This window comes from Martinezella lusitana (genome assembly GCF_016901135.1).
GTDB classification, from domain to species: domain Bacteria; phylum Pseudomonadota; class Alphaproteobacteria; order Rhizobiales; family Rhizobiaceae; genus Rhizobium; species Rhizobium lusitanum_D.
Window position 1 is genome coordinate 111932 of the sequence record NZ_JAFEVL010000073.1, and the last position, 56189, is coordinate 168120.

Genomic DNA, 56189 nt, shown 5'->3' on the forward strand with positions numbered 1-56189 from the left:
CTATGCTCCGGCCTTCATCACCGTGTCACGAATCGAGACTACCGGGGCGTGCTGGCCGAAAACGTCCGGACGTGTCGGTGCCTTTTAGATGATAGACGCTGTTTCAGGAGAAAGCCGATGTGGCTCAGCAATTTCACGCTCGTTCTTCCCAATGAAGTCGTCGACCGGGGTGCCGTGCGCATCGAGGACGGCGTGATTGCCGAAATCCGCTCGGAACCGGTGGAGCAGCCGACGTTTGACGGCGGTGGCCGTTTGCTGATGCCGGGTTTCGTCGATCTGCACTGCGATATGATTGAGCGCGAGATTGCGCCGCGACCGAACGCCATGATGCCGATCGATTTCGGCATTCACGAGCTGGACAAGAAGCTGGCTGCAGCCGGCGTCACGACGGCCTTTGCCGCGCTCTCCTTTGCGACCGAAAGCGTCTACGGTCACGTCCGCTCGCTCGAAACCACTTCGGCTGTGATCCGCGGCATCGACAGCCTGCGTAATGACCTCCTGATCGATCACCGCGTTCATGCCCGCTATGAAATTACCAATCTGGGCGCGGCACTGACCCTGGAGCGGCTTTTGGAGGACGGCGTCATCGACATGGTCTCTCTGACCGACCACACGCCGGGGCAGGGGCAGTACAACGATATCGAAAGCTACATCCGCAGCATGTCCGAGCGTCGCTCCATGTCGCGCGAGGCTGCCGAGGAAGTCGTGGCGAAGCGCATCGCGCAACGCCAGGATCCGGAGATCGAACGCAAGCTGCACGATGTGGTCGAGCTTTCGCTGAAACACAAGCTCTCGCTCGCCTCGCATGATGATGACAGCGCCGAGAAGGTAGCGGCGATGCACGATCTCGGCGTGACGATCAGCGAGTTTCCAGTAACGGGACCGGCCGCCGAAGAGGCTTGCCGCCGCGGCCTCTGGACGCTGATGGGTGCGCCGAACGCGCTGCGCGGTCAGTCCATGTCCGGCAATCTCAGTGCCCTGGACGCTGCCCGCGCCGGCCTGCTCGGCATCATCGCCGCCGATTATCATCCGGCCGCTTTCGTGCCGGCGATCTTCAAGATTGCGGAGGTTGTTGGCGGTGGCCTGCCGGCGGCGGTTGCCATGGCAAGCGCCAATGCTGCTCGTTCGGCCGGCCTCATGGATCGTGGCGAGATCGCTGTCGGCCAGCTTGCCGATCTGGTTGCCGTCGAGCCCGGCTCGGTTCATCGCATTCGCGCAACCTTCCGCGGCGGCCGCATCGTCTATAGCGACGGCACGCTGCATCCGCTGATGGCGATTGCGGCTTGAAGAGAAAATTGAAGGGGCGAATTAGGGCGCCCGGCGGCCCCTCATCCGCCCTTCGGGCACCTTCTCCCCGAGGGGAGAAGGGGTTCGCTAGGCGCACCGACCCCGATAAATGTGTCTCACCGAGAGGGTGAAGCTTCCGCGTTGAAAGGAAGTTGCATGGCTCCGGATGGGTGTGGCCTCCTCAACGAAACGGGAGCACCAGGAAGTGCTCCCCTTCTACCCTGCGGGGAGAAGGTGCCCAAAGGGCGGATGAGGGGGCGCCGTTCGGCTCCGTAACTCCCTACTTAAGCCATATCCCCAAGCAGTGACACGACCTGCCGTCCATGGGCGGCAGGTGTTCTGGCAAGGCTGATGGCCTTGCCGCCTTCCATCCTGACGTTACCTTCAGCCAGCAGCCGCAGGGATTGCGGATAGAGCTGATGTTCGACCGTCAGCACACGGGCAGCCAATGCGTCCGCCGTATCGCCGGTCAGCACCGCCACCGCTGCCTGGCCGATCACCGGGCCTTCGTCCATGCCTTCGGTGACGAAATGCACCGTGCAGCCGGCAATGCGCATGCCGGCGTCGATGGCGCGCTGATGCGTGTGCAGACCGGGAAAGAGCGGCAGCAGGGAAGGGTGGATATTGATGATCCGGCCTTCATAACGCTGGATGAACCGGCCGGAAAGCAGCCGCATGTAACCCGCAAGGCAGATGATGTCGGGCGACAAGGCTTCCAGCCGAGAAAGGATCGCCTCTTCATGGGCGTCCTTGCTGGCAAAGTCCTTGCGGACGAAGGCGAAGGTGGCGATGCCCTCGGCCGCTGCCTTTGCCAGTCCGCCGGCATCCGCCTTGTCGGCGATGACGGCGACGATCTCGGCCGGATAATCAGGAGCCGCCGTGGCCTTCAAAAGGGCCATCATGTTGGAGCCGCCGCCGGAAATGAAGACGACGACGCGTTTGCGCGGCGTGTTCATAGAGCGAGCGTACCCTTGTAGACCGTGCCTCCAGCGCCTTCGGCACGAGCAATCATGCGACCGAGTGTTACCACAGCCTCGCCCTCGGTTTCGAGCGCAGCCTTCACGGCTGCAACATTGTCAGCCGCGACGACCACGATCATGCCGACACCGCAGTTGAAGGTGCGCAGCATTTCCTTGGCCTCGACGCCGCCCGTCTTGGCAAGCCAGGAGAAGACCGGCGGCACCTTGACGGCGGCAAGATCGATTTCGGCGGCCAGATGCTTCGGCAGCACGCGCGGGATATTTTCGGGGAAGCCGCCGCCGGTGATATGGGCGAGCGCCTTGAGAGCGCCGGTTTCGCGGATGGCCTTGAGCAGCGGCTTCACATAGATGCGCGTCGGCGTCAGCAACGCCTCGCCAAGTGCCTCGCCCTCTGCGAAAGGTGCCGGTGCGTCCCAGCCGAGGCCGGAAAGCGCGACGATCTTGCGCACCAGCGAGAAGCCGTTGGAGTGCACGCCGGAGGAGGCGAGGCCGAGAATGATGTCGCCTTCGGCGATGTCGCCTGACGGCAGCAGCTGGCCGCGCTCGGCGGCACCGACGGCAAAGCCCGCCAGATCATAATCGCCGTCGGAATACATGCCCGGCATTTCCGCCGTCTCGCCGCCGATCAACGCGCACCCTGCCTCGCGGCAGCCGGCCGCGATGCCGCCGACGATCGCCGCGCCCTGATCGGGATCGAGCTTGCCGGTGGCGAAGTAATCGAGGAAGAACAGCGGCTCCGCACCCTGGACGACAAGGTCGTTCACGCACATGGCCACGAGGTCGATGCCGACAGTGTCATGATAGTTCGCATCGATGGCGATCTTCAGCTTGGTGCCGACGCCGTCATTGGCGGCGACCAGCACCGGATCGGTGAAGCCTGCGGCCTTGAGGTCGAAGAGGCCGCCGAAGCCGCCGATTTCGCCGTCGGCACCGGGACGGCGTGTCGAGCGCACGGCAGGCTTGATCTTTTCGACCAGCAGATTGCCGGCATCGATATCGACGCCCGCGTCGCTATAGGTCAGACCGTTTTTTCCAGACTGGCTCATGCTTCCGCCTCCGATGGCCGCCCTTCCGTCGCGACAGGGCTCTGATCGGGTCGCCATTGCATGATAGGGGCCTTTATGCAAGGCGCAAGGGCGGCCAACCCCTCGATTTTCCCCGCTTCACAGCACTCAGCGCCGATTTCCGGTCTCAGGCTTGACCATAATTGCAGCATCATCCTATGTCCTAAGCGAGCGGCAGACGGGCCGGAAACAGTGGGGAAGTCGATGGAGCAAAAAGTCAGCGGGGCGAGCCTCAAGCGGCAAGTCACTTTCTGGGTGATCGTGCTCGTCGTCTTCATCGGCTTTCTTTATCTCTTCAGCACGATCCTGCTGCCGTTCATAGCGGGCATGGCGGTCGCCTATTTTCTCGATCCGGTCGCCGACCGCCTGGAAAGGATCGGCCTCAGCCGCCTGATGGCGACGGTGGTCATTCTCGTCTCATTCGTGCTGGTCTTCGCATTGGCGCTGACGATCATCATTCCGATCATCATCAATCAGTTCAACGATTTCATACAGCACATACCGGCCTATGTGCAGCAAATGCAGCAGCTCGTCGCCAAGGCGCAGACGATGGTGCTGCCCGATTGGATCCGCAATCAGCTCGGCGCGATCAAGGATAATTTCTCCAGCATAATGTCCGATGGCCTGAGCTTCGTCGGCGGCTTGTTCGCGCAGATCTGGAGTTCCGGCAAGGCCCTCGTCAACATCATCTCGCTGCTGGTCGTTACGCCGGTCGTCGCATTCTACATATTGCTCGACTGGGACCGGATGATCGCCAAGGTGGATAACTGGATACCACGCGACCATGTCGCCACCGTCCGCCAGATCGCAACGGAGATCAACCAGGCGATCGCGGGCTTCATTCGAGGGCAGGGCTCGCTCTGCATCATTCTCGGCATATATTACGGCGTCGGCCTCTCGCTCGTCGGCTTGAACTTCGGCCTTTTGATCGGCCTGTTCGCCGGCATGATAAGCTTCATCCCCTATGTGGGTTCGCTGGTCGGCCTCATTCTGGCTGTCGGAGTGGCGCTGGTCCAGTTCTGGCCCGACGACTATCTGTGGGTCGGCCTGACGCTCGCCGTCTTCTTTACCGGCCAGTTCCTTGAGGGCAATGTGCTGCAGCCGAAGCTCGTCGGTGAAAGCGTCGGCCTGCATCCCGTCTGGCTGATGTTCGCGCTTTTCGCCTTTGGCGCCCTCTTTGGCTTCGTCGGGCTGCTGGTCGCGGTTCCAGCTGCTGCTGCCTGCGGCGTCCTTGTTCGTTTCGCCCTTTCGCGATACCTTCAGAGCGATCTCTATTACGGACGCTCAGAGGCAGGCAAGGCGCGCAGAGCCAAGGCCGGAAAGCCCGAGAATAACTAGACATGACCGACGCAAAGAACGCTGATGTGAGGCGCAAACCCGCCGAACAGCTACCCTTGGCCTTTACGCACGACCCCGCAAGCGGTCGCGACGACCTGCTCGTCGCCGATCCCTTGAGCGCGGCGGTGAAGATCGTCGATTCCTGGCCGCATTGGCCGTCGCCGGTGGTGATCCTGGCCGGCCCCGTCGGCTCGGGCAAATCGCATCTTGCCAGTATCTGGAGTGAAAGATGCGGCGCGACGTCAATCCATCCGGTGGCCGGCTCCGATGCCGCCGTTGCGGCCGCGAACGGTCCGGTCATTTTCGAGGATGTGGATCGCCTGGGCTTCGACGATACCGAGCTCTTCCATGTCATCAACAGCGTCAGGGAGAACGGCACGAGCCTGCTGATGACGACGCGGCTCTGGCCGATGTCCTGGCCGGTCACGCTGCCCGATCTGCGCTCCCGCCTCAAGGCGGCGACGGTGGTCGAGATCGGCGAGCCTGACGAGGAATTGCTGTCGCAAGTCATCGTAAAACTCTTCGCCGACCGCCAGCTTTATATCGATGACAAACTCGTCCTCTATATCGTCAATCGAATGGAGCGTTCCATGAACGCCGCGCAGCTGATCGTCGACCGACTGGACCGGCTGGCGCTGGGGCGAGGCACGAGGATTACGCGAGTATTGGTCGCTGAAGTATTGAATGAACTGGGCAATTCCGGTCAGCCGGATTGAGCCGACGTCGAGCTGTCACAGTTCCGTCGTCAAACTGATATACGTGGCACATGGATTAGAGATGAGGGTAGGTGGAACATGGACTCGGCACTAACGGAACATCAGGACGCCAGCCAAGAGACCCCGGAGGCCACTCCTCCGATCAACGAGCTGCTGAGCAGCCCCGAACGCTTCATCAACCGCGAATTCTCCTGGCTGCAGTTCAACCGCCGCGTCCTCGAGGAGACGTTGAACACCGCGCATCCGCTTCTGGAGCGTGTCCGCTTCCTCTCTATTTCCGCCGCCAACCTCGACGAATTCTTCATGGTGCGCGTCGCCGGCCTCGAGGGTCAGGTCCGCCAGAAAATCCTCGTGCGCACGCCGGATGGCAAGACGCCCGCCGAGCAGCTCGATGATATCCTGCGTGAGATCGACAATCTGCAGATGGAGCAGCAGGCCTCGCTCGCCGTCCTGCAGCAATATCTTGCCAAGGAAGATATTCTGATCGTCCGCCCCGCCGCCCTTTCCGAGGCCGACCGGCAATGGCTCCACACCGAGTTCGAACAGGCGATCTTTCCGGTTCTGACGCCCCTGTCCATCGATCCCGCCCATCCGTTTCCGTTCATTCCGAACCTCGGCTTCTCGATCGCGCTGCAGCTGAAAAGCATGAACGGCCGCGAGCCGATGACGGCGCTGCTGCGCCTGCCGCCGGCGCTCGATCGCTTCGTCCGCCTGCCGGATGCGAGCAACGTCATTCGCTACATCACGCTTGAAGATGTGGTGAACATCTTCATCCACCGGCTCTATCCCGGCTACGAAGTGCAGGGTTCGGGTACGTTCCGCCTGATCCGAGACAGCGATATCGAAGTCGAGGAAGAAGCCGAAGACCTGGTGCGCTTCTTCGAAACCGCGCTGAAGCGCCGCCGCCGCGGCTCGGTGATCCGCATCGAGACCGATTCCGAAATGCCGCTCGAGCTTCGCCAGTTCGTGGTGGAATCGCTGAACGTGCCGGGAAACCGCATCGCGGTTCTGCCGGGCCTGCTGGCGCTCAACACGCTGTCCGAGATCTGCAAGGCTCCGCGCGATGATCTGCGGTTCGAGCCCTACAATGCGCGATTTCCTGAGCGCGTCCGCGAACACGCCGGCGATTGCTTCGCCGCCATCCGCGAAAAGGACATGGTGGTCCACCACCCTTACGAATCTTTCGACGTGGTCGTCCAGTTCCTTCTCCAGGCTGCGCGCGATCCTGACGTTCTGGCGATAAAGCAGACGCTCTATCGTACCTCGAACGACAGCCCGATCGTGCGCGCGCTGATCGACGCGGCCGACCTCGGCAAATCGGTAACGGCTCTGGTGGAGCTGAAGGCACGTTTCGACGAAGAGGCAAACATCCGCTGGGCGCGCGATCTGGAGCGCGCCGGTGTGCAGGTTGTCTTCGGCTTCATCGAACTCAAGACCCATTCGAAGATGTCGATGGTCGTGCGCCGCGAGGACGCCAAGCTGCGCACCTATTGCCATCTCGGCACCGGCAACTACCATCCGGTCACCGCGAAGATCTATACCGATCTGTCCTACTTCACCTGCGATCCGAAGATCGCCCATGACATGGCAAACATCTTCAACTTCATCACCGGCTATGGTGAGCCGGAACACGACATGAAGATCGCGGTTTCGCCTTACACGCTTCGCACCCGCATCCTGCAGCATATCGAGGGAGAGATCGAGTTCGCCAAGAGCGGCCACCCGGCCGCGATCTGGATGAAGATGAATTCGCTTGTCGATCCCGACATCATCGACGCGCTTTATCGCGCCAGCAATGCCGGCGTCGAGATCGATCTTGTCGTGCGCGGCATTTGCTGCCTGCGTCCGCAGGTGCCTAGTCTTTCCGAGAATATCCGCGTCAAGTCGATCATCGGCCGCTTCCTTGAGCACAGCCGCATCTTCTGTTTCGGCAACGGCCAGGGCCTGCCGTCGGACAAGGCGCTGGTCTATATCGGCTCGGCTGACATGATGCCCAGAAACCTCGATCGCCGCGTCGAAACCCTTGTGCCGCTCACCAACAAGACGGTGCATGAACAGGTGCTTTCGCAGATCATGCTGGGCAATATCATTGACAATCAACAGAGCTACGAGATATTGCCGGACGGTACTTCACGGCGCGTGGAAGTGCGCAAGGGAGAAGAGCCTTTCAATGCGCAGCAGTATTTCATGACGAATCCCAGCCTGTCCGGCCGGGGTGAAGCCTTGAAATCCAGTGCGCCGAAACTGATCGCTGGGCTGTTGTCGGGCCGCAACAAATAAACTGGACCTACATGGTTGAATCAGAAGCCCAGGGGCGCCTTCCCGGTGTTGCCCCTGTCTCCGTCGTCGATATCGGATCGAATTCGGTCCGTCTTGTCGTCTATGAAGGCCACTCGCGCTCACCGACCATCCTTTTCAACGAGAAAGTGCTTTGCGGCCTGGGAAAGGGCATAGCACTGACCGGAAAGATGGACGAGGAAAGCGTGGCGCGGGCTCTTGCGGCCCTGCATCGCTTCAAGGCGCTCTCCGATCAGGCGCGTGCATCGACCATCTATGTTCTGGCGACCGCCGCGGCGCGCGAAGCCAGCAACGGTCCCGAATTCATCCACCAGGCCGAGACGATCCTGCAGCGCAAGGTTCGCGTGCTGTCGGGCGAGGAAGAGGCACGCTTCTCCGCGCTCGGCATCGTCAGTGGCTTCTTCCATCCGAATGGCATCGCCGGCGATCTCGGCGGCGGCTCGCTCGAACTGATTGACATCAAGGACAGGGAAATCGGCAAGGGCATCACGCTGCCGCTCGGCGGCTTGCGCCTCTCCGAATATGCCGGCGGCTCGATGGAGAAGGCACGCAGTTTCGCGCGCAAGCATGTCAAGACGGCAAAGCTGCTAAGCAATGGCGAGGGCCGTACTTTCTATGCCGTCGGCGGCACATGGCGAAACATCGCCAAGCTGCATATGGAGATCCGCAAATATCCTCTGCACATGATGCAGGGCTATGAAGTGTCTCTCGACGAGATGATGCGCTTTCTGGATCAGCTCGGCGAGGCGAGGGAAACGAAGGATCCCGCGCTGCTGACGATTTCCAAGCATCGCCGTTCGCTGCTGCCCTTCGGCGCCGTGGCGATGCGCGAAGTGCTGGCGGCGATGAAACCGTCCATGGTGTCGTTTTCCGCACAGGGTGTCCGCGAGGGCTATCTCTATTCGTTGCTGACGGAGGCGGAGCGCAACAGCGATCCGCTGCTCGTAGCGGCCGGCGAGCTCGCCATCCTGCGTGCCCGTTCGCCGGAGCATGCCCGTGAGCTCGCCGAATGGACGGGTCGGATGATGCCGTTTTTTGGCATCACCGAGACGGAAGAGGAGAGCCGCTATCGCCAGGCCGCGTGCCTGCTGGCTGATATCAGCTGGCGCGCTCACCCGGATTATCGTGGCCTGCAGGCGCTGAACATCATCGCCCATACGTCCTTCGTCGGCATCACCCATGCCGGCCGTGCCTTCATCGCACTTGCCAATTACTATCGTTTCGAGGGATTGCACGACGACGGCGCGACCGAACCGCTGGCGACGATCGCGACCTCGCTATACATCGAACGCGCCAAGCTGCTCGGCGGGTTGCTGCGGGTCGTCTATCTGTTTTCGGCGTCGATGCCGGGCGTGGTGCGCAATCTGTCGTTCCGACGCTCGGCAAATCCGGATCTGGATCTCGAATTCGTCGTTCCGGCCGAGTATCACGATTTTGCCGGCGAGAGGCTGGATGGGCGCCTGCAGCAGCTGGGCAAGCTCACGAACCGTCGGCTGGCATTCCGCTTCGAATAAGGGATACCTTCTCCCCGAGGGGAGAAGGCCGCACGTAGCGCGGGTTGAGAAGGCGTTGCGCCGTAAGACTTGTTGCGCCCCTTGGGGGAGTAGAGCTCCCCCTCATCCGCCCTTTGGGCATCTTCTCCCCGAGGGGAGAAGGGGATTTTTTACTTCGCGTTCAGGAAATCACCGACTTCAAGAATGCTGAACTCGTTGTCGTCAGCCTTGTTGACGGCGCGGCCGGCCGAGAAGGGCAGGTTGTTGTCGTTGCCGATGATGATATGCGTGGCATCGACGCGATCGACATTCTCGATGGTGACGAAGGGCATGTCGTAGAAGCCATCGCCGCCGCCCTGGCGACGCTTATGATCCGGATCTTCGATGCGAAGCAGATCAATATAGCCGATCTTGCGGACAGACTTGCCGACATTGGCATCGCTGAATTCGATCTTGTAGACACGCTTCAGCTCGGCCGGGGCTTCGAAGCAATCCGGCTTCGGCTGCTTGGGATCGGCGCAGGCCTTGTCCTTCGTGCCGGCGCCGTTGTCGCGTTCGATCACCAGGGCCGTCGTCTCGTCGAGCATGTTGAAGTCGCCGATCGATACGCCCTTGTCTGCGAACGGATAAAGCCAGCTGCGGCCGGTCCAGCCCTTCGAGGCGACATCGAATTCGATGACGCGGATTGCGGTGCGGCCATCGACGCTTTCCATCTGGCCGTCATCCTTGTAGATCGCGCCTTCCAGCAGGCCGTAGAGCTTCGAGCCGTCCTTCGACATGGCAAGGCCTTCGAAACCGCCCGAGCGCTTCAGGTTGAAGGCCGGCATCTTCTGCGTCGGATTGCCCGGGAGCTGCAGCAGGGCGTTGTCGGGCGACATGACCGGCTTGCCGTCGAGCGTTGTCGGGAAAACATCGGTCAGCTGACCGTTCGTATCGAACTTCAGCAGATAGGGACCGAATTCATCGCCGAGCCAGAAGCCATCGGCGACCGGCTGGATCGATTCGATATCGAAATCGGCGCCAGTCAGATAACGCTTGTCGGAGCCTTCGAGGACGATCGGGAAGGGGGCCTTCTTGTTCGGATCGGACAGGAACAGGTTCTTGACGACATCGACCTTGCCACTGTTCCAGTCGAACTTGAGCTGGTGCAGGAAGAGCATGGCGTCGCTGGAATTCTGCTTGGAGCCGAAGCCGTTGTCCGACAGCGTCCAGAAGGTGCCGTCAGGCATGGCCTTGATGCCGGAGAAGCCCTGGATCGGCTGGCCGTCGAAGGGCAGCTTCAGGTCGGTCACGCGGGCGCCGTCCTTGCCCGGCACGGTGCCGAGGGCGTCGGTGCGCTTGCGATCCGGCGTCGTGAACTTGCCTGATGTTTTCAGGAAGTCGGGCACATCGACGGGGGCCGCGACGATGGTGTTGGCCGGCAGGATGGCTTGCCCGGCAAGCTTCGCCGGAAATTGCTGTTCGTCGGCGTGGGCCGAGGCGGCAATCAAGATAAACAATGCCGCGGAGGCAGAAAAAATTCGAGTCATCATGTCACCTTGTTGGCTAGGATTGGCGAAAACAATCCCGCTTAACAGGCGAGCCATGTCGACGAATTAACGCTTAGGTGAAGATTTGGTGACTGTGAACAACCCATAGGATGTGAAGCTCAGGCGTGCCTCGATGCTGAAAATACAGTTGATGCCTTGTATTACTTACAATCCTCCGCGCGCCGCCTTGAGCGCCTGTCGACTTTGCGTGTGAAGCGCGATGACGCCGAGGTGCTGATCGCGTCCGCGAACGGCATGCTCGCCGAGTTCCTCTTTGATGATCGTCTCGGGAAGCTCCAGCCGTCTGGCAAGGTCGCTCGAAATCAGCACCTGGCGCTCCAGCGTCTTGCAGAGCTGCTCCAGCCGGGAGGCGATGTTCACCGTGTCGCCGAAATAGGCGATCTTGTGATGGTCGACGCCGATTTCCGCCGTGACGATACCGCCGCCATGCAAGGCGGCCCTCAGGCGCGGCACCCGGCCATATGATTTCAACCACATCTCCGCGTTCGCCTCAATATCCGCGAGGATACTGAAAACGCAGCGCACGCAATTGGCATTCTTGATGCCGCGGCGAAGCGGCCAGGTGATGATGGCGGCATCGCCGATATAATCGTCGATTGCCCCCTTGTGTCGCCTGACGGGTTCGGCAATCGCGCTGAAGATGGCACCCAGAAACTCCTGCGTTTTCAGATCACCGTGTTCCTCGGCAAAAGCCGTCGACCCGACGAGGTCCACGAACAAGAAGACGCGCTCCTCCTGCACAGGATTGCGATACCTGCCGGTCAGGAGGCTGAGAAAGACGTCGCGGCCAAGCAATTCCCGCACGCGGCCGACGAAGATGATCGCGGCCGTCACTACCACTGCATAGAGATAGACGTCGATTTTCAGCAGCGTGACATCTTTCCAGGTGCCGGTAATCGCGCCGAAAATTTTGAGCAGACTTCCGGCCGTCGCATAGCCGAGGCCGATCAAGGCGAAATCGACGATGAGAGCCGAGATGATGAAGGCCGGCGTCGGCAGGCGATGCATCCACACATTCAGCCGCGGCAGGATCATGCGGCGTTCGAAGGCGAGCAGCGGCATGCCGCAGAACAACGCGAAGATCGCGCCGATATATCCAGGCGATTCCGGGAAGAATACCTTGCCATAGATAACACCGGTCGAGGCGACGAGCAGCCCCGTCAGGATCCAGTTGCGTATCGAATGGAGAATGCCCATTCACTTTTCCGCCGAGAAGGACGCCCGTTATCGACGCGGGACTGCGTCGGCAACACCTGTGCGTCATCGAATATAACGACTACATCAGACGTTCATTCCACGAGATTTGCGGCGCAATCGTGATGGCGGCCAGCATCTCCGTCCGCGAATCATACGCAATCGCGGCGCGATGGGGAAGGACAATGTCGCGACTAAAGTGCGACTGTCTCGACCCGCTTTCCAACGAAACGCAGGGCCACCTGGCCTTGAATCAGCTGCAAGGCCGTTTCGCCGAAGAGATCGCGTCGCCAGCCGGTGAGCGCGGCAACCTCGGCGTTCTCGCCTTCGGCTGCGATCTTGTCGAGGTCTTCGCTGTTGGCGATCACCTTCGGCGCGACGCCGTGCTTTTCGGCGATCAGTTTCAACAGAACCTTCAGCAGTTCGGCTGCGGCAGCCGTGCCTTCCGGAGCCTGCTGATGGCGCGGCGGATGCGGCATGTCGGACTTTGGCAGCGCCAGGGCTTCATTGATCGCCTCGATCACGGCCGCGCCGGCAGTCGAACGCTCCCAGCCTTTCGGGATGGTGCGCAGCCGGGCAAGTGCTTCGCTGTCCTTCGGCTGCTGCTGAGCGATTTCATAGATCGCGTCGTCCTTCAGCACGCGGGCACGAGGAACATTGCGCGCACGCGCCTCGCGTTCGCGCCATGCCGCCACATATTTGAGGATTGCCAGTTCCTGCGGCTTGCGCAACCGCATCTTCAGGCGCTGCCAGGCATCGTCGGGGTGCAGGTCGTAGGTCTCGCGCGCCTCAAGAATTGCCATTTCCTCCTGCAGCCAGGAGGCACGGCCTTCGCGCTTCAGCTGCTCGTCGAGCGAAAGGTAGACGTCGCGCAGATGGGTCACATCGGCGAGCGCGTAGTCGAGCTGCTTTTCCGAGAGTGGTCGCCGGCTCCAATCCGTGAAGCGCGAGGATTTGTCGATATGAACATTCTTGATGCGGCTGACGAGCTGGTCGTACGAGACGGAATCGCCGAAGCCGCAAACCATTGCGGCGACTTGCGTGTCGAAGATCGGATGCGGAATGAGATTGCCGCGATGGAAGATGATTTCAATGTCCTGGCGCGCGGCGTGAAAAACCTTCAGCACAGCCGGATTGGCCATCAGCTCGAAAAACGGCTGAAGGTCCAGCCCTTTGGCCAGTGGGTCGACCAGCACCTCGGTCGTCGGGCTCGCCATCTGTATCAAACACAGCTCCGGCCAGAAGGTCGTTTCTCGCAGGAATTCGGTATCGATGGTAATGAATTCCGACTTGGCCAGCTCTTGGCAGGCCGCCTCCAATTGGGCGGTAGTTTCGATCATCTCAACACATTCATCGGTAAAACAGTTGCTTAACTTCCTTCTCCTTTCAGCCGGATATGTCAATACTTTCGCGGACAAAGCTCTTGCCGCATTTCGCTTTTGGTTGAAATTATCCGGAGCGATGCCGTTTCGACCGCGCAATCCGGATCGAAAATGGTTTGCGGCCTTACCCTAGGCCACGCGCACGTAGCTGGTCATGCCGGTCTTCTGATGCTCGATGATATGGCAATGCAGCAGCCAATCGCCAGGATTGTCGGCGACGAACGCCAGTTGCACTTTTTCGTCCGGCTGGATCAGATAGGTGTCGGACACGAACGGCTGCACCTGCCGCGTCGAGGAGGAGATGACCGTGAAGCTCATCCCGTGCAGATGAATGGGATGGCTATGCGGCGTCACGTTCTCCATGTCGATGACATAGCTCTTGCCCAGCTTCAGCTCGGCAAGCGGCGCGGTCGGATCGGGCGTGTCGCCCGGCCACGGTACCTTGTTGATCGCCCAGAAGCTGTAGCCGAGTGAGCCGCAGATGCTGTTATCAGCCGTATTCTCGGCCGTGGCGCTGAGGATCAACGGAATGTGGGTTGCCGAGCCCAGATCGGCCTTCTTTACCGGATTGTCTTCCAGCGTCGCTAGATCGCGGACGTCGCGTTTCAGCGAGCTGCCCACCGAGCGCAGCGTCGCCAGCACCCTCGGGTCGGTGCCTTTGATATCCTCGAGCTTGACGATCGCTCCCTCGCTATCGGGCATGCGCACCGCCAGCTCCAGTCGCTGACCCGGCCCCAGCTGCAAAAGATCCAGCGGAAAGCGCTGCGGCACCGGATTGCCGTCGATGGCGATCACGGTCGCCTCGGCACCATCCATGCGGAAGGAATAGATGCGCGTGACATCGGTAATCGCAATGCGCAGGCGCACCAGGCCGCCGGAGGGAGCGTCATATTGCGGCTGTTGCTGCCAGTTTGCTGTTCGTACCGTTCCGTAGGTGCCGGATTTGGCCGCATCGCGCGGGCGGAACTGCGCGATGAACTGGCCGTCGCCGCCCAGCCGCCAATCGCGCAGATTGAGCACCACTTCCGAATCGAATGCCGGATCCTTGGGATTCTCCACGACGATCACGCCGGTCATGCCGTGACCCATCTGCTCCAGCGTATTGCAGTGCGGGTGATACCAGAAGGTGCCGGCATCGGGCGGCGTGAAGGCATAATCGAAATGATCGCCGGTATAGACGTAGGGCTGGGTGAGGAAGGGCACGCCGTCCATATCGTTGGGAAGCCGGATGCCGTGCCAATGGATCGTCGTCGGATCGTCAATGCCGTTGATCAGGCGGGCGGCAAAGGCCTCGCCCTTTTTCATGTGCACGACAGGCGGCATACCGCCGTCGCCATAGGTCAGGACGTCCCTGGTCGGCCCGCCATCCGTCAGACTGGCCTGGATCTTGGCGGTCTTCAGCACGCGCGGCTCGGCCGCCACCGCTTTGTCGGCAAACCTGCTGGCGATACCGATACCGACACCGTAAGCGCCAGCGACGGCGGAAGCTTTCAAGAGATTGCGACGGGTAAGGATCGGCATGCCGGGCTCCGGGGGCAACGAGATATGCATGCCTGTTTAAAGTTGACCTTGGCATTCAGCAATAGCGCTGAGGTAGCCAAACTGCCGCAGCGGCTACTTGCGGGTGTCGGGATAGGCGGCGGATGAAACAGCTTTAAGTCGACTTCCGGCGTTCGAGCCTTGACAAATCGGGCGCGCCATGCGCTTTTCCGCCCGATTTTCTCGTCGGCAGGCGAGGGGCTTGCATGTCCTTTTGCCGCGGCCCGCCAAGTCCAGGATATATAATTATGCATCGCTATCGCAGCCACACATGCGCCGCCCTGCGCAAGTCCGACGTCGGTTCGACTGTCCGTATTTCCGGCTGGGTTCATCGCGTCCGAGATCATGGCGGCGTGCTGTTCATCGACCTGCGCGATCACTACGGCATCACCCAGGTCGTCGCCGACCCCGATTCTCCCGCCTTCAAGCTCGCTGAAACCGTGCGCGGCGAATGGGTCATCCGCATCGACGGCCTGGTGAAGGCGCGCACGGACGATACCGTCAACAAGACCATGCCGACCGGCGAGATCGAGCTTTACGCGCAGGAGATCGAAGTGCTCTCCGCCGCCAAGGAATTGCCGCTGCCTGTTTTCGGTGAGCCGGATTACCCGGAAGACGTGCGCCTGAAGTATCGCTTCCTCGACCTTCGCCGCGACACGCTGCACAGGAACATCGTCAAGCGCACGCAGGTCATCTCCTCGATGCGCCGCCACATGGGCGAGGTCGGCTTTACCGAATACACGACGCCGATCCTCACGGCCTCGTCGCCGGAAGGCGCGCGCGACTTCCTCGTGCCGAGCCGCATCCATCCCGGCACCTTCTACGCGCTGCCGCAGGCGCCGCAGCAGTACAAGCAGCTGCTGATGGTCGCCGGTTTCGACCGCTACTTCCAGATCGCGCCGTGCTTCCGTGACGAAGACCCGCGTGCCGACCGTCTGCCGGGCGAATTCTACCAGCTCGACCTCGAAATGAGCTTCGTCACTCAGGAAGACGTCTGGGACACGATGGCACCGCTGATGACCCAGGTGTTCGAGGAATTCGCCGACGGCAAGCCGGTCACCAAGGAATGGCCGCGCATTCCCTATGACGTTGCCATTCGCAAGTATGGCTCGGACAAGCCGGACCTGCGCAACCCGATCATCATGGAAGCGGTGACCGAGCATTTCGCCGGCTCCGGCTTCAAGGTCTTCGCCAACATGATCGCCTCCAACCCGAAGGTCGAAGTCTGGGCCATCCCGGCCAAGACCGGTGGTTCGCGTGCGTTCTGCGACCGCATGAACGCCTGGGCGCAGAGCCAGGGCCAGCCGGGTCTCGGCTACATCTTCTGGCGCAAGGAAGGCGAAAAGCTCGAGGGCGCCGGCCCGCTTGCCAAGAACATCGGCGAGGAACGCACCGATGCGATCCGCACCCAGCTTGGCCTTGACGACGGCGATGCCTGCTTCTTCGTTGCCGGCGACCCCTCAAAGTTCTACAAGTTTGCCGGCGAGGCCCGTAACCGCGCCGCCGACGAGCTGAACCTGATCGATCGCGACCGTTTCGAGCTGTGCTGGATCGTTGACTTCCCGTTCTTCGAATGGAGCGAGGAAGAAAAGAAGATCGATTTCGCTCACAACCCGTTCTCGATGCCGCAGGGCGGCCTTGAGGCGCTGCAGAACCAGGATCCGCTGACGATTAAGGCCTTCCAGTACGATGCCGTCTGCAACGGCTTCGAAATCGCTTCGGGCTCGATCCGTAATCAGTCGCCGGAGACGATGGTTGCCGCCTTCGAAAAGGTCGGCCTCAGCCAGGCTGACGTCGAGGAGCGCTTCGGCGGCCTCTACCGCGCCTTCCAGTACGGTGCGCCTCCGCATGGTGGTGCCGCCTTCGGTATCGACCGTATCGTCATGCTGCTGGTCGGCGCCAAGAATCTGCGCGAGATCTCGCTGTTCCCGATGAACCAGCAGGCGCAGGATCTTCTGATGGGCGCCCCGTCGGCAGCAACGCCGACGCAGCTGCGCGAACTGGCCATCCGCCCGGTGCCGCCGGTGAAGAAGGACTAAGCTGCCTAAAGCTTGGTGAAATACAAAACCCGGCAACCGAAATCGCCGGGTTTTTCGTGTTTTGGAAGAGACTAGAGGGCAGCGTAGATCGCGTCGCGAAGGTCGAGAGTGAATTGCCCCCACATGCCTTCGAGCGCGGTGTTGGTCAGGGCAACGACCGTCAGTCCTTTTTCCCGATCGACAAACCAGCTGTGCCCGTACACACCGCCCCATCTTATTGTGCCGGCTGAGAAAGGGGCGCCGGCGGCTGCCGGATCGGTAACGACGGACCAGCCGTAACCGAAACCGAAACCCGGCATCAGCGGCTGCATATGCCCACCCGCCTGATCCGCCATCATGATTTTGACCGTCTCGCCTGACAGGAGCGGCGCGCCGCCCTTGCGCGCTGTTTCCAGGATGGTGAGCACATCGTCTGCTGTCCCGGCCATGCCTGCGCCGCCCGACTGGTAGGAGGCGGGATCGAGTATGCGATCCGGCGCGAACCGAATGAAGCCTTCGGGCATGGGCACCAACGCCTCGTCTCCCATCCGCTCTGGTTGCGAGGAACCGTTCATATAGGGAGCGGCAAGGCGGCTTCGGTCGCGCACGGAAAAAACGGTGTCGACAAGGCCAAGCGGCCCTGTAACCAGTTCCGCCACGGCCTCATCGAGGCTGCTACCAGTTTCCTTTTCGATGATGCCGCCGAGCACATCCATCGCCAGCGAATATTGCCAGCCTTCTCCGGGTGCGAAGCGCAGGGGTGCGCTTGCGATGCGCCTCAGGTTTTCGGCAAGCGAAAGGCCCGGTTCACCGATGCCATCGGATACGCCGGCGCGGTGATAGGGACCGCCCTCTTCCTCGGCGAATGCGTAGCCCAGTCCCGATGTATGTGTCAGCAGGTGGTGGATGCGAATGACCGCCTCGGTCCCATCCGGCAGCCGTGGCCGGAAATCAGGCAGCCATTTCGTTATCGGATCGTCGAGCCCTATCCGACCCTGTTCGACAAGCCGCATGGCGGTGATGGCGACGATCGGCTTGGTGATGGAGGCGAGGCGGAATATGGTGTCCTCTCGCATGGCCACATTGTTTTCACGATCCGCCAGGCCGGCGGCGCGGCGATAGACCAGTTCGCCGTCGCGGGCGATCAGGACCACTGTTCCGACCAGCCGCTTGTCGTCCAGTGCCGCATTGATTGCGGCATCGACGTTGATGGCGAGAGGGCCGAGACGCGTTGGAGAAGTATTTTCAAGGGGAAGACTCATGGGGCGAAACCTTCTATAATCACATTGACCATTCCTGAATAAACCAGATCGAGAAATATTTCTAGAGTGACCACTGTGAAAAATACAAAAGAGACGGAAAATTCTTCACCGCGCAAGCGCGGGCGCCCGCCCGCCTTCGATCGCGAAACGGTTCTTGCCGCGGCGCGGGACACGTTCTGGAAGCATGGCTATGACGGCTCCTCCATCGCCGATCTGACAGCTACGATGGGGATCACGCCACAAAGCCTCTACGCGGCCTTCGGCTCGAAGGCGGAGCTTTACCGCGAGACGCTCGAGCAGTATCGGCGCATGCCCCGGCCTGAGCCCGGCAATCCATTTGAGGCGAAAGTGGATACGGTGACCGCCTTCGAGCGCTTCCTCACGAACTCCGCAAAGATCTTCACGGCGCCGGAACATCCGAAGGGCTGCATGATATCGACGGCGGTGCTGAATTGCGCCGAGGAGAACGAACCGATCGCCCACCATGTCTCGTCGATGCGCCTGCAGACGCTGGATGTGTTTGTGACAAGGATCGAACGCGGCATGGCGGAGGGCGATATGAGGCCGGATACCAATGCGCGCTCGCTTGCGCGCTTTCTGGGGGCGATCGTGCAGGGCATGTCCGTTCAGGCGCGGGACGGCGCTACTACGGACGAGCTGCTTGCCATGATCGCGCATGCGACCAGCGAGCTTCGGAAGCACCAGCCCGCCCAAATGGGCGACCTTCGATAGAAAACGAAAAACCCGGCGATCGGGATCGCCGGGTTTTGATATCGTTCAATGAAGGATCAATCAGTCGTTCGACGAAACCTTGAGGCCGATGACCTGCGGGATCGACTGCGGGGCGCCCATGGCGGCACCGATGATCATCGGCACCGGAACCGGCTTGCCCGGAGCGGCGGTAACCGTCAGGCTCTTCGGATTGTCGAGATAGGCGCTGACAGCCGTAGACACGGCGTTCTGCAGTTCCGGAACGTTGAGTTGTGCCATCATGATCGGCGTCATCGCCTTCAGAGTATCGGCCAACTGCTTGCCGGTGACGCCCTGCTGCTTGCCGGCGAAATCAAGCGCGCGGGCGGTGATCGACGCGTCGTCGAAGCGGATCTGGGCGCTGTTGAAGGTCAGCTGCTGGAGAAGGCCCAGCATGGCGAGACCGGCCGATTGCTGCGCTTCCTGCTGGTTCGGATTGGCGCGTACCGTCTTCAGCGCATCCTGCATCGACTTGGCGAAGGCAGGCGTGTAGCCGGAAATGCTGAAGGCCAGGTTGAGCTTGCCGATATCCTTGAAATCGAAGGAATATTCGGTGATGTCGATCGTGCCCGGGCCGATCGCCCAGCTGCCCTTCATGGCGATCGCGCCATTGATCTCCTGCAGGTTGAGCGCGGCGATCGCATCCTTGGCTTTCGGGTCGTCGACCTTGCTGAGGTCGGCCTTGACGCCATTGATCTTGGCATCGAAGTCGAGGCCCGACTTGTCGTCGCGCTTGGTCATCGTGGCGTCGGCGTTCTCGATCGAGAACACCTGGGCGCCGTCCTTGGTGACGGACAAGGCGCCTGCATGCGCACTCTTGTAGAACAGCAGCGAGCCGAGATCGCCCTTGGTTGCATCGGCCGGAACTTCGACGCCGCTCAGCGTGAGATCGGCGGCGGCGATGGCGACACCATCCTTATCGATATCGACATCCGGAAAGGCGACTTCGCCGATCGTGTAGCCGCCGTCTTCCTCTTCAACGTCGCTCATGGTGACGTCGCCCAGCGGAACGCTGTCCTGCATCCCTGTCGCCTTGAAGCTGGCACCTTTCAGCGTCACCGTGGTGCCGTCGATGTCGACGCCGTCAGCGGCAATCGAGCCGCCTTGCTGTCCGTAGACATCGTTGATCTTCTTCAGGAGGTCGTTGCCATCAAGCGCAAAGGCCGAGCTGGCGATAGACAAGATTGCGGCGCTGCACAGCATCAGCCGCGTTGTCCGATAGAAAGTCATGATGGCGTTTCCTCTTTGAGCCGGGTGGTGTTGTAGGCGGGGCGTACAGATTGAGCGTGTACCGCGGTGTTTTATATTGGTCTTTTTCTAAAATTCCAATGACAATGAGGTTGCGAGCGAGTGCAGCAAAAATATGTCTGTTTCGGCATCGCAACGCGCGTTGAACGGGCTTCATCCACAGGTGCTTTCAGCGGATTTCTTGCCGGGAATCGGTATCTTCGATAGTCAAGGACCATGGGACAAAATCTTTTACCGCCTGGCGGCGGCGATGACGACAGCATCCTTCCGGTCGACCTGAAGGCCGCGCTCGAAGAGCGCTACCTGGCCTATGCCTTGTCGACGATCATGCACCGCGCGCTTCCGGACGTCCGCGACGGCCTGAAGCCGGTGCATCGCCGTATCGTCTATGCGATGAGCGAGATGGGATTGCGTCCCAATTCGGCCTTCCGCAAATGCGCCAAGATCGTCGGCGAAGTGATGGGTAACTATCACCCGCATGGCGACCAATCGATCTATGATGCGCTGGCGCGTCTGGCGCAGGATTTCTCGCAGCGCTACACACTTGTGAACGGCCAGGGCAATTTCGGCAATATCGACGGCGATAGCCCGGCCGCGATGCGCTATACCGAATCCAAGATGACGGCGGTGTCCGAGCTGTTGCTCGAAGGCATCGATCAGGATGCGGTCGATTTTCGCGATACCTACGACGAGTCGAATTCCGAACCCGTCGTTCTGCCGGGCGCCTTCCCGAATCTGCTGGCCAACGGCTCTTCCGGTATCGCCGTCGGCATGGCCACCTCCATTCCGTCGCACAACGCCCATGAGCTCTGCGACGCGGCATTGCATCTGATCAAGGATCGCGAAGCCACCGTCGAGAAACTGGTGGAGCTATATATTCCCGGCCCGGACTTTCCGACCGGCGGTATCATTATCGACGATCGCCGGAGCATCATCGAAAGCTACAAGACCGGCCGTGGCGGTTTCCGCGTTCGCTCCAAATGGGAGATCGAGGATCTTGGCCGCGGTGGCTACCAGATTGTCGTCACGGAAATTCCGTTCCAGGTGCAGAAGTCGCGGCTGATCGAGAAGATCGCGGAGTTGATGCTGGCGCGCAGACTGCCGCTGCTCGAGGACATCCGCGATGAATCCGCCGAGGACATCCGCGTTGTCCTGATCCCGAAGAGCCGCACCGTCGATGCGACGATCCTGATGGAATCGATGTTCAAGCTGACCGAGCTGGAAAGCCGCTTCCCGCTCAACATGAACGTTCTGTCCATGGGCCGTATCCCGAAGGTCATGGCGCTGAACGAGGTGCTGAAGGAATGGCTCGATCATCGCCGCGAAGTATTGCTGCGTCGTTCGCGCTTCCGGCTCGCCGCCATCGAGAAACGCCTGGAAATCCTCAGCGGTTTCCTGATCGCTTACCTCAACATCGACGAGGTCATCGCCATCATCCGCGAGGAGGATGAGCCGAAGCCTGTCATGATGGAGCGGTTCGGGCTCACGGACAATCAGGTCGAGTCGATCCTCAACATGCGGCTGCGCTCCTTGCGCAGGCTGGAAGAGTTCGAGATCCGCAAGGAGTTCGACGGCCTGACCAAGGAAAAGACCGATATAGAATCGCTGCTCGCCTCGGAAGAGAAGCAGTGGCAGACGGTCGCCTGGGAAATCGGCGAGGTGAAGAAGAAATTCGCCAAGGCAACCGAGATCGGCCGTCGCCGCACGCAGTTCGCCGAGGCGCCCGAGGCCGACGACGCCGCGATCCAGCAGGCGATGATCGAGAAGGAGCCGATCACAGTCGTCGTCTCGGAAAAGGGCTGGATCCGCGCCCTGAAGGGCCACATTTCCGATACGTCTTCGCTCACCTTTAAGGAGGGCGATGGGCCGAAGGTAGCCTTCCCGGCGCAGACGACGGACAAGATCCTGATTATCACGACGGGCGGCAAGGCCTATACGCTCGGCGGCGACAAGCTGCCCGGCGGCCGCGGCCATGGCGAGCCGCTGCGCATCATGGTCGACATGGAGAACGATCAGGACGTGCTGACGGCCTTCGTCCACGATCCGCATCGCAAGCAACTGATCGCTTCGACCTCAGGCAACGGCTTCATCGTGCCCGAGGCGGAACTGGTCGCCAATACCCGCAAGGGTAAGCAGATCATGAACGTGTCCTATCCGGACGAGACGAAGCTTCTGGTTTCGATCTCCGGTGATCACGCCGCCGTAGTCGGAGAGAACCGCAAGATGGTCATCTTCCCGCTGTCGCAGGTGCCCGAAATGTCGCGCGGCAAGGGCGTGCGCCTGCAACGCTACAAGGATGGCGGTGTCGCTGACATCAGGTGCTTCGCCATTGCCGACGGGCTGACATGGGAAGACAGTGCCGGTCGGACCTTCACCAAGACCAGGGACGAGCTGGTGGAATGGCTGGGCGACCGCGCCGGCGCCGGCCGGCCGGTACCGAAGGGCTTCCCCAGAAGCGGTAAGTTTTCAGGGTAAGTAGCGATCGGGCGAAGCCCGTGCAATCGACCCGGTGGGTCGATTGCAGCGACGAACGCCCCTTAGCAAAGGGCCGGGTGGTGCGTCAGGGATCAATCGATATAGGGGATGCAGACGTCACGTAGGAAACGTGTCGCGCCTTCTTCATCAATCTCTCCGGCGGCCACGGCAACGACGAAACTGTAGAGGTTGGCGTCTGTTGTCTGAATTCTGTAGCCGTTGTCCATGAGAAAGACCGCGGCCGCAACAATAGCGATGCGCTTGTTGCCATCGACGAATGCGTGGTTTTTCACCAAGCCAAATAGATAGGCTGCCGCTAGCTCGATAATATCTTCAGTGCCGTACTGGGCCTTATTAATCGGGCGTGCCAAGGCGGATTCGAGGATACCTTCGTCTCGCAGTCCGTAGGAGCCGCCAAACCGCTTGATCTGTATCTCGTGCAGCTGCTCGATGAGTGCTCTTGTCAGGAAAAGAACCGGCATCATTCAGCCAGCTTCTTGAGTGCCACTTTGTACTGATCCATGAACCGCTGCGCATGTTCCATCTGACGGGCAAAGTCCGCGTCGGTTGGCTGCATCAGCAATCCACCATCCTTCAAGCTGAGTTCCAACGTATCGCCAGCACCGAGCCCTAGCTGGTCGAGAACCTCCTTCGGAATAATAACCCCTTCGGAATTGCCGATCTTGCGGATGACGACGTTCATATCTCAACTCCCCAATGTAATAACGAAGTTATAACATTGGGGAGCGGGGATATCAACCTGAGCGCATCATCCGGCGATCGCCGCTCGGGTCCTGACCCGCGCCTGCCAAAGCGAATGGGCGCCGAGCGCGAGGATCAGTATGGCCCCGCCGGCCAGAGCCATGTCGGTCGGTGCTTCGGCAAAGATCAGCCAGACCCAGATCGGCGCCAGGATCGTTTCCAGCAGATAGAACATCGCCACTTCCGGCGCCGAAAGAAAGCGCGTGCCTGTCGCAAGGCACCAGAAGGAGAGCGGCATCAGCACCGCGCCATCGAGAAGGATCCAGCCGGGATGGTCGATGGAAAAGCCCGAGGGAACGAGATGATAAAGCCCGGCTGCGGCCGGAATGACAGCCGATAGCAGCGATGCGAAGCCCATATCCCGCCGCGAGGCGCGGCCGATGGTGATGGCGCAGGCGATGGAGAACGACGCCAGCACGGAAAGCGCATCGCCCAGCAGATGACCGCCCTCCATGCCGTCCCCAACGATCAGGCCGACGCCCAGAAGCATGACGGCCATGGTGACGAAAGTCGAAAGGGCCGGGCGCTCCTTGAGGAAGATCCACGAGAGAAGTGCGGTGAACATCGGATTGAGCGCGATGATAAACACCACATTCGCCGCTGTCGTGTAATAGACGGCGAGAAGAAAGGTGATCGTCGTCAGGCCGTAGAAGAGGCCGACAGGAAGCCCGAGCCAGCCCGGCAACACGCTTCGCAACGAGCCGGTAACGCGTCGGATGACCACAAGGGCGGTCAGCGCCACGACGATCGTCGCCAGGCTGCGTGCCGACAGCACCGACCACACATCGCCGCTGGAAAGCCGGATCAACGGTATATCCATCGACAAGGCCAGGCCGCCGAACGTGGTCAGCAACAGGCCCTTCCTGTGATCGGAGAGATTGGGGAACATTCAGCGGGGGCTGCCGTCGTCGGCGTCCGTGGCAGGATCGAAACGCTCCCAGCCGCGCGGCGTGAGATGTTCCTGCGGTTGGAAACGTGTCTTGTAGTCCATCTTGCGGGAGCCCTTGACCCAATAGCCGAGATAGACATGCGGCAGCCCGAGCGCCTTCGCCCGCTTGATATGATCGAGGATCATGAACGTGCCGAGCGATCGCTGGTCGTGATCGGGATTGAAGTAGGAATAGACCATCGACAGCCCGTCGCTCATCACGTCGGTCAACGCCGCCGCCAATAGCTCGCCTTTCGGGCGTTGCTCCAGGCCCGAGCCTTCCTCGCGCCTGCGATATTCGATGATGCGGGTGTTGACGTGCGTGTCCTCGACCATGATGGCATAGTCCAGCACGGTCATGTCGGACATGCCGCCCTGCTGATGTCGATAGTCGAGATAACGGCGGAAGAGGGAATATTGCTCGCTTGAGGGCTGTGCCGGAAATTCTGTGGCGATGACGTCGCTATTCGTTGACAGCACTCGCTTCATCGAGCGGCTGGCTTCGAACTCTTGAGCGAGAATGCGCACCGATATGCAGGCCCGGCAGGCTTCGCAGGCGGGGCGATAGGCGATGTTTTGAGAACGACGGAAGCCGCCTTGGGTCAGAATATCGTTCATCTCGGCAGCGCGCGGGCCGACAAGGTGCGTGAAGACCTTGCGTTCCATCTCGTGCGGCAAATACGGACAGGCAGCGGGTGCCGTCAGGTAAAACTGCGGAGATGGCGTCGACTGCGTATTCATCTGCCGTTGATTGCCCCTTTTGCCGGCACCGGTTTTTTACAAGCATGGCCCAAGTTTAGAAAACGTCAACTACGTCCTTCGGTAAAGAACACAGTTTCCTAATTGACCATACGTAAAAGCATGTTCCTGCGGGCCAACAGGCTCCGCAGGGATCGAATCTTATGTTGCGGCCGGCGCCCCGTTTTATGCCGTACGGGCGATGACCGTGCCGAGTAACAGGTCGTGCACCAGGCGGCTGCGATCGGTGAAGAGGCCCGCCAGCAGAATAAGCGGCGTCAGGACGGAGTTGAGTATCCAGAACAGCGCCAGGTGGACGATCGCAGTCAGGAAATCCATCCGCCGGCCATCGACGCGCACCATGGTCAAGCCCATCGCGCGCATGCCGAGCGAGGCCTGATAGGTGCCGCCGAGCGTCCAGCCGAAATAGAGGCCGGCAACGATGATGAACAGCGCCGGATAAAGGAAGAAACCGAGCCCGAACGTCAGGATCGATAGGAAGAACAGCACGACGGCCGCCGGGATGCAGAGCAGGGCGACGACGATATAGTCGACGATGAAGGCGAAGATGCGCCGGCTCAGCACGCCACTATAGGCGCGCCAGTCGTCCGGTGCTGCATAAAGCGGGCTAGGGTTCAGGCTCATCTCTTTTCCTCCTTAGGAAACATTTGCAGAGCATATGGTATGAGGTCCGGCAAATACAATAAGCGTATGGCCGGCGTGTGGCTTGAAACTATTTCTTTGCCAGGTGCCTCGCCACATCCATCGCGAAATAGGTGAGGATGCCGTCGCAGCCCGCGCGCTTGAAGGCAAGCAGGGTCTCGAGCATCACTCTGTCGCCGTCGATCCAGCCGTTGGCGGCCGCGGCCTTGATCATCGCGTATTCGCCGGAGACCTGATAGGCGAAGGTCGGAAGGCCGAACGCCTCCTTCAGCCGCCAACAGATATCGAGGTAGGGCAGGCCCGGCTTGACCATCAGCATGTCGGCGCCTTCCTCGACGTCGAGGGCTGCGTCGCGCACGGCTTCGGTGCCGTTTGCCGGGTCGATATAATAGGTCTTCTTGTCGCCCTTCAGCAGGCCGCCGGTGGAAATGGCTTCGCGGTAGGGGCCATAGAAGGCCGAGCTGAACTTCGTCGCATAGCTCATGATGCCGACGCCCTGATGGCCGGCGGCATCAAGCGCCTGGCGGATCGCGCCGATGCGTCCGTCCATCATCTCCGAAGGCGCGATGATGTCGGCGCCGGCATCGGCCTGATAGACGGCCGCGCGCGCGACCTGCTCGACCGTCTCGTCGTTGACGATCTCGCTGCCGCGCAGGATGCCGTCATGGCCATGGCTGGTGAAGGGGTCGAGGGCGACATCGGTGATGACGCCGATATTCGGCACGGCCTTCTTGATCGCCGCGCTGGCAAGGTTGATGAGATTGTTCTTCTCGAGGCTGTTCGAGCCTGTTTCGTCGCGCAGTTCCATCTCGATGTTCGGGAAGGTGGCAAGCGCCGGAATGCCGAGATCGGCTGCTTCCTTTGCCGCCTCCACCGCCTTGTCCACGGTCATGCGGTTGACGCCGGGCATGGCAGGGATCGGCTCGACGATGCCGGTACCGGGGATCAGGAAGATCGGCCAGATCAAATCGTCGACGGTCAGCCTGTTTTCCTGCACCAGGCGTCGGGTCCAATCGGCCTTGCGGTTGCGTCGCATGCGCCGATGTCCGGTGATCTCATCAACGAGGTGCGTCTTGTTCTCCATGATGCCGCCATCCTTCTTCGTCTATTTATGGCCTTATTATATGGGCAGCGTACCTATCACGCTGTCCCCAGGATTCAAAACCCGGCGAAAGGCCGCAGCCAAGATCGCTCTGGCGAGGCGAGCGCCTCCTACGTATTGTTCGCGCATGGAACCTGATTCTTCGACCGTACCCAAGAATTCGCTGACGGACATCCTGTTCGTGCTGTTCCTGCGGCTGATTGCGATCGCCTGTCTCTGGCTCGGCCTGCAATATTGGGCGATGCTGGTCGGCTATTCGCTTGACGGCCATGCGCGCTTCGATCTGCTCGATCTGCCCTGGAAGGTCGCAGGCGCCGGGCTTGCCGTCGTTTTCCCCGTCGCCGCGCTCGGATTGTGGCTGACGGTATCGTGGGGTCCGGTCATCTGGGTGCTGGCCGCGGGCGGCCAGGGATTGATGTACGGCGTCTGGCCGGAGATATTCGGATCCAATCCGTTGATCATGATCTTGCATGTCTGCGTGGCCGTGCTTTATTGCCTGTTCCGCATCCTTTTGTGGCAGGAGAAACGGCGTCGCCGGCGGCAGCAGGTAATGGTTGATTTACCTTGAGACACCAAGACTTCGCGGTAAGATGCTGTTAAGCCTGCAGTTTAAGTAGAATTTTATGTGTATTCGATAGGGTCTCACTCAAGGCGGGAAGAAAACGACACCGCCAAACAAAACAGAGTGAGGCCAAGTCATGATGAACACGAAAATCAAGCCGCAGGCAGTTTCGAATGCTCGGGATCAGCAGGTTGATGACATCCGGGGCCTGTACATGGAATCCCTTCACCTGGTGGAGCGTCTGCACCGTCGTCTCCTCGATGTGATCAAGGACGAGTTCGACCGCCAGGGTCGCGACGATGTCAACGCCGTCCAGGCGCTGCTCCTCTTCAACATCGGCAATTCCGAGCTGACGGCCGGCGAGCTGCGCTCGCGCGGTTTCTACCTCGGCTCCAACGTTTCCTACAACGTCAAGAAGCTGGTCGATCTCGGCTTCATCAACCATCAGCGCTCGCGCATCGACCGTCGCTCGGTCCGCATCAGCCTGACGGAAACGGGCCAGGACATCGCCGAAACCGTTGCCAAGCTCTATGAGCGCCATATTGGCTCGATCGACAAGGTCGGCGGCATCGGCACGGACGAGTTCACCCAGATGAACAAGCTCCTGCAGCGCCTCGACCGCTTCTGGAACGACCAGATCCTGTATCGCCTGTAAGCAGCGGCGATGGATCAACCGTAAGGCCTTCCAGTAAAAACAAGCCGGACACGTTCCCTGCGCGTCCGGCTTGAACTCGTCGTCGACCCCGCAATTGTGCGCTTTTTGCCACGACCGCTCTTCACCTTGTATCGCATGTGCCGTGCAAAGCGGTTGTACCATTGACGGCAGGTGAAGACACGTTATGAACCACGCTTATTCTGTGGTATTTTAGCAATTGCAATATGACTCTTCTGTTGCGTCAGTACGGCAAGGCAAGTTTCATGCCGGGCGACACGAATTGGCCATATTGCTATGACAGCGGAAATCGACGGCAAGCGGCGTTCTCAAATCTCGATCCTCCTGTGCCTTCGCTTCGCAATATTGTGATAGTTCGTGGTGAAGTTTTTGATGGTGCTTTAGGGGAACGGATTGATACTGAGCTGCGTTACTTGGCGCGAGCCGCGCTATTTACTGCTTCCTCTCTAGGCTGCGTATAATTGGATCGCAGCGCTGAACGGTTGGGATATGTCGAAGAAAAACGGAATTGAACCCTTCTCGCGCCGCTCTTTCCTGCGGTCGGCCGTAACTTTTGGCGCTGCCGCATTGGCTGCACCGGCCCTCGCGCAAAACGCCACTCCGCTGGAGGCGCTGATCAACGACCGTTCTCGCGGCAATTGGGACGACCAGTTCGACGCCAAGGCTGCTGCACGCACGGCCGCCGCCGTCCAGTCGAACACGCCAATCCTCGGCCCCGATTCCGTACCGAACATTCAGCAGGCGATTGCCCAGTATCAGGGCATCGTTGCCAATGGCGGCTGGCCGCAGATCAATCCGACGAGCCAGCAGTCGCTGCAGCTTGGCGCTACCGATCCGGCCGTGCAGTCTTTGCGCCAGCATCTGATGGTCACTGGTGATCTGCCGCGCGAGGCAGGTATTTCTTCGTCCTTCGATTCCTATGTCGATGGTGCCGTCAAGCGTTTCCAGGCCCGCCACGGTCTTCCGCCGGATGGCGTCATTGGCGATTTCACGCTGAAGGCGATGAACATTCCCGCCAATGTCCGCCTGCAGCAGCTGAATACCAACCTCGTTCGCCTTCAGACCTTCCCGTCTGACCTTGGCCGCCGTCACGTCATGGTCAATATCCCGGCAACCCGTGTCGAAGCCGTGCAGGATGGCCAGGTGGCGCTACGTCACGAGGCGATCGTCGGCCGGGAAACGCGGCCGACGCACATCATCAATTCAAAGATCTACGAGGTCATCCTCAACCCCTACTGGACGGCGCCGCGCTCCATCATCATCAAGGACATCATGCCGCTCATGCGGAAGGATCCGACCTACCTAACAAGGAGCAACATCCGTCTTCTCGACGGCAAGGGCCAGGAAGTTGCGCCGGAGACGATCGACTGGAATTCGGACAAGGCGCCGGACCTGATGTTTCGCCAGGACCCGGGCAAGACGAACGCCATGGCGTCCACGAAAATCAACTTCCATAACCCCAACAACGAATACATGCACGACACGCCTGAACAGGGCCTGTTCAACAAGCTGATGCGTTTCGATAGCTCGGGCTGTGTCCGCGTTCAGAACGTGCGCGATCTGGCGACCTGGCTGCTGACCGAAACTCCGGGCTGGCCGCGCCAGCATATCGAGCAGGTCATCTCCACCCGCGTCAACACGCCGATCACGCTGGCGACGGAAGTGCCTGTTTATTTCGTCTATATCTCAGCCTGGAGCGCTGCCGACCGTATCGTGCAGTTCCGCGACGATATCTATAATCTCGACGGCAATTCCGAGCTGGCGCTCGACACGACCCAGGGCATGGAGCAGCCGGTTCAGTAATCGGCATTCCAAGCAATTGTTATCGAAGCCGCGTCCTCGGATGCGGCTTTTTCATTGGCAGGCGCTGCTCAGCGTAGAATGCCCAGCAAATGTCGCTGATCGTATTGCTCTCGCGCGACCCTGACGCTAATACCAACTCCATTGCCGTTCCGGCCCGTTCAGGAGCTTTCACGATGACCAATCCGTTCACCGAACCTTTCTTCAATCGCTCGCTTGCCGATACCGATCCGGAAATCTTTGGCGCAATCGGCAAGGAACTGGGTCGCCAGCGGCATGAGATCGAACTGATCGCCTCGGAAAACATCGTCTCGCGCGCCGTGCTGGAAGCGCAAGGCTCGATCATGACGAACAAGTATGCCGAAGGCTATCCGGGCAAGCGCTACTATGGCGGCTGCCAGTTCGTCGATATCGCCGAAGAGCTTGCCATCGAGCGTGCCAAGAAGCTGTTCGGCGTCAACTTCGCCAACGTCCAGCCGAATTCCGGCTCGCAGATGAACCAGGCCGTGTTCCTGGCGCTGCTGCAGCCCGGCGATACCTTCATGGGTCTCGATCTCAATTCGGGCGGCCACCTGACGCATGGTTCGCCGGTCAACATGTCCGGCAAGTGGTTCAACGTCGTCTCCTACGGCGTGCGCGAAGGCGACAACCTGCTCGATATGGAAGCGGTTCAGCGCAAGGCCGAGGAAACCAAGCCGAAGCTGATCATCGCCGGCGGCACCGCCTATTCCCGCATCTGGGACTGGAAGCGCTTCCGCGAGATCGCCGACAGCGTCGGCGCCTACCTTATGGTCGACATGGCCCACATCGCCGGCCTCGTCGCCGGTGGCCAGCATCCGTCGCCGTTCCCGCATTGCCACGTCGCCACGACCACGACCCACAAGTCGCTCCGCGGCCCGCGCGGCGGCATGATCCTCACCAATGATGAGGATCTGGCCAAGAAGTTCAATTCGGCCGTCTTCCCCGGCCTACAGGGCGGCCCGCTGATGCATGTCATCGCCGCCAAGGCCGTGGCGCTCGGCGAAGCGCTGCAGCCGGAGTTCCAGGATTATGCCGCGCAGATCGTCAAGAACGCCAAGACGCTGGCCGAAACGCTGATCTCCGGTGGCGTCGACGTCGTCTCCGGCGGCACCGACAACCATCTGATGCTGGTCGACCTGCGCAAAAAGAATGCTACCGGCAAGCGCGCCGAGGCCGCCCTTGGCCGCGCTTACGTCACCTGCAACAAGAACGGCATTCCATTCGATCCGGAAAAGCCCTTCGTCACCTCCGGTGTCCGTCTCGGCACCCCGGCCGGCACGACGCGCGGCTTCAAGGAGGCTGAATTCCGCGAAATCGGCAATCTGATCATCGAAGTGCTCGATGGTCTGAAGGTTGCCAATTCCGATGAAGGCAATGCTGCCGTCGAGGCTGCCGTGCGCGAGAAGGTGGTCAAGCTCACGGACCGCTTCCCGATGTACGGCTACATGGGCTGAGGAGGGCGCATGCGCTGCCCCTATTGCGGTACCGAAGACACCCAGGTCAAGGATTCGCGTCCGGCGGAGGATAATACCTCCATCCGCCGGCGGCGCATCTGTCCGGATTGTGGAGGCCGCTTCACGACTTTCGAGCGTGTGCAACTGCGCGAGCTGATGGTCATCAAGAAAACCGGCCGCAAGGTGCTCTTCGACCGTGACAAGCTGGTGCGGTCCTTCGAGATCGCCCTGCGCAAGCGTCCGGTCGACCGTGACCGCATCGAACGCGCCGTTTCCGGCATCGTCCGCCGCCTGGAAAGCTCGGGCGAAACGGAAATCAGTTCGGAGCAGATCGGTCTCCAGGTGCTGGAGGCGCTGAAGAGCCTCGATGATGTCGCCTTCGTGCGCTATGCCTCCGTCTATCGCGATTTCTCCCATGCGGAAGACTTCGAGCACGTGATCGACGAGATCAACGCCAAGATCGCCCTCGATCCGCTGGATCCCTGACCATGACGCTGCGGCCCGAGGACGAGCGTTTCATGGCTGCGGCAATCCGCCTGTCGCGCACGCATCTCGGGCTGACCTCCACCAACCCGTCCGTCGGCTGCCTTGTCGTCAAGGATGGCGTGGTCATCGGCCGTGGTGTCACGGCCGTGGGCGGCCGGCCGCATGCCGAGCCTCAGGCTCTGGCCGAGGCGAGCGAGGCTGCGAGGGGTGCCACGGCTTACGTGACGCTCGAACCCTGCTCGCATTACGGCAAGACGCCGCCTTGTGCCGAGGCGCTGATCGCCTATGGCGTCGCGCGCGTCGTCATCAGCGTCACGGATCCCGACCAGCGCGTTTCCGGCCGCGGCATCAACATGCTGCGCGACGCCGGCATTGAAGTCGATACCGGCATTCTGGAGGAAGAGGGCAAGCGATCTCTGGCAGGCTATCTCATGCGCCAGACGAGAAACCGGCCCTATGTAACTCTGAAGATTGCCATTTCCGCCGATGGCATGATCGGCAAGACAGGCGAAGGGCAGGTGCGCATCACCGGCGATATCGCCCGTGCCCAGGTGCAGATGCTGCGTGCCGAAAGCGACGCCATTCTCGTCGGCATCGGCACGGCGATAGCGGACGATCCGGAATTGACCTGCCGGCTTCCCGGCCTTGAAGATCGCTCGCCGTTGCGCATCGTCATGGATGATGACCTTCAGCTTCCACTCGGCAGCAAGCTGGTGAAGACGGCGCGGCAATATCCGGTCATCGCCGTTGCCGGCCATCCGCCACCCTTCGACGAGAATACCGACAGCGCCTTTTTGGGTCGCCGTGCCGCTCTCGATGCCGCCGGCGTCGAGGTGTTGCAGTCCAATTCGGGCGAGCCGGGAGAGTTGCTGGAAGCCTTGGGCACGCGGGGGATTTCCTCGCTGCTGGTCGAGGGCGGCGCGAAGACCGCGCGGCGTTTTCTCGAGGCTGATCTGGTCGACCGCATCCTGCTGTTCCAGGGGCCGGCTGATATCGGCGAAGGCGGTATTGAATCGCCGATCGTCAAATCCAATATCCCACCCAGTTTCATGCATATCGGCGAGAGCCAGTTCGGCGACGATCGCTGCGACGAATACGAAAGAGGTTTTTGATGTTTACCGGAATTGTCACCGATCTCGGCACGGTCGAATCCGTTTCCCCGCTCAAGGAAGGCATCAAGCTGCGCGTTGCCACCAACTATGATCCGGCAACGATCGACATGGGCGCTTCGATTTCCCATGCCGGCGTTTGCCTGACGGTCACCGGCCTGCCGCAAGAGGGCAGCAATGGACGCTGGTTCGAGGTCGAGGCCTGGGAGGAAGCCCTGCGGCTGACCACCATCGGCACCTGGGAAGCAGGAGCCAAGATCAATCTCGAACGTTCGCTGAAGATCGGTGACGAGCTCGGCGGCCACATCGTTTCCGGCCATGTCGACGGCAAGGCGGAAATTCTCTCCGTGACGGCGGAAGGCGATGCAACCCGCTATCGTCTGCGCGCGCCGGCGCATCTTGCCAAGTTCGTCGCGCCCAAGGGGTCGATTGCGCTCGACGGCACGTCGCTCACGGTCAACGCCGTCGATGGCACGGACTTCGACGTGCTCCTGATCCGCCACACCTTGGAAGTTACTACCTGGGGCGAGCGCAAGGCGGGCGACTTCGTCAATTTCGAAGTCGATACCATGGCGCGCTACGCCGCTCGGCTGGCGGAATTTCCGGTTGTTCGGCAAGAGTGAGCGTCGTGGGTCAGCAGAGTAGGGTGCCCACGAGCGCACCCTTTCGGCGGACCGTAGACACAAGCGGCTTCGGTCGGCGCGCCGATCAGCTATTTTACGCCAATGTCTTTTCCATAAGAAAGTTTGCCAGCGTCTGCCCACGCTTTTCCACCTGCTGAGCAGCCACCACGACAAAGCCGCGTCGTTCGAAGAAGGGGCGGGCAGTCAGGCTGGCTTCCGTGAAAATTCGCTGAAGGTCCTGATTGCGGGCCGCTGCTACCACCGTTGCAAGCAGCAGGCTGGCGACACCCTTGCCCTGATGATCGGGGTGGACGAACATCATGTCGAGGCAACCGTCCGCCTTAAGATCGGCAAAGCCGATTGCCACGGAGCCGTTCATTGCAAGCCAGGTCGGCCGGCTCGCGCGCCATTGCGCCCAGACCTCGACGTCATCGACTTTCGCCCATGCAGCGATTTGCGCCGGATTGTAGTCCTTCGACGCAACCTCGCGAATGGCCCGGAGGAAAATGTCGATCGTGGCTTGCGCATCGGCCGGATCGTAGGCCTTGACCGAAAGGAGCTCCTGCGAAGCCATCTTCGTCATACTTTCTGGAAGGGTGGCCGGTTTCGCATCTATCGTTCGAACATGGCGTTTGGCTTGTCCTTGTAGTTCACTTCGCCGATCCGGCGAAAGCCGACCTTTTCTGCGATGCGCAGTGACGGCTTGTTTTCCAGATCGACGATGCAGGTCATGCGTCGCCCCGCGAACTGTTGGTCCGCCCAGGCGATCGCCGCGGTCACGGCTTCCGTGGCATAGCCCTTGCCCTGCATCGGCGGCGTGATGCCCCAGCCCGTTTCCAGCGTGCCTTCCGTCGTCGGGCTCATGTCGCGATGCAGATCGAGGAAGCCGACCTCGCCGATGAGCATGCCGCTTGCGCGCTCCTCTACGGCGAAGAAGCCGAAGCCGAGATAATGCCACATGCCGGCATAGCGCAGCAGGCGTGCCCAGATCTGCTCGCGCGTGGGCGACTCGCCGCCGATAAAGCGGACAAGGTCCTTCTGTCTCCAGATAGCTGTGAATTCGTCGAAATCGTCCAGCCTGTGGCCGCGCAGCAAAAGTCGTTCAGTCGTCAATATCGGGATGATGGTCATGTGGGTATGATATCTTTGCTGTCAGGTATTTCCGTGGTTGCAGTCAGTCGTTCGATGCGCCCGGCTCGCCGTCCCAGTAATCCACATCGAGGCTAGCGGCGCGGCCGATGACGCGGAATGCCGCTTCGCCACCCCGATAGGTCTTCGCCAGGAACTTGCCGGAATCGGGATATTCAACGACTTCCGTTTGAGCCTTGGTCGAAATGGCGAGATAGATCAGCACCGCCGGGCCGGTATTGATCAATTGATGCGCAGTCTCCGGGCCGCCGGTCGGAGCGCCCAACACATCGCCTTTGCTGACGGGGATGCGCTGATCGCCGAAGCGATAATCGCCTTCGCCGTCGAGAATGACGAAGAGCTCCTCTTCGACATGATGATTGTGAAACGGACAGCCCGATTTGCCGGGGGGCACTTCGTTGTAGCTGATGCCGATGTTCTTCAGGCCGAGCAACGCACCGAAGGAGGTATCGCTGCCGGCGAAGAAGCTCCCCTGTTGCCAATGATCCAACTGAAGTTCGCCGACATTGACGGCGGGTCTGGTTTTTTTTGTCATGAGCCTCCCCCTTCCCAGGTCCGGAATTATTATCGAAGCAGTTGCATGCACGGAAGCGACAATTTCCATGGGTGTTCCGATGACCTCCAAATAGGGCTAGAATCGGCGGCGGCCGCTGAAAAACACTTGCCAAGCGAGGCCCGCCGTGGTTTGACCCGGCCTAGCAAGGTGCCGCCCCCACTCAATTCGCAGGTGATATATGTCCAGCTCTACCAATGCCCATATCCTCATCGTCGAAGCCCGCTTCTACGACGATATGGCCGATGCCCTGCTCGACGGCGCCAAGACCGCCCTCGAAGAGGCCGGAGCGACCTATGAGATCGTCACCGTGCCGGGCGCGCTGGAAATTCCGGCTGCGATCGCCATGGCCCTCGATGGTGCGGATAACGGCGGTACGCAGTATGACGGCTACGTCGCTCTCGGCATGGTCATTCGCGGCGAAACCTATCATTTCGACATCGTTGCCGGCGAATCCTCGCGCGCGCTGATGGATCTGGCCGTCAGCGAATCGCTTGCGATCGGCAATGGCATCCTGACCGTCGAGAATGATGATCAGGCCTGGGTGCGCGCGCGCCGCTCGGAAAAGGACAAGGGCGGCTTTGCCGCCCGCGCAGCGCTGACGATGATCGCGCTGAGACAAAAGTTGGGTGCATAAGTTCATGAGCAATCAGGATAACGAGCGACCGGCAAAGCCCGCGAACCAGCGGGGGGCAGCTCGCCTTGCCGCCGTTCAGGCGCTCTATCAGATGGATATCGGCGGAACCGGCGTGCTGGAGGTGGTGGCCGAATACGAGGCGCACCGTCTCGGACAGGAGCTGGACGGCGAGACCTATCTGAAGGCCGACGCATCCTGGTTTCGCTCCATCGTATCAGGCGTCGTGCGCGAACAGACCCGGCTCGACCCGCTGATCGGCTCTGCCCTTCAGGACGACTGGGCGCTGTCGCGTCTCGACAGCACCGTGCGCGCCATCCTGCGCGCCGGCACATTCGAGCTTCTCGATCGCAAGGACGTGCCGGTTCCGGTCATCGTCACCGAATATGTCGAGATCGCCCACGCCTTCTTTGAAGAGGACGAACCGAAACTCGTCAATGCCGTGCTCGACCGAATCGCCAAGCAGGTTCGCGGTGAAGCCAAGAAATAGGCTTCCTTGGAGGCGCTGACCGCTGCGGTTTGCACTTTCGTTTCCTTCGTTCGCGCCTGATTTCAGCTACGGATATTCTTTTGAACCTCCAGCGGGTGTTTTACCCGTGGGCGGTCTTGACGCGACGTTTTCCCAACAGCAATCTCGCACTGCACATCTGTCGGTCGTCTTGGAGGAGGGCGGTCACGGTTGTCGCGGGCGGCCGGGCGAGGAGTGAACCGCCGGCTTTTTGGAGGGAAAAAGCGAAATGTCAATTCTTTTAGGTGTTATAGCGTGCGGGCTGCTCTCGGTGGTTTACGCCATCTGGACGACCCGGTCGGTGCTTGCTGCCGATCAGGGCAATGCACGCATGCAGGAAATTGCGGGTTATATTCGGGAAGGCGCGCAGGCCTATCTGGCGCGTCAATATAGAACCATTGCAATTGTCGGTGTCATTGTTTTCATCGCGGCCTGGCTTCTATTGTCTGCTGAAGCCGCTTTCGGTTTCCTGGTCGGCGCCATCCTGTCGGGCGCGGCCGGTTTTATTGGCATGCATGTCTCCGTGCGCGCCAACGTCCGCACGGCGCAGGCCTCGTCGCACAGCCTGGCGGCCGGTCTCGATATCGCCTTCAAGTCGGGCGCCATCACCGGCATGCTGGTTGCCGGCCTCGCATTGCTCGGCGTCTCCATCTACTTCTATGTGCTGACCGGTATTCTCGGTCATGAGCCGGGCTCGCGCGATGTCATCGACGCTCTCGTATCGCTCGGTTTCGGCGCGTCGCTGATTTCGATCTTCGCCCGTCTCGGCGGCGGCATCTTTACCAAGGGCGCAGATGTCGGCGGCGATCTCGTCGGCAAGGTAGAAGCGGGTATCCCTGAGGACGATCCGCGCAACCCCGCGACCATTGCTGACAACGTCGGCGACAATGTCGGCGATTGCGCCGGCATGGCGGCCGACCTGTTCGAGACCTATGCGGTCTCTGTGGTCGCCACCATGGTTCTCGCCGCGATCTTCTTCGCCGGCACGCCGGTGCTTGACTCCGCCATGATCTATCCGTTGGCGATCTGCGGCACCTGCATCATCACCTCGATCATCGGCACCTTCTTCGTCAAGCTCGGCGCCAACGGTTCGATCATGGGCGCGCTCTACAAGGGGCTGATCGCCACGGGTCTCCTGTCGATCGTCGGTCTCGCGGTCGCCACGTCGCTGACCATCGGCTGGGGTTCGATCGGCACCGTCGCAGGTTTTGATATCACCGGAACGAACCTGTTCCTCTGCGGCATCGTCGGGCTGATCGTCACGGCGCTCATCGTCGTCATCACCGAATACTACACCGGCACCAACAAGCGGCCGGTCAATTCCATCGCCCAGGCGTCCGTCACCGGCCACGGCACCAACGTCATCCAGGGCTTGGCCGTCTCGCTGGAATCGACGGCGCTGCCCGCGCTCGTCATCGTCGGCGGCATTCTCGCCACCTATCAGCTCGGCGGCCTGTTCGGCACGGGCATCGCCGTGACGGCCATGCTTGGGCTCGCCGGCATGATCGTTGCGCTCGATGCCTTCGGCCCAGTGACCGACAATGCCGGCGGCATTGCCGAAATGTCGCATCTTCCGCCGGAAGTGCGCAAGTCGACCGATGCGCTGGACGCCGTCGGCAATACCACCAAGGCGGTGACGAAAGGCTATGCCATCGGCTCGGCCGGCCTCGGCGCGCTGGTGCTGTTTGCCGCCTATTCGAACGACTTGAAATATTTTGCCTCCCATGGCGATCAATTCCCCTATTTCGCCAATGTGGGGACGATCTCCTTCGATCTCTCTAATCCCTACGTCGTTGCCGGGTTGCTGTTCGGCGGCATGATTCCCTATCTCTTCGGTGGCATCGCCATGACGGCCGTCGGCCGCGCTGCGGGTTCGATCGTGGAGGAAGTGCGTAGGCAGTTTCGCGAGAAACCAGGCATCATGCAGGGCACGGAACGTCCCGATTATGGCCGCGCTGTCGACCTTTTGACCAAGGCTGCCATTCGCGAGATGATCATTCCGTCGCTGCTGCCGGTGCTGGCGCCGATCGTCGTCTATTTCGGCGTGCTTCTGATATCCGGCTCCAAGGCTTCGGCCTTCGCCGCACTCGGCGCTTCGCTGCTCGGCGTGATCATCAATGGCCTCTTCGTCGCCATTTCCATGACGTCAGGCGGCGGTGCCTGGGACAATGCCAAGAAGAGCTTCGAGGATGGCTTCGTCGACAAGGACGGGACGCGCCACATGAAGGGCTCCGAAGCCCACAAGGCGTCGGTGACGGGTGATACCGTCGGTGATCCCTACAAGGATACGGCCGGCCCGGCTGTCAATCCGGCGATCAAGATCACCAATATCGTTGCATTGCTGCTGCTGGCTGTCCTTGCCGGATAGAGCATGATGCCGAAAAGTGTGGAGCGGTTTTCGGACGACATCATGCTCTACTTTTTTGATTATAGAGCGGATTCAGATTTTAGGTCGACTCGACCTAAAATCATCCGCTCTAGCCGAAGAAAACCGAACGCATAAAGAAAACCCGCGGGGCGCTATGCCTCGCGGGTTTTTCTTTGGAGTACCTTCCCGCGGCCTATTGGCCCGGGTTTAGGTTGTTGAGGAAGTTCCTCGCGCCGTTCACGCCCTGGCCGCCGCCCTGCAGGATCTGCTGCAGGAAGGTGATGTCGCGACCGCCGGTCGGCGTCGTACGGCTGATCATGTCGAAGACCCTGCCGTCCTTCAGCGTATAGTTCGCTTCCTGCTTCACGATACCGTCCTTGTCGAAATAGATCGCCAGGATGTTCTGGTCGACCAGCTTCGGCTTCATGAAGGCGACGGCGCGTGTGCGCTTCTGGGAGATATAGTAGAAAACCTCGCCGTCGAAGGTCGCGGTGGTTGAGGGCGTACCGAGCGACAGCAGCACCTGCTCGCGGCTCGAGCCGACGGGCGCAAGGGCGAGCGACTGCTGATCGAAGATGTAGCCGTTGTTCATGACCTCGCCGGTCTGGCAACCCGTAAGTCCTACGGTCGCAATCACCAGGGCGATGGCGGCACTGCTGCTGAAAGTAATGTCAGACTTGAAATACCGTCTGGTCAACGACATCTCATCTCCCCTAATGAATCAATCCGATGGCCGAGCGGCCGGTATGATCTTGCTGCGCACATCATTGTGGCCTTTCCGCGATCGAAAAAGCTACAATGGTGTTGTTCGTCACTCTTCATCACCGACATCCACAGCGTGATGAAGGTAAGGGCGGGAGCCTTGAAGCGGGCACAAACGGCATTGCAATTCGCGCCTGCTTCGGTAAACCAGCTTTGGCGTGGATGCAACAAGGCCAAGCAAAAACGGGGCGCTCTGAATGAGCCAATTCCGGGAATTTTCATGATTTTTGGGCTATTCCGCAAAAGAAATCACAATCAGATTATCGTCGTCAGGCAATATGAGGTTCTGACATCGATGGCGCGAGAGCCGGTTTTCTATACCGGCTACGACGTGCCGGATACGGTGATGGGGCGCTTCGAATTGCTTTCGGTTGTCATGATCCTGTTTTTCCGCCGCACGCGATCGTCCGCGACCAGTGGCCAGGAGCTTGCACAGGAAATCGTCGATGCGTTTTTCGAGGATATCGACTATTCGATCCGCGAGCTTGGAATTGGTGACAACAGCGTGCCGAAGCGCATGAAGAAACTCGCCGGCATGTTTTACGGTCGGCTCGAAAGCTATGCGACGGCCATGGACGGCAATGATCGTGCTGCACTTGCCGCAGCACTTCGTCGCAACATCTATCCCAAGACGGATGCGGGAGCAGCCTCGATGGCGGCGCTGGCCGACTGGATGATGGACGCCGAGGCGCATTTGGCCGCCGTGACGGAGGCCGACATCGCCACGGGCTCGGCGACGCTGCCGCAGCCAGGCAAGCTCGGCCAAAAGGTAGGTTAGGAGGCAAAAAATGAAAACACACAACTCCGATGAAACGCCGTTTTCCTATCCGGTGAAGGTCGGTCATATCTCCGCCAATCCGGTGGATGTGCATGTCGAGGCGGATGATCGCGAGCTTGCGGGCTTGGCGACGCTTTGGGATGTCCTTTCCGTGGAAAAACTCGAAGCGGATCTGAAGATCTCGCGCTGGAAGCGCGACGGCGTGCGGATCAAGGGCAATGTGAGGGCAAAGCTTGTCCAGGCCTGCGTCGTCACGCTCGAACCGGTCGAGTCTGACATCGACGAGAATTTCGAGCATATTTTCGTACCGGAGGATTCCAAACTGGCGCGCGCGCCATCGGTGGCTGCGGGTGAAATGGTGCTCGATCCCGATGGTCCGGATCTTCCCGACACGTTCATCGGCGACACGATCGATGCCGGTGCTGTTGCTGCGGAGTTCGCGGCGCTCGCCATCGATCCTTATCCGCGCAAGCCCGATGTCGAGTTTGAAGGGCACATCGAAGACGCCGGCGAAAATGACAGGAAACCTTCCCCATTCGCCGTTCTGAAAGACTGGAAAAAGGAATAGACCCTCGTGGCAACTGAGCACAATTCAGTTGTAACCGAGGGAGAAAACGGTATTTTGACGCCAAATTCGCCAGGCCCGGCGGACAAAAAGGACTAGGGACGCGTGATCAGAATTTCTCTTGACCTAATGGGTGGCGACTTCGGCCCTGAGGTTGTTGTTCCCGGCGCGGCCAAGGCGCTGGATAGGCATCCCGATATCACTTTCCTCATGTATGGCCAAAAGGATCGCTGTGAGGCGATCCTTGCCAGATATCCGAAGCTTCGGGAAAGATCTGCCTTTCACGAATGCGATGTTGCCATCAGCATGGACGAAAAGCCGAGCCAGGCGCTGCGCCGCGGCCGTTACGTATCCAGCATGTGGCGTTCCATCGAAGCGGTGAAGGTGGGGGCCGCCGACGTCGTGGTCTCGGCCGGCAATACCGGGGCGCTGATGGCAATGGCGAAATTCTGCCTGCGCACCATGGCCAATATCGAACGTCCGGCGATCGCCGCAATCTGGCCGACGCTGCGCGGCGAAAGCATTGTGCTCGATGTCGGCGCCACCATTGGCGCGGATGCGCAGCAGCTGCTTGATTTTGCCCTGATGGGCGGTGCGATGGCACGCGCGCTTTTCGAGATCGAGCGCCCGACGGTCGGCCTGCTGAATGTCGGCGTCGAAGAAATCAAGGGTCAGGAAGAGGTCAAGGATGCCGGTCGCCTGATCCGCGAGGCCAATCTCGAATCGCTGGAATATTCCGGCTTCGTCGAGGGCGACGATATCGGCAAGGGTACGGTCGATGTCGTGGTCACGGAAGGCTTCTCCGGCAACATCGCCTTGAAGGCTGCGGAAGGCACGGCAAAGCAGATCGGTTCTTATTTGCGCTCGGCGATGACGCGCACGCTGCTGGCCCGCATCGGCTATATCTTCGCCAAGGGAGCTTTCGACCTGCTGCGCGAAAAGCTAGACCCCAGCAAGGTCAATGGCGGCGTTTTCCTCGGCCTCAACGGCATTGTCATCAAGAGCCACGGTGGCGCGAACGCGGAAGCCTTTGCAGCCGCCATCGATGTCGGCTACGACATGGCCAAGAACGGACTTACGCAGAAAATCGAAAACGATTTGAAAAAGTATCATGCCAAACGGCTTCCCCCGATCGGGCCGGAAGCGGCATGAGCGACGGGGTACAAGCAGAATGATCCGTTCAGTTGTCCGCGGATTTGGGGCGTCGCTCCCCAAGCGTGTCATGACCAATGCACAGATGGAACAGGTTGTCGACACCACCGACGACTGGATCGTCCAGCGCACCGGTATTCGCCAGCGCCACATTGCAGGCGAAGGCGAAACCACGGCTTCGTTGGGTGAGCAGGCGGCACGCGCCGCCCTCGCCAACGCCGGGCTGACGGCCGACGATCTCGATCTGATCATCGTCGCCACCTCGACGCCCGACAACACGTTTCCCGCCACCGCGGTGAATATCCAGAACCGGCTCGGCATGCATCATGGCTTTGCCTTCGACGTCCAGGCCGTCTGTACCGGGTTCGTCTATGCCGTGACGACCGCAGACGCCTACATTCGCTGCGGCCTTGCCAAGCGCGTGCTCGTCATCGGCGCCGAAACATTCTCCCGCATCCTCGATTGGACCGACCGCACGACCTGCGTTCTCTTCGGTGACGGCGCCGGCGCGCTGATCCTCGAGGCAGGCGAGGGGAGCGGCGCCAGCAGTGATCGCGGCGTGCTGACGGCAAGCCTGCGTTCGGATGGCGCGCACAAAGATAAGCTCTATGTCGACGGCGGTCCCTCCACGACGGGAACGGTCGGCGTGCTGCATATGGCGGGACGCGAGGTGTTCAAACACGCCGTCGGCATGATCACCGACGTTATCGAGGCTACCTTCAAGGCCGCCGGTGCGACGGCTGACGACCTTGACTGGCTGGTGCCACATCAGGCGAACAGGCGCATCATCGACGGGTCCGCCAAAAAGCTCGGAATTGCTCCCGAGAAGGTTGTGATCACCGTCGATCTCCATGGCAATACGTCGGCCGCTTCAATCCCGCTGGCGCTCGCGGTTGCTGCCGGTGACGGCCGAATCAAGAAGGGCGATCTGGTCATGCTGGAAGCCATGGGCGGCGGTTTCACCTGGGGCGCAGTCCTGTTACGCTGGTAGGCCTCATCTCTAAAAGCCGATTCCGAACAAGAGCTTGACCGTTTGGCGCAAGGGCAATAGTCTCGTACGGCTTGAATAAGATTACCTATCAATATGGGCGGGGAGCTATGACGGGCAAGACAGTGACGCGCGCAGATCTGGCGGAGTCGGTATTCCGGAAAGTCGGTCTCTCCCGGACGGAGTCGGCGGAACTCGTCGAGACTGTTATAGATGAAATTTGCAACGCCATCGTGCGTGGAGAAACCGTAAAGCTCTCCTCATTCGCGACTTTTCAGGTGCGCGACAAAAATGAACGTGTCGGGCGAAATCCGAAGACCGGCGAGGAAGTTCCGATCTCTCCGCGGCGCGTCATGACCTTCAAGGCATCCAACGTCCTGAAGACCCGCATCCTCAAGGCTCATGCGAGCCGCAAGGCGAAAGCCAGGCCGGTAAATCCGGCCTCCTGATCCATTCACTCCATTTGTTTCCCATCGGCAGGGTGCCTGCGATGCGACCCTTTTCGATGTCTTTCTTGGGCTTTTTGCAGTTTGCTTGTGTAGCGGCCGAAGAGATGACTTGAATTTCTCCTGGCAAACCGTTGAAATATGGTGAGTCGCATCGTGATAGGATGCGGTGCCGATATCAGGTTTTGCGTGATCTGGCGCGAATGGCGCCGTAGTCGCGCTGTGGGAGTATCATGATGGACAAGAGCCCGGATGCATTTCGCACGATCAGCGAAGTTGCCGAAGACCTTGATCTGCCGCAACATGTCCTACGGTTCTGGGAAACACGCTTTCTGCAAATCAAGCCGATGAAGCGTGGCGGCGGTAGGCGCTATTACCGGCCGGAGGATGTCGACCTCCTGAATGGCATCCGCCATCTGCTATACGATCACGGCTATACGATCAAAGGCGTTCAGAAGCTTCTGAAAACTAACGGCAACAAGTTCGTTATCGCCGTTGGCCACGGGGATCTCGCCAGCGTCGAGGCGCTTGCCGGGGCGGCACAGGAGCCTGCGCCGGTCGAACCGCGTATTGGTTCCACCAATCCGGAGGACGACCAGATTGTCGGGCGCGCCAAGGCGCCGATAAGCCGTCGGTTCTTTAATTTCGTCAGCGGGGAGGACGGCATGCCGGATGTCTCGCTTGGCAAGTCCAGTGTCGGCAAGGAGGATCGGGCGTTGCTTCAGGAAACGCTCTATGACCTGCTGGAGTGCAAACGTCTGCTTGATCAGGTGCGATAAGCGATATTCGGTCACTCCGTCGCCCGGCGTCGTTCGGTACAGCGTCCAAGGGCACGCCTTGCGTTTTTCAACGGAAATGCAACCGAGACATGTATATGCTTCCTTTGCGCACCTTTGGGAAACGCATCGGATGCTCGCAATATGGTCAGATACACCGCCGTGATATTTTTGTCACATTTGCCACTCTTATGCGTTGTAAAAAATAGTTCGGCAGCCTTATTAATTTGACCGACTTTGGCGGCGGGTCCAGTTTGAAACGGAAGCCTCGTGCTTCGCCCTGTAATAGGGTAACAGTGAGTCAGGCCATGGAGGGGTATGATGTTATCTACCTTGAGGCTCCATCCCTGATGGATAGTCGAATGGAGATATCATGAACATCAAGAGCCTTCTTCTTGGCTCCGCCGCTGCCATCGCCGCAGCGAGCGCTGCCCATGCCGCTGACGCAATTGTTGCGGCCGAGCCTGAACCACTTGAATACGTCCGCATCTGCGACGCCTACGGCACCGGTTATTTCTATATCCCCGGCACCGAAACCTGCCTGAAGGTGGGCGGCAAGGTCCGTACCGAAGGCGAGTGGTATGATGCCTACAATCCGAGTAGCAGGGTCGGCACGCTGTGGCATGAGCGCGTGGAGCTCAATGTCGATACGGCAACTGACACCGAATACGGTCCGCTGAAGACCAACACCATCTTTCGCTGGGAGTGGAACGATGGAAATGCGACCAGCGCCAAGCTGCTGTTTGCCAATATCAGCCTCGGTGGCTTCACGGTTGGTAAGCTCGATTCGCAGTACAACCTGTACATGGGTTATGCTGGCGACGTCGTCAACGACGACGTGATCTATGACGGCCCTTACGAACTGAACCAGCTGACCTACAACTACGATGCCGGCAACGGCTTCACGGCTGTGGTCTCGCTCGAAGACAGTTACTCCACCTCCGACGGCAGTGCATCTTATGGCGCTAGCTGGTGGACGGACGACAAGTCCAACCATTACGCTCCCGATGCCGTCGCCGGTTTCGGCTACAAGGTGGGTAACTGGGGCTTCAAGGTCGTCGGCGGTTATGATTCCATCGTCGAAGAAGGCGCCATCAAGGCGCGCATCGATGCCAAATTCGGGGCTGTGGAAGCCTTCCTGATGGGCGGCTGGAACACGGACGGCGACAAGCTGAACAAGTATGCCGGCACCAACCAGGACGTCTCTGCCTGCACGACCTCGAGCGGCACCGTTAATGCGGGAAAATGCGGCTGGGGCGACTGGGCACTTTGGGGTGGTGTCGGCGTTCCGGTCAACGACAAGCTGAAGTGGAACCTGCAGCTTGCCTATACCGAGTCGAAGATCTTCGAGGCGACCACCAACCTCAAGTTCAATCCGGTCAAGGATCTCCTGATCGAGCCGGAATTGACCTATGTTCACTACGACTTCATCAACGACGATACCGTCGCCGGCATCCTCCGTTTCGAGCGGAATTTCTGATCGGACATAAACGGATGTCTCGGCCACTTGAATGTGGCCAAAGACGCAAGCTGGATCTCGAAGGCCCTGCCGTTAGGTGGGGCCTTTTGTCTTGCAGCGAGCAAATGGTATGGGCCTGTTAAGCACGATGCCCTCTTTGCGTGTGATTTTGAGGGATTTTACCGCCTTTCGCGTATTGTTTGGTAGGACTGGCTTGCTAAAGCTTACCTTTGGCTGTATTTCGCAATCCCGGGATTGCACTATAAATTGCCGGAGGGAATATGCGTATACGTGCCACCGTAGCGGCGAGCCTCGTCGCCGTAACCACCATTCTATCGAGCTGTCAGACACCGCAGGAATCTGCGATGAATGCTGAAATGACCTGCCAGTCGCAGGGCTTCCGCCCCGGCTCGCAGCGCTACAATCGCTGCGTCGGCGCCACCTACCAGGCCAATCGCGCCCAGGCGCAGCAGGCTGAAAATCAGGCCGCCGGGCTTGCTGCTGCCGGTATCATCGGCGGCGTTCTGGTCGGTGCCGCAGTCAGCGATAACCATCACCGCGGCTATTATGGCCGCCCGTACTACCGCCGCTGCTATCGCTGCTGGTAAGCGATCGCCTAAACGTCAAAACGAAAACTCCGCCGGCGTCTCACACCGGCGGAGTTTTCGTTTTCCGGTCGCTCTCAGAACGGCTGGGTCATCACCTCCCGGCTGACCAGCTTCAGGCTGCGGTCAGGCTGGATGATGTAGGTTTCAAAGACATCCTCGCCCCATTGATTGGTGAAGTGATGCTGCAACCGCGTGCCGGGTGGCGATTGCGTCAGCTTCATGTGCGGCTGGCCGTGATAGGTAATGCTGCCGGGAACAGGTTCCAATGACTGGGTTGTGGTGCATGCGGCAAGCAGCGGCGCGCACAGCAGCAAGGCTATCAAGGGTTTCATTGCCTCAACTTTCCGATCGCTTCTTATTCTCTTAATTTCGTCTCGCAATAAAGACGAAAGGGCATCTGTGAGCATGGTTCCAGATCACTATATAGAGGTAATATCGGCGCGCTTGGCGACAAGGCTGTTTCACGCATATGTGCTTGGCGCCGCTGCCGGATTTCGAAGGAGGCGTATATGTTTACGATTGCCAGGTCGGTAACTGCCGTGGGCTTTGGTTTGCTGCTGACGGCTGGCGTCGCCATGCCGGCCGGTGCCATCACCATGCCGGCACTGTCGGTGCCCGAACAGTCCGACGTTATTCAGGTTCATGATCACGGCCATGGCCATTGGCACAATCATAATCACTGGAGGGGTGGCCATCGGCGCCACGGTTCGGATAGCTACTATGATGACAATTCGGACAGCGGCGTGCTCTTCAAATCCTTCGTGACAGGCACGCTGTTCAGCGGGCAACGCGCCCAAGGCTATTACGATAGCCATGCCCGCGCCTGCGCAAGCCGCTACGGCTCCTACCGCGCCTCGGACAACAGCTATCAGCCGAGCCGTGGGCCAAGGCGCGAGTGCCGCTGAGTCGGAACTTTTTCTGAGCGGGCCACTACTTTTCGCTTGCGTCGCGAAACTCTAAACTCTAAACGAAACAAGCCGTTTCGGCAGGTCGGGGCGTAGCGCAGCCCGGTAGCGCACTTGACTGGGGGTCAAGGGGTCGCAGGTTCAAATCCTGTCGCCCCGACCATTATCTCCTTGAGCTCCCAATCGAATTTTCAGTGATTTAGCTGCACCAAGAGGATGCCTGGCCCGTCCAGCGCCGCGCGAGTCCTTCGGAGACGAGTTGGTCGCCGATCGAGCGGCCGGCGCGCATGGCGATGCGCAGCTTGCCGCCATTCTGGTCGTCGCCGCGGTTGCTGCCGGAAAGCACGAAGGTTCCGTCGTTGAGGAGGGCCTGCAGGCGCAGTTTCGCGGTTACTGCCTTTTGCCTCTCACTCGGGCAGCGCGCGGCATCGGCATCCGGTACATCGACATCGGCCAACTGGATCCTGACGCCATCCTGCCAGAAGGTGTTGCCATCAACCACGCAGTTCGTGCCCGAGCCGGGGCCACAAAGCACAAACCGGCCGCCGGTCTGAGCCCGTAAGCCGGGCGTTGGCCGTTCGATCGGCATCTTGCTGACCGGCATCGCGACGGGAATGGCGGCCGGCGGCACGGGCAGGGCGGATGTCGTCCGCGGTTCCGGAGCGACCGCGACCGCGGCCGTCTTGATCTTCGGTCTGATTGCCGGCACCGGCGCTTCCTCTGCCACATGCGGCATGCCGGCGACTGCGCCGGCATGGGCGAGCATCGACGGCATTTCCTTGCGATGTTGGTAGGCGTAGATGCCGGCCACGGCCGCCAGGCCGACGACACCCCACAGCCACATCGAATTGCCCGCCCTGGATTGCGGCTTGCGCCGTGTGCGTCGTTTCGCTTTCGCCATGGTATTATCCCTCAATTGCGAGGGGATTATCGCCGCGATTTCTTACCGATCCGTTGGCTTTCGCATCGCTGGCTATCGGGAACAGGGATTCCTATTTCGCCGATGCGGTGGCTGGCTTCAGTTTGACCGACATCGTCACCTGTCCGTTTACCGAGAGCCTCGGCCCGCGGCTGTCGAGATTGTTGACCGAGGTATTGCTCGACATGGCGCTGATCTCGCAGGCGTCGGCAATGGTATCGAGCAAGGTCGCGCAGCTGCTCGCGGCGATCTTGTAGAAGGATTTCAAGGCCTTCTCCTGCTGCTCCTCGTTGTCGCCGTCCGGTACCGAATAGGAAATCGATATTCCCGACTGCACGGAAATATATCCTTCCGGCGGCTGACGAGGATTGCGCAAGGGAAGGTTCTGAAAGTTCTGTGCAAGGGCCGGCAGGGCCGTGCTGGCGAGCAACAGGCCGAGAATGGTCGGGATAAAAAATCTGGTCATATCATCTCTCCGTTTGCGCCACTTATCGCAAATGCGGATGAAGGCTTGGTGATGGTGTAACTTAAAATTGTATCGTTGGCGGGATTGCCGCTCGGTTTGCGAATCAGAAATGCATTAGTGGCGGCGATCGCGCAAAAGCTTCCTTGCCAAGCCTGTGGCCAAGGAGCATAGTCTAGTAGTATCGTCGGGTATTAGCGGGCACCGGCGACGTTGTTGCGTGCTTCTGCCCGAAGGACGAGGCAGCGCAAATGTTAGAAACCCCCATACATCCACGGGATTTACCCCTGTTTTCGGACGATCTCGACCGTCTGGAGAAGGTTCTTGACGCTGTCTGTCAGGATCGCGGCATGAACCCGCGCAGTCCGGAAGCTGAGCGCCTGGGTGCATTGATCATCCAGCTTTACCGCCAGGGCGTGAAGGACGATGCCAAGCTCCTTGCGCTTGCAAGGGCTTATTTCTGACACAACCGCGTTTTTTTATGGCCCTGAATCTAATCGATTTAAGCTGATTTCACATAGCAGCAATGATGCTTTGTGCCTGTTCGAAGCTGCACCGCCACCCTATATTTGCTGCATTGCACAAAGAGAGTCTGTCTCTCGATGTCACTGATTCCCTTGAGGGACGGTGCGCGGCTGCCGCGACGGAGGAAAACCACTAGCGGCGGGCGTGGATAATCTGAAAGGTCCATAATGAATTTCAAAGTTCCGAGCCGGCTTCGCCGCCTGCTTGTCGATTCCGTCGAGCTGCCGCAGCTCATGTTTCCGGTGACACGGCCGCAATCTCCGCCGCCGCGTCGTCGCGTCTCCACGCGCCCGGTGCCGCAGCAACTGACGGAAGTTCTGTGGTTTGGTCGCAATCCCGGCGATCTTCGCATGCTCGAATATGTGCCGCCGGGCATCAAGGGGCCGATGCCGCTCGTCGTCGTCCTGCACGGGTGTCATCAGAACGCCGAGGATTTCGATCGCGCCAGCGGCTGGTCAGCCCTGGCTCGTCAGCACGGGTTCGCCGTGCTTTACGCCGAGCAGAAGACGTCGAACAATCCCAATCTGTGTTTCAACTGGTTTCGCCCGAGCATGGTGACGCGCGACCGTGGCGAGCTGGGTTCTATCCGCGAGATGATCGATTCCAGCCGACGGCTGCACGAGATCGACGACAACAGGATTTTCGTCATGGGTCTGTCTGCCGGCGGCGCCATGGCCGCGGCACTGCTTGTGACCTATCCGGAGCTGTTTGCCGCGGGCGCCGTCATCGGCGGCTTGCCTTTCGGAGCCGCCCGCGATGCCATGTCGGCCCTGGACGTCATGAATCGCGGCTCCACGCGCACGGCCGAAAAATGGGCTGATCTCGTTCGCGAGGTCTCGCCCGATGCCAACAGCTATCCCGTTGTTTCCATCTGGCATGGCGATGCCGACGATGTCGTATCCTTTGCCAACGCGGAAGCATCGGTCGCTCAGTGGCTTGCCTTGCGCGATCGTCCGCAGACCAAGGGCCGCCTGCGCCTTTTCGAAGGCGGCGAGCGTCGCGAATGGCGCGACGATTATGGCAACATGATCCTGGAGCTCGTCACGCTGAACGATTTCGGCCATGGCTTGCCGGTCGGTTCGGTCATCGAGGGCAGGGAGCCGGCAAACGATACCGAGCGCTTCATCCTGGCCGCGGCCGTTTCCGCGCCGGAGCAACTGGTCAAGGGTTGGGGGCTAGCGGCCTAAAGCGCGGCGCGATCTTTAGGTCTTTGATTTTCACATATCGTTATCGCAAAACCGCCGCGCACGTTTGCGCGACATGCTTTCGGCCTCAATCATCATTGGTGGCGTTCAGGTTTTCCGGCCGAATGCCGCCATCCTCAGCCCAATGCTTGAAGCGGATGCCGGCGCCGCCGGCGTCATCGCTGCCGCTGGCAAGGAAAAGCACACCGCGGGTTTCGAGGACGGAACGAACAGTGGCAAGCGCCCTGGCATCGGAGGAATTGACATCCGTTTCCAGCGCTTCGATCGTCGATACCGGCAGTTTGCTCTCGCTGGCGAGCGTCTCCGTCGTCAGTCCGAGCAAGGCGCGCGCGCCGCGTAATTGTGCTGATGTAATCATGGTTTAACTGTATCGCATAAGCCCGAAAATCGGAACCCATTTCGGATGAAAACCGCGTTCGAGTTTAGAATGCGGCAGCGCTCTTCGTCCGCTTTTGGGTGACGTCAGGCAACGGGACTTTTTCCGGCCGTTCCAAGCGAACAGGAGCGGGATAGCCGAGCAGGTCGAAATAGATCTCCTCGGTCGCATCGGCCATACCGTCGAGCGTATAGCCGTCCTTGCGGCGGCGGGCCTCGGCGGCAACGCGTGCAAGCAGATTTGGGTCGGCAAAGTGCGACATCGCGGCGGCAAGTTCCGCGGGATCGTCGCTGTTCGGGACGATGTAACCGTTCCTGTCGGGCTCCAGCACCGTGCGTGCGCCGCCGACATCGGCCAGCACCAGCGGTTTGCCTGCCGACGCCGCTTCCAGCATCACATAGGACATTGCCTCATATCGGCTCGGCATGACAACGACATCGAACGCATCGATGGCGGTAACGCCCGGTATGCTGCCGTCAAGGCGGGCGCGGTGCGCCAGCCCGGCGGCCTTGATCATGCCGTTGACGGCTTCCGCAAGCTCCCCGATCCCGATCATCAGCAAATGGGCCTGCGGCAAGCCATGGGCGATGCGGGAAAAGGCTTCGACAAGCCGCTCCGGCGCCTTCTGCGGGGTCAATCGGCCGACGAAACCGAAGAGTAGGGCGTCATGAGGGATGCCGTAGCGCGTGCGGATGGCAGCGCGTTGGCTGGTCGGCGGTGCACTGACGCCATTGACGACGATGCGCAGACGCGCTTCGGGAATGCCCAGCGACAGCGCATGGTTATATTCGTCCCGGGAGACACAGATCAGGCGGTCGGTCAGCCGGTTGCCGAGAAAGCGCTCGATGCCGCCATAGATCAACCGGCCCCGCGAGCCGAGCGTCGGGTCCATGGTGCGAAAGGCATGCGGCGTGTAAAGGACCGGCACATGTCGTCCCGGCAGTCGCAATCGTGTCAGTGCCCCGGCTTTCGAGCTATGGCCGTGGATCAGATCGAATGGTCCATAAAGGGCTGCTATTCTGCGCAGATGCCACCATGCGGTGACATCCCAGGGGCCTGGAGCACGTCGCATGGCAAGCGGGATGACGTTGTCGACGCCCATGCCTTCGAGCTCCGCGACGAAGGCGGCCTCGGCGCGCAGCGGCGAATAGACGGCGGTCACCGAATGACCGCGCCGCTGCATCGCCCGGCACAGATCGAGGAAATGCCGTCCGGAGCCGCCGCCGCTCGGCTCGAGAACTTGCAGCAGCGACAGACGCTTGGTGCCACTATGAATGTTCACGGTGCTGCTTCCCTTCGGCTCAAGCTACGCTGATACTTCCGCTCAAGGGCGCCGCAGCCCCAGACAATGCCGATCAACATGTAAAGGTGGCGCCAGTGGTCGGTATCGATGACGTTGCCGATGCCGACATGGCCGAGAACGACGATCCAGGCGATCATCACGTAGGGCTGCCAGGGCCGCTCCTTCAGGAGATTGCGGAAGCCGATATAGATGGTCCAGCAGATCATGCTGACCCAGCAGAAGAAGCCGAGCCAGCCGTAGGTGGTCAGCGTCTTCAGCCAGATATTGTGTTCGTCCTCGCGAAATAGGGTGGAGAATACGAGCGGGCCGATGCCGAGCGGCTTCTCCATCGACAGCATGAAGCCGATGCGATGACGTTCGAAGCGGCCGAGGTGGCCGCCGTCATAGTCCTGCACGAGTTGCGTACGCGTGGAGAACAGGTCGCTGACCTGATGGAATTGCAGCGCGACGACGAGCAGGACGACCATGAGGATGACCGCCGTCAGCGACATGACAAGGATGCGCAGCCGGAATGCGTTGCTGCGATGCTTCAGCAGCATGCAAAAGATCAGCATCGCCGAGGCGAATGCAAACAGGGCCCAGGCGGCGCGGGAAAAGGACAGGAAGATGCCGAAGGCCAGAATGAACAGGCAGATGCCCTTGATTGGCGCCTTCTTCAGATCGCCGATCAGGATACCGTGCATGAGGTATATGGTCGGCGTCACCAGATAGGGACCGAAGACGTTCGGATCCTGGAACGCACCCATCGCACGGTCGTAGCGGGTGAAGATGTCGAAGCCGGGTACGGCATGGAAATAGCCGAGGATGCCGAGGCTCGCCGTGATCAACGCGGCGACGACCCAGGTGTTGAAGATCAGCTTCAGCCGTCTTTCGCTGTCCTCGATGATGGCGGCATAGAAGACCGAGCTTAGCGCGAGAAAGGTGGAGACGGCGATATAGATCGGGCCGTCGAGATGGGCACCGGCGCCTAGATCGCGCATTTGCGTGATCGAGAGCATGCCGCCGACATTGAAGGCCAGAAACAAGGCCAAAAGCGGCGCGACGCTGCGGGAGATCTTTAGCCCAAGGACGAACCAGGCGCCGATGAGAAAGGCAAGCCACACTTCATAGGGGGCGGGCTCTTCGATCACGAAGCCCGACAGGAACACTCCGAAGGCGACGCTGGCCGTTCCGATCAGCCGCAATGCGGCCAACTGCGGCTGCGCGACGCGAGACGATGGGAGGTCGATCGCGGTCAATAGGCGTTTTCCGTATTGAGCAGCCGGAACGGCGTCAGGAAGAGGATCTTCAGATCGAACGCCAGCGACCAGTTCTCGATGTAATAGAGGTCGTATGCGGTGCGGAACTTGATCTTGTCGTCGCTGTCGATTTCGCCGCGCCAGCCGTTGATCTGCGCCCAGCCTGTAACGCCGGGCTTGACGCGATGGCGAGCGAAATAGCCTTCGACGACATCGGCATAGGTGCGATTGTGGCTGGCGGCGAGCACGGCATGCGGTCGCGGCCCGACGAGCGAGAGATTGCCAAGCAGCACGTTGAAGAGCTGCGGCAGCTCATCGATCGAGGTCTTGCGGATGAAGCGTCCGACAGGCGTGACGCGAGGGTCGTTCTTGGTAACGGCGTTGCGGGCGGTCGGGTCGCTCATGTGCGTATACATGGAGCGGAACTTCAAGACCTTGATGATCTCGTTGTTGAAGCCGTGGCGCTTCTGCATGAAGAACACGGGGCCTTTCGACGTCGTCTTCACGGCAATCGCCGCGCCGAGCATGATCGGCCAAAGAAGCGTGAGCGCCAGCACGCTGAAGAGGACATCGAAGATGCGCTTGGCGACGCCATCCCAATCGCGGATCGGCTTGTTGAAGATATCGAGCATCGGCACGGCGCCCACATGCGAATAGGCGCGGGGGCGGAAGCGCAGCTTGTTGGCATGCGCCGCAAGCCGAATGTCGACGGGCAGCACCCAGAGCATCTTGAGCAATTGCAGAATGCGGTCTTCGGCGCTGATCGGCAGCGCGATGATCAGCATGTCTATGCGCGTCAACCGGGCGAACTCGACCAGTTCGCCAACCGTGCCCAGCTTCGGGTAACCGGCGACCATGACGGGCGAACGTTTTTCGCCGCGATCATCGAAGATGCCGCAGATGCGTATATCATTGTCAACCTGATGCTCGAGCGCGCGGATCAGCTCCTTGGCCGGCTCACCGCCGCCGACGATGACGGCACGTCTTTCCATGACACCGTTGCGAGCCCAATGACGAATGCCGTATGCGAAGACCAGGCGGGCAACCAAAAGAAACGCCGCGCCGGTCGCGAGCCAGATGCCGAGAAGGCGGAACGAATAGATATTGTTGACGTCGAACGGGAGGAGGGCAAGGGTCATGACGACGAAGGCTGCTGCCCATGGCCCGAGAATTCGTTGCAGGAAACGCTGTGGCGCGCGCAAGATCGGTATCTGATATGCGTCGGCCACCTGTAGAAAGACGATTGCAAGGCCGCTGAGCGCGACGGTCACCACGGCTTTCGAGAGGAAAGGGTGACCGTCCGTTGTCATTCCGAAGAAGAGGATCGCCAGCCCGACGGCAAGCAACGACAGGAATTCGAAGAGCCGATATTGCCCTATGATGATGGCCGGCGTCTGATTGCCTTCGCGAAATTGTTCGGCGATCTGCAGCGCATAGGCATTGATATCGCCGGCCGGACGCTCGCTGTGGGCTTCTTCGGCGCCACGTGTGCGGATTTCGGAAACCTGCTTGCGAATATTGTCCAAGTTAAACTGCTCGGACTTGTCGATGTTGTTCATGGCAATTCATCCGGTCGTTACCGGAAATGGCCTAGCAGATATCAGCTAAAAAACGCTTACACCACTTGCTTGTATTCTAATGTTCTCCGTCTAATCCAAGTATATTATGATACAGGTGCAAAGTATCTCTCGCCATGACGGAGGCTGAAAAGGTCGAGCGGATCGCGTGGATATTCGGCATGTTGCGGCTGCTCCAGTCCGGTTCCGTGATCGCTTCGGCCATGACGCGCGCCAGATCGTCGGCATCGTCTGGTTCGGCGAGTGCGGCGCTGCTTTCGCCGAGTGCCTCGGGAATGCCGCCGACGCGCGAAGCGATCACCGTCTTTCCTGCGGCAAGCGCTTCCAGAACGATGTAGGGCATGGCCTCGGCGCGTGAGGGAACGACGACGTTTTGAGACATGGAGAAGGCTTCGTGTACGCGCATGGCCGGCAGCATGCCGATACGGTGACCGAGACCCTGCTCGATCATCATGGCGCGGTATCTGTCCCTGTCCGGGCCGTCGCCGATCATCAGCGCGGATAGTGGCCTGCCGATCCGCCGCTCTGTCTTTGCGAAAGCGTCCATAAAGAGATCGGGACCCTTCAGGTCCCGCATCATGCCGATATAGACGAAATGCACGGAGTCCGATCGTGTGGGTATACTGCGAAAATCCCGCTCGCTGATGCCGTTGTAGATCATGACCGAGCGCGTGCGCGGCTTGCCTACTTTCCTTTCGTAGGTCCGGCGCTCGAAATCGCAGATGAAGATCAGACCGTCAGTCAGAAATTCCAGTATCCGCTCCAGGCTGTGCACCAGCATTCCCTGTGGTGAGCTGCGCGAGAAATGCAGGCTGCCGCCATGCGCAGTATAAAGGCGGGCTACGCGATACCTGTTCACCCGCAGGATCGAGCCGAGAACGCGCGCAAGCAGGCCGCCCTTGGCGCCATGCCCGTGCAGCACATCCGGCCGCAAACTCTTGATTTTCTTGTAACCGCTCCAAAGCGTCGTCGCGTCGGAGAGGCTGATTTGACGCCGGATCGGCAGGCGGGTCACGCCGAGTGCCAGAAAGGGGGCGATGTCGTCGAACAGCCGGTCCTCATGCTCCCCGCCGGTGAGGCTGTCGCAAAGGATGCCGACTTCGTGTCCCGCTTTGCTCTGTTCTTCCGCTAGGTCGCGGACGTGGCGGAAGATCCCGCCGACCGGAGACCTGAAGCAATGGAGGATACGGAGCGGTTTTGCCATGATCGGGCGCTGTCAGAACAATCGTTCTCTGACATAGACCGTATCGCCTGCCAGCACCGGATCGGAGATGCCGACGCGCCCGGTCATCACGTGGCCGTTGATCTTGCGCGTGACGTCCGCGTTGGCCTGGTTGGCGCGGCTGGAGAAGCCGCCGGCGACCGCGATCGCGTTCTGCACGGTCATACCAGGCACGTAGGAATATTGGCCCGGCTG

57 protein-coding genes and 1 tRNA gene (1 of these 58 cut by a window edge) are annotated in these 56189 nt (G+C 60.3%); 31 read left to right on the plus strand and 27 right to left on the minus strand.

Annotated features, from left to right (window positions below):
• Positions 1 to 117: 117 nt before the first annotated feature.
• Positions 118 to 1287, plus strand: a complete 1170-nt coding sequence (locus JTP94_RS30230; protein ID WP_204854101.1) for an alpha-D-ribose 1-methylphosphonate 5-triphosphate diphosphatase — start codon at positions 118 to 120, stop codon at positions 1285 to 1287.
• Between the two features lie 284 nt (positions 1288 to 1571).
• On the opposite strand, the gene purN is transcribed toward JTP94_RS30230, so the two are convergent.
• Positions 1572 to 2243: a phosphoribosylglycinamide formyltransferase gene (purN, locus tag JTP94_RS30235; RefSeq protein ID WP_204854102.1), complete on the minus strand. Its 672-nt coding sequence runs from the start codon at positions 2241 to 2243 to the stop codon at positions 1572 to 1574.
• Positions 2240 to 3313, minus strand: coding sequence for a phosphoribosylformylglycinamidine cyclo-ligase (purM, locus tag JTP94_RS30240; protein WP_204854103.1), 1074 nt, complete (start codon positions 3311 to 3313; stop codon positions 2240 to 2242). Before purM ends, purN begins: the two co-directional genes overlap by 4 nt.
• Positions 3314 to 3535: 222 nt before the next feature.
• On the opposite strand from purM, the gene JTP94_RS30245 reads away from it, so the two are divergent.
• The 4 genes from JTP94_RS30245 (at position 3536) to ppx (ending at position 9197) form a co-directional block, all read left to right on the plus strand.
• The gene (locus tag JTP94_RS30245) at positions 3536 to 4669 is read left to right on the plus strand and encodes an AI-2E family transporter (protein ID WP_204854104.1); all 1134 of its coding nucleotides are present in this window, start codon (positions 3536 to 3538) and stop codon (positions 4667 to 4669) included.
• Positions 4670 to 4671: 2 nt separating this feature from the next.
• Positions 4672 to 5385 (plus strand): DnaA regulatory inactivator HdaA, encoded by a 714-nt coding sequence (gene hdaA, locus JTP94_RS30250; protein WP_204854105.1) that lies wholly within the window; start codon positions 4672 to 4674, stop codon positions 5383 to 5385.
• A 78-nt stretch (positions 5386 to 5463) separates the two neighbouring features.
• On the plus strand, positions 5464 to 7665 hold the full coding sequence (locus JTP94_RS30255) for an RNA degradosome polyphosphate kinase (RefSeq protein ID WP_204854106.1): 2202 nt from the start codon (positions 5464 to 5466) through the stop codon (positions 7663 to 7665).
• A gap of 11 nt (positions 7666 to 7676) precedes the next feature.
• A complete protein-coding gene (gene ppx, locus JTP94_RS30260; RefSeq protein ID WP_204854107.1) occupies positions 7677 to 9197 on the plus strand; it encodes an exopolyphosphatase in 1521 nt (506 codons plus the stop codon).
• 149 nt (positions 9198 to 9346) lie between these two features.
• Here the strand turns inward: ppx and JTP94_RS30265 are convergent, their stop codons facing one another.
• From JTP94_RS30265 to JTP94_RS30280, 4 genes are all read right to left on the minus strand, one after another.
• Complete coding sequence (locus JTP94_RS30265) at positions 9347 to 10705, minus strand: esterase-like activity of phytase family protein (protein ID WP_204854108.1); 1359 nt, start codon at positions 10703 to 10705, stop codon at positions 9347 to 9349.
• Positions 10706 to 10870: 165 nt separating this feature from the next.
• Complete coding sequence (locus tag JTP94_RS30270; RefSeq protein WP_204854109.1) at positions 10871 to 11923, minus strand: adenylate/guanylate cyclase domain-containing protein; 1053 nt, start codon at positions 11921 to 11923, stop codon at positions 10871 to 10873.
• Positions 11924 to 12114: 191 nt separating this feature from the next.
• Positions 12115 to 13260, minus strand: a complete 1146-nt coding sequence (rnd, locus tag JTP94_RS30275; protein ID WP_204854110.1) for a ribonuclease D — start codon at positions 13258 to 13260, stop codon at positions 12115 to 12117.
• A 171-nt stretch (positions 13261 to 13431) separates the two neighbouring features.
• Entirely contained in the window at positions 13432 to 14823 is a 1392-nt protein-coding gene (locus JTP94_RS30280; protein WP_204854111.1) for a multicopper oxidase family protein, read from the minus strand.
• 266 nt (positions 14824 to 15089) lie between these two features.
• Here JTP94_RS30280 and aspS point away from each other — a divergent pair, with 266 nt between their 5' ends.
• Positions 15090 to 16880: an aspartate--tRNA ligase gene (gene aspS / locus JTP94_RS30285; protein WP_204854112.1), complete on the plus strand. Its 1791-nt coding sequence runs from the start codon at positions 15090 to 15092 to the stop codon at positions 16878 to 16880.
• 71 nt (positions 16881 to 16951) lie between these two features.
• On the opposite strand, the gene JTP94_RS30290 is transcribed toward aspS, so the two are convergent.
• A complete protein-coding gene (locus JTP94_RS30290; RefSeq protein ID WP_204854113.1) occupies positions 16952 to 18121 on the minus strand; it encodes a serine hydrolase in 1170 nt (389 codons plus the stop codon).
• A gap of 66 nt (positions 18122 to 18187) precedes the next feature.
• Here JTP94_RS30290 and JTP94_RS30295 point away from each other — a divergent pair, with 66 nt between their 5' ends.
• The gene (locus tag JTP94_RS30295) at positions 18188 to 18853 is read left to right on the plus strand and encodes a TetR/AcrR family transcriptional regulator (RefSeq protein WP_204854114.1); all 666 of its coding nucleotides are present in this window, start codon (positions 18188 to 18190) and stop codon (positions 18851 to 18853) included.
• Between the two features lie 60 nt (positions 18854 to 18913).
• On the opposite strand, the gene JTP94_RS30300 is transcribed toward JTP94_RS30295, so the two are convergent.
• Positions 18914 to 20101 carry a hypothetical protein gene (locus JTP94_RS30300; RefSeq protein ID WP_204854115.1) on the minus strand — a complete coding sequence of 396 codons (1188 nt, stop codon included), beginning with the start codon at positions 20099 to 20101 and terminating at the stop codon, positions 18914 to 18916.
• A gap of 234 nt (positions 20102 to 20335) precedes the next feature.
• Here JTP94_RS30300 and parC point away from each other — a divergent pair, with 234 nt between their 5' ends.
• A complete protein-coding gene (gene parC, locus JTP94_RS30305; RefSeq protein ID WP_204854116.1) occupies positions 20336 to 22594 on the plus strand; it encodes a DNA topoisomerase IV subunit A in 2259 nt (752 codons plus the stop codon).
• Between the two features lie 92 nt (positions 22595 to 22686).
• On the opposite strand, the gene JTP94_RS30310 is transcribed toward parC, so the two are convergent.
• The 6 genes from JTP94_RS30310 to hemB all read right to left on the minus strand — a co-directional run bounded on the left by JTP94_RS30310 (position 22687) and on the right by hemB (position 26769).
• On the minus strand, positions 22687 to 23076 hold the full coding sequence (locus tag JTP94_RS30310) for a type II toxin-antitoxin system death-on-curing family toxin (RefSeq protein ID WP_204854316.1): 390 nt from the start codon (positions 23074 to 23076) through the stop codon (positions 22687 to 22689).
• Positions 23076 to 23297 carry an AbrB/MazE/SpoVT family DNA-binding domain-containing protein gene (locus JTP94_RS30315; protein ID WP_204854117.1) on the minus strand — a complete coding sequence of 74 codons (222 nt, stop codon included), beginning with the start codon at positions 23295 to 23297 and terminating at the stop codon, positions 23076 to 23078. The genes JTP94_RS30310 and JTP94_RS30315 overlap by 1 nt, the downstream gene beginning before the upstream one ends.
• Before the next feature lie 66 nt (positions 23298 to 23363).
• Positions 23364 to 24245: a DMT family transporter gene (locus JTP94_RS30320; RefSeq protein ID WP_204854118.1), complete on the minus strand. Its 882-nt coding sequence runs from the start codon at positions 24243 to 24245 to the stop codon at positions 23364 to 23366.
• Positions 24246 to 25025 carry an arginyltransferase gene (locus tag JTP94_RS30325; protein ID WP_204854119.1) on the minus strand — a complete coding sequence of 260 codons (780 nt, stop codon included), beginning with the start codon at positions 25023 to 25025 and terminating at the stop codon, positions 24246 to 24248.
• A gap of 183 nt (positions 25026 to 25208) precedes the next feature.
• Positions 25209 to 25667: an RDD family protein gene (locus tag JTP94_RS30330; RefSeq protein WP_204854120.1), complete on the minus strand. Its 459-nt coding sequence runs from the start codon at positions 25665 to 25667 to the stop codon at positions 25209 to 25211.
• Positions 25668 to 25755: 88 nt separating this feature from the next.
• Complete coding sequence (gene hemB / locus JTP94_RS30335) at positions 25756 to 26769, minus strand: porphobilinogen synthase (protein ID WP_204854121.1); 1014 nt, start codon at positions 26767 to 26769, stop codon at positions 25756 to 25758.
• A gap of 145 nt (positions 26770 to 26914) precedes the next feature.
• On the opposite strand from hemB, the gene JTP94_RS30340 reads away from it, so the two are divergent.
• The 8 genes from JTP94_RS30340 to JTP94_RS30375 all read left to right on the plus strand — a co-directional run bounded on the left by JTP94_RS30340 (position 26915) and on the right by JTP94_RS30375 (position 33515).
• Complete coding sequence (locus tag JTP94_RS30340) at positions 26915 to 27355, plus strand: DUF6163 family protein (protein WP_204854122.1); 441 nt, start codon at positions 26915 to 26917, stop codon at positions 27353 to 27355.
• Positions 27356 to 27488: 133 nt separating this feature from the next.
• On the plus strand, positions 27489 to 28004 hold the full coding sequence (gene ldtR, locus JTP94_RS30345; RefSeq protein ID WP_034508730.1) for a transcriptional regulator LdtR: 516 nt from the start codon (positions 27489 to 27491) through the stop codon (positions 28002 to 28004).
• 224 nt (positions 28005 to 28228) lie between these two features.
• The gene (locus JTP94_RS30350) at positions 28229 to 28483 is read left to right on the plus strand and encodes a hypothetical protein (RefSeq protein ID WP_204854123.1); all 255 of its coding nucleotides are present in this window, start codon (positions 28229 to 28231) and stop codon (positions 28481 to 28483) included.
• A gap of 28 nt (positions 28484 to 28511) precedes the next feature.
• Positions 28512 to 29825, plus strand: coding sequence for a murein L,D-transpeptidase (locus JTP94_RS30355; protein WP_204854124.1), 1314 nt, complete (start codon positions 28512 to 28514; stop codon positions 29823 to 29825).
• A 173-nt stretch (positions 29826 to 29998) separates the two neighbouring features.
• Positions 29999 to 31297, plus strand: coding sequence for a serine hydroxymethyltransferase (glyA, locus tag JTP94_RS30360; RefSeq protein ID WP_204854125.1), 1299 nt, complete (start codon positions 29999 to 30001; stop codon positions 31295 to 31297).
• Between the two features lie 9 nt (positions 31298 to 31306).
• Positions 31307 to 31783 (plus strand): transcriptional regulator NrdR, encoded by a 477-nt coding sequence (gene nrdR / locus JTP94_RS30365; protein ID WP_034507647.1) that lies wholly within the window; start codon positions 31307 to 31309, stop codon positions 31781 to 31783.
• A gap of 2 nt (positions 31784 to 31785) precedes the next feature.
• A complete protein-coding gene (gene ribD, locus JTP94_RS30370; RefSeq protein WP_204854126.1) occupies positions 31786 to 32895 on the plus strand; it encodes a bifunctional diaminohydroxyphosphoribosylaminopyrimidine deaminase/5-amino-6-(5-phosphoribosylamino)uracil reductase RibD in 1110 nt (369 codons plus the stop codon).
• Complete coding sequence (locus tag JTP94_RS30375; protein ID WP_034507641.1) at positions 32895 to 33515, plus strand: riboflavin synthase; 621 nt, start codon at positions 32895 to 32897, stop codon at positions 33513 to 33515. Before ribD ends, JTP94_RS30375 begins: the two co-directional genes overlap by 1 nt.
• Positions 33516 to 33609: 94 nt before the next feature.
• On the opposite strand, the gene JTP94_RS30380 is transcribed toward JTP94_RS30375, so the two are convergent.
• Genes JTP94_RS30380 through JTP94_RS30390 form a run of 3 tightly spaced genes read right to left on the minus strand, consistent with a single transcriptional unit; the run spans position 33610 to position 35199 of the window.
• On the minus strand, positions 33610 to 34089 hold the full coding sequence (locus tag JTP94_RS30380) for a GNAT family N-acetyltransferase (RefSeq protein WP_204854127.1): 480 nt from the start codon (positions 34087 to 34089) through the stop codon (positions 33610 to 33612).
• 38 nt (positions 34090 to 34127) lie between these two features.
• Positions 34128 to 34646 carry a GNAT family N-acetyltransferase gene (locus JTP94_RS30385; RefSeq protein ID WP_204854128.1) on the minus strand — a complete coding sequence of 173 codons (519 nt, stop codon included), beginning with the start codon at positions 34644 to 34646 and terminating at the stop codon, positions 34128 to 34130.
• Between the two features lie 43 nt (positions 34647 to 34689).
• Positions 34690 to 35199, minus strand: coding sequence for a cupin domain-containing protein (locus JTP94_RS30390; RefSeq protein ID WP_204854129.1), 510 nt, complete (start codon positions 35197 to 35199; stop codon positions 34690 to 34692).
• A 199-nt stretch (positions 35200 to 35398) separates the two neighbouring features.
• On the opposite strand from JTP94_RS30390, the gene ribH reads away from it, so the two are divergent.
• From ribH to JTP94_RS30405, 3 genes are all read left to right on the plus strand, one after another.
• The gene (gene ribH / locus JTP94_RS30395; RefSeq protein ID WP_034507636.1) at positions 35399 to 35854 is read left to right on the plus strand and encodes a 6,7-dimethyl-8-ribityllumazine synthase; all 456 of its coding nucleotides are present in this window, start codon (positions 35399 to 35401) and stop codon (positions 35852 to 35854) included.
• 4 nt (positions 35855 to 35858) lie between these two features.
• Positions 35859 to 36341 carry a transcription antitermination factor NusB gene (gene nusB, locus JTP94_RS30400; RefSeq protein ID WP_004122322.1) on the plus strand — a complete coding sequence of 161 codons (483 nt, stop codon included), beginning with the start codon at positions 35859 to 35861 and terminating at the stop codon, positions 36339 to 36341.
• 247 nt (positions 36342 to 36588) lie between these two features.
• Positions 36589 to 38727: a sodium-translocating pyrophosphatase gene (locus tag JTP94_RS30405; protein WP_204854130.1), complete on the plus strand. Its 2139-nt coding sequence runs from the start codon at positions 36589 to 36591 to the stop codon at positions 38725 to 38727.
• Between the two features lie 193 nt (positions 38728 to 38920).
• Here JTP94_RS30405 and JTP94_RS30410 read toward each other — a convergent pair whose 3' ends face one another.
• A complete protein-coding gene (locus JTP94_RS30410) occupies positions 38921 to 39430 on the minus strand; it encodes an outer membrane protein assembly factor BamE (RefSeq protein ID WP_034507632.1) in 510 nt (169 codons plus the stop codon).
• Positions 39431 to 39709: 279 nt separating this feature from the next.
• Here JTP94_RS30410 and JTP94_RS30415 point away from each other — a divergent pair, with 279 nt between their 5' ends.
• The 8 genes from JTP94_RS30415 (at position 39710) to JTP94_RS30450 (ending at position 46261) form a co-directional block, all read left to right on the plus strand.
• The gene (locus JTP94_RS30415) at positions 39710 to 40267 is read left to right on the plus strand and encodes a ubiquinol-cytochrome C chaperone family protein (protein ID WP_204854131.1); all 558 of its coding nucleotides are present in this window, start codon (positions 39710 to 39712) and stop codon (positions 40265 to 40267) included.
• Between the two features lie 10 nt (positions 40268 to 40277).
• Positions 40278 to 40835, plus strand: coding sequence for a DUF177 domain-containing protein (locus tag JTP94_RS30420; RefSeq protein ID WP_204854132.1), 558 nt, complete (start codon positions 40278 to 40280; stop codon positions 40833 to 40835).
• A gap of 102 nt (positions 40836 to 40937) precedes the next feature.
• On the plus strand, positions 40938 to 41984 hold the full coding sequence (gene plsX / locus JTP94_RS30425) for a phosphate acyltransferase PlsX (RefSeq protein WP_204854133.1): 1047 nt from the start codon (positions 40938 to 40940) through the stop codon (positions 41982 to 41984).
• Positions 41985 to 42003: 19 nt separating this feature from the next.
• A complete protein-coding gene (locus tag JTP94_RS30430; protein ID WP_204854134.1) occupies positions 42004 to 42975 on the plus strand; it encodes a beta-ketoacyl-ACP synthase III in 972 nt (323 codons plus the stop codon).
• A 107-nt stretch (positions 42976 to 43082) separates the two neighbouring features.
• Positions 43083 to 43421, plus strand: a complete 339-nt coding sequence (locus JTP94_RS30435; RefSeq protein WP_034507623.1) for an integration host factor subunit alpha — start codon at positions 43083 to 43085, stop codon at positions 43419 to 43421.
• Positions 43422 to 43648: 227 nt separating this feature from the next.
• Entirely contained in the window at positions 43649 to 44197 is a 549-nt protein-coding gene (locus JTP94_RS30440) for a MerR family transcriptional regulator (protein ID WP_034507621.1), read from the plus strand.
• Between the two features lie 370 nt (positions 44198 to 44567).
• A complete protein-coding gene (locus JTP94_RS30445) occupies positions 44568 to 45674 on the plus strand; it encodes a porin (protein WP_204854135.1) in 1107 nt (368 codons plus the stop codon).
• A 260-nt stretch (positions 45675 to 45934) separates the two neighbouring features.
• Positions 45935 to 46261, plus strand: coding sequence for a hypothetical protein (locus tag JTP94_RS30450; protein ID WP_204854136.1), 327 nt, complete (start codon positions 45935 to 45937; stop codon positions 46259 to 46261).
• 74 nt (positions 46262 to 46335) lie between these two features.
• On the opposite strand, the gene JTP94_RS30455 is transcribed toward JTP94_RS30450, so the two are convergent.
• On the minus strand, positions 46336 to 46593 hold the full coding sequence (locus tag JTP94_RS30455) for a hypothetical protein (RefSeq protein ID WP_204854137.1): 258 nt from the start codon (positions 46591 to 46593) through the stop codon (positions 46336 to 46338).
• A 177-nt stretch (positions 46594 to 46770) separates the two neighbouring features.
• Here JTP94_RS30455 and JTP94_RS30460 point away from each other — a divergent pair, with 177 nt between their 5' ends.
• Complete coding sequence (locus tag JTP94_RS30460) at positions 46771 to 47166, plus strand: BA14K family protein (RefSeq protein ID WP_204854138.1); 396 nt, start codon at positions 46771 to 46773, stop codon at positions 47164 to 47166.
• An 86-nt stretch (positions 47167 to 47252) separates the two neighbouring features.
• Positions 47253 to 47329, plus strand: a tRNA-Pro gene (locus JTP94_RS30465).
• 36 nt (positions 47330 to 47365) lie between these two features.
• Here JTP94_RS30465 and JTP94_RS30470 read toward each other — a convergent pair.
• Together JTP94_RS30470 and JTP94_RS30475 are read right to left on the minus strand one after the other, a co-directional pair.
• Complete coding sequence (locus JTP94_RS30470; protein ID WP_204854139.1) at positions 47366 to 48067, minus strand: thermonuclease family protein; 702 nt, start codon at positions 48065 to 48067, stop codon at positions 47366 to 47368.
• Positions 48068 to 48158: 91 nt separating this feature from the next.
• Positions 48159 to 48551: a hypothetical protein gene (locus tag JTP94_RS30475; RefSeq protein WP_204854140.1), complete on the minus strand. Its 393-nt coding sequence runs from the start codon at positions 48549 to 48551 to the stop codon at positions 48159 to 48161.
• Positions 48552 to 48799: 248 nt separating this feature from the next.
• Between JTP94_RS30475 and JTP94_RS30480 the strand changes: the two genes are divergently transcribed.
• Both JTP94_RS30480 and JTP94_RS30485 read left to right on the plus strand, forming a co-directional pair.
• Complete coding sequence (locus JTP94_RS30480; RefSeq protein WP_034507606.1) at positions 48800 to 49012, plus strand: hypothetical protein; 213 nt, start codon at positions 48800 to 48802, stop codon at positions 49010 to 49012.
• A 228-nt stretch (positions 49013 to 49240) separates the two neighbouring features.
• Complete coding sequence (locus JTP94_RS30485; RefSeq protein WP_204854141.1) at positions 49241 to 50260, plus strand: PHB depolymerase family esterase; 1020 nt, start codon at positions 49241 to 49243, stop codon at positions 50258 to 50260.
• A gap of 85 nt (positions 50261 to 50345) precedes the next feature.
• Here JTP94_RS30485 and JTP94_RS30490 read toward each other — a convergent pair whose 3' ends face one another.
• The 6 genes from JTP94_RS30490 to JTP94_RS30515 all read right to left on the minus strand — a co-directional run.
• On the minus strand, positions 50346 to 50636 hold the full coding sequence (locus JTP94_RS30490) for a RodZ family helix-turn-helix domain-containing protein (RefSeq protein WP_204854142.1): 291 nt from the start codon (positions 50634 to 50636) through the stop codon (positions 50346 to 50348).
• Positions 50637 to 50700: 64 nt separating this feature from the next.
• The gene (locus JTP94_RS30495) at positions 50701 to 51936 is read right to left on the minus strand and encodes a glycosyltransferase family 4 protein (protein ID WP_204854143.1); all 1236 of its coding nucleotides are present in this window, start codon (positions 51934 to 51936) and stop codon (positions 50701 to 50703) included.
• Positions 51933 to 53195 (minus strand): O-antigen ligase, encoded by a 1263-nt coding sequence (locus JTP94_RS30500; protein ID WP_204854144.1) that lies wholly within the window; start codon positions 53193 to 53195, stop codon positions 51933 to 51935. The genes JTP94_RS30495 and JTP94_RS30500 overlap by 4 nt, the downstream gene beginning before the upstream one ends.
• Entirely contained in the window at positions 53192 to 54754 is a 1563-nt protein-coding gene (locus JTP94_RS30505) for an undecaprenyl-phosphate glucose phosphotransferase (protein WP_204854145.1), read from the minus strand. Before JTP94_RS30505 ends, JTP94_RS30500 begins: the two co-directional genes overlap by 4 nt.
• A gap of 76 nt (positions 54755 to 54830) precedes the next feature.
• Positions 54831 to 55976 (minus strand): glycosyltransferase family 4 protein, encoded by a 1146-nt coding sequence (locus JTP94_RS30510; protein ID WP_204854146.1) that lies wholly within the window; start codon positions 55974 to 55976, stop codon positions 54831 to 54833.
• A 12-nt stretch (positions 55977 to 55988) separates the two neighbouring features.
• Positions 55989 to 56189: the 3' end of a polysaccharide biosynthesis/export family protein gene (locus JTP94_RS30515; RefSeq protein WP_204854147.1), read on the minus strand. The gene runs 375 nt beyond the window's last position; only the last 201 of its 576 coding nucleotides appear in the window; its start codon lies off the right edge, out of view — the gene reads right to left on this strand; its stop codon occupies positions 55989 to 55991.

Coding starts and splice junctions, on each gene's coding strand:
- purN (WP_204854102.1), bottom strand. CDS start 2,243: ATGAACACGCCGCGCAAACGCGTCGTCGTCTTCATTTCCGGCGGCGGC.
- JTP94_RS30255 (WP_204854106.1), top strand. CDS start 5,464: ATGGACTCGGCACTAACGGAACATCAGGACGCCAGCCAAGAGACCCCG.
- JTP94_RS30505 (WP_204854145.1), bottom strand. CDS start 54,754: ATGAACAACATCGACAAGTCCGAGCAGTTTAACTTGGACAATATTCGC.
- JTP94_RS30270 (WP_204854109.1), bottom strand. CDS start 11,923: ATGGGCATTCTCCATTCGATACGCAACTGGATCCTGACGGGGCTGCTC.
- JTP94_RS30485 (WP_204854141.1), top strand. CDS start 49,241: ATGAATTTCAAAGTTCCGAGCCGGCTTCGCCGCCTGCTTGTCGATTCC.
- JTP94_RS30325 (WP_204854119.1), bottom strand. CDS start 25,025: ATGAATACGCAGTCGACGCCATCTCCGCAGTTTTACCTGACGGCACCC.
- JTP94_RS30300 (WP_204854115.1), bottom strand. CDS start 20,101: ATGACTTTCTATCGGACAACGCGGCTGATGCTGTGCAGCGCCGCAATC.
- JTP94_RS30230 (WP_204854101.1), top strand. CDS start 118: ATGTGGCTCAGCAATTTCACGCTCGTTCTTCCCAATGAAGTCGTCGAC.
- aspS (WP_204854112.1), top strand. CDS start 15,090: ATGCATCGCTATCGCAGCCACACATGCGCCGCCCTGCGCAAGTCCGAC.
- JTP94_RS30390 (WP_204854129.1), bottom strand. CDS start 35,199: ATGACAAAAAAAACCAGACCCGCCGTCAATGTCGGCGAACTTCAGTTG.
- JTP94_RS30460 (WP_204854138.1), top strand. CDS start 46,771: ATGTTTACGATTGCCAGGTCGGTAACTGCCGTGGGCTTTGGTTTGCTG.
- ribH (WP_034507636.1), top strand. CDS start 35,399: ATGTCCAGCTCTACCAATGCCCATATCCTCATCGTCGAAGCCCGCTTC.
- JTP94_RS30420 (WP_204854132.1), top strand. CDS start 40,278: ATGAAAACACACAACTCCGATGAAACGCCGTTTTCCTATCCGGTGAAG.
- purM (WP_204854103.1), bottom strand. CDS start 3,313: ATGAGCCAGTCTGGAAAAAACGGTCTGACCTATAGCGACGCGGGCGTC.
- JTP94_RS30405 (WP_204854130.1), top strand. CDS start 36,589: ATGTCAATTCTTTTAGGTGTTATAGCGTGCGGGCTGCTCTCGGTGGTT.
- JTP94_RS30510 (WP_204854146.1), bottom strand. CDS start 55,976: ATGGCAAAACCGCTCCGTATCCTCCATTGCTTCAGGTCTCCGGTCGGC.
- JTP94_RS30375 (WP_034507641.1), top strand. CDS start 32,895: ATGTTTACCGGAATTGTCACCGATCTCGGCACGGTCGAATCCGTTTCC.
- hemB (WP_204854121.1), bottom strand. CDS start 26,769: ATGGAGAACAAGACGCACCTCGTTGATGAGATCACCGGACATCGGCGC.
- JTP94_RS30265 (WP_204854108.1), bottom strand. CDS start 10,705: ATGACTCGAATTTTTTCTGCCTCCGCGGCATTGTTTATCTTGATTGCC.
- JTP94_RS30320 (WP_204854118.1), bottom strand. CDS start 24,245: ATGTTCCCCAATCTCTCCGATCACAGGAAGGGCCTGTTGCTGACCACG.
- JTP94_RS30445 (WP_204854135.1), top strand. CDS start 44,568: ATGAACATCAAGAGCCTTCTTCTTGGCTCCGCCGCTGCCATCGCCGCA.
- JTP94_RS30355 (WP_204854124.1), top strand. CDS start 28,512: ATGTCGAAGAAAAACGGAATTGAACCCTTCTCGCGCCGCTCTTTCCTG.
- JTP94_RS30455 (WP_204854137.1), bottom strand. CDS start 46,593: ATGAAACCCTTGATAGCCTTGCTGCTGTGCGCGCCGCTGCTTGCCGCA.
- ldtR (WP_034508730.1), top strand. CDS start 27,489: ATGAACACGAAAATCAAGCCGCAGGCAGTTTCGAATGCTCGGGATCAG.
- JTP94_RS30340 (WP_204854122.1), top strand. CDS start 26,915: ATGGAACCTGATTCTTCGACCGTACCCAAGAATTCGCTGACGGACATC.
- JTP94_RS30430 (WP_204854134.1), top strand. CDS start 42,004: ATGATCCGTTCAGTTGTCCGCGGATTTGGGGCGTCGCTCCCCAAGCGT.
- JTP94_RS30330 (WP_204854120.1), bottom strand. CDS start 25,667: ATGAGCCTGAACCCTAGCCCGCTTTATGCAGCACCGGACGACTGGCGC.
- JTP94_RS30480 (WP_034507606.1), top strand. CDS start 48,800: ATGTTAGAAACCCCCATACATCCACGGGATTTACCCCTGTTTTCGGAC.
- JTP94_RS30410 (WP_034507632.1), bottom strand. CDS start 39,430: ATGTCGTTGACCAGACGGTATTTCAAGTCTGACATTACTTTCAGCAGC.
- hdaA (WP_204854105.1), top strand. CDS start 4,672: ATGACCGACGCAAAGAACGCTGATGTGAGGCGCAAACCCGCCGAACAG.
- JTP94_RS30290 (WP_204854113.1), bottom strand. CDS start 18,121: ATGAGTCTTCCCCTTGAAAATACTTCTCCAACGCGTCTCGGCCCTCTC.
- JTP94_RS30380 (WP_204854127.1), bottom strand. CDS start 34,089: ATGGCTTCGCAGGAGCTCCTTTCGGTCAAGGCCTACGATCCGGCCGAT.
- JTP94_RS30450 (WP_204854136.1), top strand. CDS start 45,935: ATGCGTATACGTGCCACCGTAGCGGCGAGCCTCGTCGCCGTAACCACC.
- JTP94_RS30490 (WP_204854142.1), bottom strand. CDS start 50,636: ATGATTACATCAGCACAATTACGCGGCGCGCGCGCCTTGCTCGGACTG.
- JTP94_RS30470 (WP_204854139.1), bottom strand. CDS start 48,067: ATGGCGAAAGCGAAACGACGCACACGGCGCAAGCCGCAATCCAGGGCG.
- rnd (WP_204854110.1), bottom strand. CDS start 13,260: ATGATCGAAACTACCGCCCAATTGGAGGCGGCCTGCCAAGAGCTGGCC.
- parC (WP_204854116.1), top strand. CDS start 20,336: ATGGGACAAAATCTTTTACCGCCTGGCGGCGGCGATGACGACAGCATC.
- glyA (WP_204854125.1), top strand. CDS start 29,999: ATGACCAATCCGTTCACCGAACCTTTCTTCAATCGCTCGCTTGCCGAT.
- ribD (WP_204854126.1), top strand. CDS start 31,786: ATGACGCTGCGGCCCGAGGACGAGCGTTTCATGGCTGCGGCAATCCGC.
- JTP94_RS30435 (WP_034507623.1), top strand. CDS start 43,083: ATGACGGGCAAGACAGTGACGCGCGCAGATCTGGCGGAGTCGGTATTC.
- JTP94_RS30310 (WP_204854316.1), bottom strand. CDS start 23,076: ATGCCGGTTCTTTTCCTGACAAGAGCACTCATCGAGCAGCTGCACGAG.
- nusB (WP_004122322.1), top strand. CDS start 35,859: ATGAGCAATCAGGATAACGAGCGACCGGCAAAGCCCGCGAACCAGCGG.
- JTP94_RS30415 (WP_204854131.1), top strand. CDS start 39,710: ATGATTTTTGGGCTATTCCGCAAAAGAAATCACAATCAGATTATCGTC.
- JTP94_RS30385 (WP_204854128.1), bottom strand. CDS start 34,646: ATGACCATCATCCCGATATTGACGACTGAACGACTTTTGCTGCGCGGC.
- nrdR (WP_034507647.1), top strand. CDS start 31,307: ATGCGCTGCCCCTATTGCGGTACCGAAGACACCCAGGTCAAGGATTCG.
- JTP94_RS30280 (WP_204854111.1), bottom strand. CDS start 14,823: ATGCCGATCCTTACCCGTCGCAATCTCTTGAAAGCTTCCGCCGTCGCT.
- JTP94_RS30245 (WP_204854104.1), top strand. CDS start 3,536: ATGGAGCAAAAAGTCAGCGGGGCGAGCCTCAAGCGGCAAGTCACTTTC.
- JTP94_RS30350 (WP_204854123.1), top strand. CDS start 28,229: ATGACTCTTCTGTTGCGTCAGTACGGCAAGGCAAGTTTCATGCCGGGC.
- JTP94_RS30475 (WP_204854140.1), bottom strand. CDS start 48,551: ATGACCAGATTTTTTATCCCGACCATTCTCGGCCTGTTGCTCGCCAGC.
- JTP94_RS30315 (WP_204854117.1), bottom strand. CDS start 23,297: ATGAACGTCGTCATCCGCAAGATCGGCAATTCCGAAGGGGTTATTATT.
- ppx (WP_204854107.1), top strand. CDS start 7,677: ATGGTTGAATCAGAAGCCCAGGGGCGCCTTCCCGGTGTTGCCCCTGTC.